Genomic DNA, 57,671 nt, shown 5'->3' with positions numbered 1-57,671 from the left:
ACGATCAGCAACGGCACCGGCGCCAACACCAAGGCCGCGGCGGGCGTCAAGGTCGTCGACGTGCTGCCGCCGGACATGACCTATGTGCCCGGCTCCCTGGTCGACGACGTCGCCCGTCCGCCGGCGAACCCCCTCGACCCCTGGGCCCAGCCCACGCCCGGTACCCCCGCGAACTGCGAGTTCACCGGGCAGATGCTCACGTGTGCGCCCGGCACCCTGGGCCTCGGCGCCACGCGGACCATCCAGTTCGATGCGACGTTGGACGACACGATCAGCACGACGGGCCTTCCTCAGGCCGACGGACACTGGGTCGACGTGCGGCACGACGACGCGTCGACCTCGATCCCGGTCGGGCAGACCCGGACGACGACCGCGTCGTGCCCCGAGGGCTACCTGGCCACCGACGGCGGACTGCTGCTCGACCAGGCCGCGTCGCCCGACGTCGTGGTCGAGTCCAGCAGGGCCACCTCGTCGTCCGGGGTGAACGGCTGGACGGTCCGAGCCACCAACCTCGGCGATGCGCGGGCGGTGGGGAGCACCCAGGTCACCTGCCTGGCCGGGACGGTCGGCGCCAGCGGCGGACACACCCACGCCGTCGACGCCCAGGCCCTGCCGCTGCAGCAGAAGATCCTGCCGGTCATGTCCGAGACCGACGCACGACCCGTGCAGCGGACCTGCCCGGCCGGGTACACGCCGTACGCCCCCCAGTTCGAGACCACCTCGGGCATCGCGGTCATCCGCGAGTCCTACGCGATCGACAACACCTGGTACTGGTACGTCGACCACACCGACGGCACGGACGCGTCGTTCGGGATCAGCTGCCTGGCCCCGCGGACCCTCTCCGGCAGCGGCCACACCGCGCAGCTGGTGGTCTCGGTGCCCGACGACACCATCTCGATCGGGTCCGAGAACCAGACCGAGGGCCAGATGGCCTGCCCGGCCGACAGCAGCGCCATCGTGGGCGGGTACGGCGGCTACACCGCACGGGTGCGCTTCCTCGGTGCCGAACCGCGCGGCGACAGGTACCTGTTCCGGTTCTACAACGAGGAGGACACCGCGAAGAACGCCGACATCCAGGTCACCTGCGTCGGCGCCCTGACGGCGAACGAGCCGACGTACAAGGACGTCGTCAACACCGCGTACGCGACCACCACGACCAAGGACCGGGACGCCGGCGACAACACGTCGTCGGCCACCGTCGCCGTCTCCGGCGATCCCGCACCCACCCAGCCGTCGGGCGTCATCCTCAACCAGCTGACCGCGACCCGGACCGTGGCCAACGGCAGGACCACGGCCCTCGCCCTGGACATGCGGTGCCACAGGACCAAGCCCTGCACCTTCACGGTCAAGGCGTTCTCCGGCGGCACCCTGGTGGCCAGCAGGACCACGTCGATCCTCGCCATGGCGACGAAGAACGTCGTGGTTCCGACCACCGGCGCCGGCAAGAGCCTCGCGTTCGGGGACAACCTCGTGGTCAGGATCAAGACCACCGCCGGCACCACCCAGTACGCCGTCGGCATCGTCAGCTGACCGGTTGCACCCGACCGGACCTCCACCTGGTCTGACCCTGTGGACTAGTCGTGACGGCTTGCGCTGCCGTGAACCTGCCGCTGTTGACCTATCGTTCTCGTGCCGGGGGGCGTGGGTAGGGATCGGTGCGTGATCGGGCACGTCGCCTCGACGAGGGGATCGACATGCGACGGATGCGGGCTCGCGCGCGCACAACAGTTCTGGCGGCGATCGGGGCAGCTGCGCTGGTGGTGCCGCTGCTGGTGGCCGCGTCGCCTGCGGAGGCCCTGATCCCGAAGGCCGAGCTCTCGATCGACAAGACGGTGGCCAGCCACAGGCCGACGATCAAGCTCAACGCCGCCCTGAGCAACACCCGCGAGAACGGTCACCTCGCGTGGGTGGACGACGGCCTGCGCCTCTTCACCGAGAACGACCCGAACTCCTGCGTCTCGAGCTCGCCTCCGGTCGTGTGCACCATCACCGCGGAGTACTACTACACGCAGATCGCCGAGTACCTCGACACCTCGACGCCGCTGAGCGACGTGATCGCCGCGACCGGGCCCTACGGCCCGCCGTCCCTCGAGTACCAGGCGACGACGAACCTGGGGTACACGCCCGAGTACCGCCTCCTGGTCGACTTCCTCGGTTCCGACGGAGTTCCGGACGTCACGCTGTCGCGCCCGCACAACAGCGCTGACTGGACGGGCTACTTCGGCGTGGGCGGAGGCGGCTTCCCGCCCCTGTTCGCGGTCATCCCGGTGCCGAACACCAACCCGACCACCTACACCAGCACCGGGACCCTCGCTCAGTGGCGTACGGCGTTGTCGTCGCAGCCGCAGGCGCAGGTGCCGGTGGTCACCGCGTTCGGGTTCGCGGTTCCCGCGCTCCCCGGCAGCGCCACGATCATGGACGGCACGCTCAAGGCCATCAACTTCGCGGGCACGCACCACGACCTCCGTCGGGTGTACCAGTCCGGGCTCACGGCCGCGCCGGGCGAGGTCGTGAGCTACAAGCTCAGGATCGCGAACGGCAACAGCGCCAACGCCAAGGCGGCCCAGGGCGTCCAGGTGGCCGACGTGCTGCCGCCCGACATGACGTACGTCCCCGGTTCGTTGGTGACCTCCGCGACCAACACCCCGGGCTCGTGGGTGAACCCGTCGAGCTGGCCGTGCGCCTTCACCACCAACATGCTCACGTGCGGCGCCACGACGTTCGCGAAGGGCCAGACGCGGTACGTCCGGTTCGACGCGACCCTCGACGACAGCATCAGCACCGCCGGCCTCCCCCAGACCGAAGGGCACTGGGTCGACGTCCAGCACAACGACGAGGCGAGCACGCTGGGCATCGGACAGTCCAAGACCATCACCGCGACCTGCCCGGCGGACTACATGGCCACCGACGGCGGCCTGCTGCTCGACGGGGCCGGCTCGTCCGCCGACATCGTGATCGAGTCCAGCCGGGTCAGCCAGGTCGACGGCTCCGCTGCCTGGGCGGTCAAGGCCACCAACCTGGGCGACCAGGCCGCCCCGGTCACCGCCGAGGTGACCTGCCTGGCCGTCGAGCTCGGCTCGAGCGCGGGCCACACCCACCTCCTCGACGCCGTCACGATGCCGATGCAGCTCGGCACGTCGGCTGGCGACAACGCCCAGGAGTCACAGCTGGTGGATCGGTCCTGCCCGGTCGGGTGGACGCCCTACGCTCCGGAGTTCGAGGTCGCCTCCGGGATCGTGGTCGTGCGGGAGTCCTACGCCGTCGACAACACGTGGTACTGGTACGTCAAGCACTCCGACGGCGCCGCGTCCTCGTACGGGATCAGCTGCTTGGCCCCGCGGACGTACGCCGCCGGTGGCCACGCCGCCGAGCTCGTGATCTCCACCCCCGACGACACGATCACGGTCGCCTCCGAGACCCAGACCGAGGGCGTCATGGCCTGCCCCGCCGACAGCAGCGCGATCGTCGGTGGCTACGGCGGCTACAGCAACGACGTCCTCGCCCTCGGCATGGAGCCGCGCGGCGACAGGTACATGTTCCGCTTCTACAACGCCGACTGGACCCAAGCGCGCAAGGCCGACATCCAGGTCACCTGCATCGGTTCGATGACCATCGACGAGCCGACCTACAAGGACGTCATCAACACCGCCTACGTCACGACCACGACCAAGGACCGGGACTACAGCGACAACAACTCCTCCGCGACCGTGGGCGTCACGGGTGACCCGGTCGCCGGGGAGCCCTCCGGCGTGACCGTCAACCCGCTGACCGCGACCCGGACCAGGGCCAACGGCAAGACCACGGCCATCACCATGACCATGCAGTGCACGAAGGCCAAGCCCTGCAACTTCACGGTGAAGGCCTACTCCGGCGCCAACCTGGTGGCCAGCAAGACCACCTCGCTGGTCGCGCAGGCCAACAAGCCGGTGTCGGTCCCGACCACCGGGCTCGGCAAGAACCTCGCGTTCGGAGACAACCTCGTGGTCAAGATCAAGACGACGGCGGGCACCACGACGTACAACGTCGGCATCGTCAGCTGACGCGCTGCGCTGAGCCCCGCCCCGTGACCACGGGGCGGGGCTCGGTGCGTCAGGGGTGAGCGGCTCGGTCGTGAGCGACTCGACCACCGTGAGCAGGTCGTCCTCGTCGGCCGAGCCGTAGACGAGGACCGCGTCGTCGCCGACCTCGGCGGCGAACGCGTGGTCGCCGCCCGGGTCGGAGTAGGTCTGCCAGGTCGGAGCCACCGAGCCGTCGACCTGGACCGAGTCGCCCTGGACGGCCTCGGTGCCGACGTACGTCGCGACGAGCTCGTCGATCGACGCGTCCTCCTGGCGAACGCCGGCGAACCTCTCGTCGTCGGTGACGAGCGCGATGTCGAACACGGGTGCGTCCGACATCGAGGAGGTCCCCTTGGCGAACCAGCCCTCCGGCAGGGTGGCCGGGTACACCGGCTCGAGCCCGACCTGCTGGAGCCCCACGACCAGGTCGAGGTAGTCGACGTGGTCGAGCTCGTACTCCGGCGTGTCGCGGAACACCCCGCGGTAGAGCACGAAGCCCAGCACGACCAGCACCAGCACGATCATCGAGCCGATGAGGCCGCCCGTCGACCGGTTGTAGCGGCCGGGCTTCCCGGTCTGTTGCACCTCACTCACGAGGCCATTCTCCCTGGTGACCTAGGGTTCCCGGGTGCCGGCCCTCGATCCAGCGCCCCGACTGGCGACCTCCGCCCGCTGCGCGCCGCCCACGACGCGCGCTGGCGGCGTTGCCGTCGCTCGAGAGACGACCGGGCATGACGTTCGCTCCGGCGCCTTGCCATCACACGCCGTGAACGACGCTCGCCGGGGCGCAGGTTGCTAGCCGAGGCGCTCGTCCCCGTCGCCGCGCTGGTCGCCCTGCTGGTCACGGCGTACGTGCACCCGCGGGGCCGGGTCGAGGCGACCGTCGGGCTGGCCGCCGCAGCCGCGACGCTGGCGACCGGGATCCTCGGCTGGGCCGAGGTCCGCGACACCCTCGAGCACCTCGGGCCCGTGGTGCTGTTCCTGGTCACGATCCTGGTGGTCGCCGATGTCTGCGGCCGCGCGGGACTGTTCGACGCGGCGGCGTCGCGGGTGCGGGACGCCGCCCGCGGCCGGCCGGTGCGGCTGTTCACCGGCGTCTTCCTGCTGGCCGCCGTCGTCACGACCGTCCTCAGCCTCGACGCCACCGTGGTGCTGCTGACGCCGGTGGTCGTCGGGGTCGCGGTCAGCACGAGCACGTCGTACCGGCCGGGGGCCCATGCTTGCCTACGGATGGCGAACTCCGCGTCGCTCCTGCTGCCGGTCTCGAACCTGACCAACCTGCTCGCGATGCCGCACCTCGACCTGACGTTCGCCGGCTTCGCGCTGACGATGGCGCCGGTCCTCGCAGTCGTGCTGGTCGTCGAGTACGCCGCCCTGCGGGTCCTGTTCCGGCGCGACCTGGCCATGCCTCCCGGCACGGTCGAGGACCCCGAGCACCCGCCGATGCCGATCGTGCCACTGGTCGCCGTCGGCCTGATGCTGACCGGCTTCGCCGTCGGCTCGCCGTTCGGGGTCGAGCCGTTCTGGTTCTCCGGCGCCGCGGCCGTCGCGCTGGCCCTGTGGGCCCGGCGCCGCGGGCTGCTCGGCACGTCCGACGTCGTCGCTGCAGCGCACCCGGCGTTCGCGCTGTTCGTGCTCTGCCTCGGCGTGGTGGTCGCCGCGCTGGGCACGGGCTTCCTGGGCGAGTGGGTCGCGGACGCGCTGCCGGCCGGCACCGGCTTCGCCGACCTGCTGCTGGTCGCGGTGATCGCGACCGTGCTGGCGAACCTGCTGACGAACCTGTCGGCCACCCTGCTGCTGGTCCCGCTGCTCGGGACGCTGGGCGACACCGCCGTGCTGGCCGCGCTGCTCGGGCTCAACATCGGCTCCGGGCTCAGCTACACCGGCTCGCTGGCCAACCTGCTGTGGCGCCGCAGCATGGTGCGTCTCGGACACCCGCCCCCGCTGCGCGAGCTGCACCGGGTCTCGCTGCTGATCACGCCGCTCAGCCTGATCTCCGCAGTTGCGGTGCTTTCGCTGGTCACCTGACCGCATCTGCGGCATGATTTCCGCGTGACGACCTACCGGATCGCGGAGGCCGCCGAGCTGCTCGGCGTCAGCGACGACACCCTGCGACGCTGGGTCGAGGCCGGCCGGCTGCCCGGCAGCCAGGAGGACGGCCGCACGGTCGTCGTGGGGGCCGACCTCGCCGCACTCGCGGAGTCGCTGGCCGACCACCCCGACCGCGAGGCGACGCGCGCGTCCGCGGTCAGCGCCCGCAACCGGCTCGCGGGCATCGTCACCAAGGTCAAGAAGGACACCGTCATGGCCCAGGTCGAGATGGTCTGCGGGCCCTACCGGGTCGTGTCGCTGATGAGCTCGGAGGCCGCCGACGAGCTCGGTCTCGAGCCCGGCGTCCGCGCCATCGCCTCGGTCAAGTCCACCAACGTCGTCGTGGAGCGCCCGTGAAGAAGCTGGTGCTGCTCGCCCTGGTCCTCCCCCTCGTCGCCGCCTGCGGCAGCGACGACGACGGGTCGAGCACCACCCTGACGGTGTACGCCGCCGCCTCGCTCACCGCGTCGTTCGAGGAGATCGCCGCGGAGTTCGAGGCCGAGCACGACGGCGTCGAGGTGAGGCTCAGCTTCGGCGGCTCGTCCGACCTGGTCACCCAGATCCAGGGTGGCGCCCCGGCCGACGTGTTCGCCTCGGCCGACACCGCGAACATGGACAAGCTGGTCGACGACGACCTCACCGGAGCCGACCCGCAGGGCTTCGCGACGAACACCCTGGAGATCGTGGTGCCGCCGGGCAACCCGGCCGGGATCACGTCGTTCCAGGACCTGGCGAAGCCCGGGCTGAACCTGGTGGTCTGCGCACCCGCGGTCCCGTGCGGCGCGGCGTCCCAGCAGGTCGCCGAGAACGCCGGCGTCACGCTCTCCCCCGTCAGCGAGGAACAGTCGGTGACCGACGTGCTCGCCAAGGTCACCTCGGGCGAGGCGGACGCCGGCCTGGTCTACGTCACCGACGTGCAGGCCGCGGGCGACGACGTCGAGGGCGTCGAGTTCCCCGAGTCCGACTCGGTGGTGAACACGTACCCGATCGCACCGGTCGAGGACTCAGGCGAGGCCGACCTCGCCGAGGAGTTCGTGCAGTTCGTGCTCGGCGACACGGGCCAGGGCGTCCTCGCGGACTTCGGCTTCGGCAGCACCAGCCCGTGATCCCCCGCTGGCTCTACGCGCCGGCGGCCGTGGGGGCGGCGTTCCTGCTGCTCCCCCTGGCCGCCATCGTCGCCCGGGTCGAGTGGTCGGAGTTCTTCACCCTGATCACGTCGGAGGCGTCGAAGGACGCGCTCTGGCTCAGCCTGCGCACGTCGGCGATGGCGACCCTGCTGTGCCTGCTGTTCGGCACGCCGATGGCCGTGGTCCTGGCACGTACGTCGTTCCCCGGCCAGGGCGTGCTGCGGTCGCTGGTCCTGCTGCCGCTGGTGCTGCCACCCGTGGTGGGCGGAGTCGCGCTGCTCTACACGTTCGGCCGCCGCGGCCTGCTCGGCCACGAGCTCGAGGTGCTCGGGATCCAGGTCGCGTTCTCGACGACCGCGGTGGTGCTCGCGCAGACGTTCGTGGCGATGCCGTTCCTCGTCGTGAGCCTGGAGGGTTCGCTGCGCACCGCCGGCCAGCGCTACGAGGTGGTCGCGGCGTCCCTGGGCGCCGCCCCCACGACGGTGTTCCGGAGGATCACGCTCCCGCTGGTGCTTCCCGGCCTCGTGTCGGGATCGGTGCTGGCGTTCGCGCGGGCCCTGGGCGAGTTCGGCGCGACCATCACGTTCGCGGGCAGCCTCCAGGGCGTCACCCGGACGCTGCCACTGGAGATCTACCAGCTGCGCGAGACCGACGTGGACGCCGCCGTCGCGCTGTCGCTGGTGCTCGTCGTCGTCGCGGTCCTGGTGATCGGCTTCGCAGGACGCCAGGGACGGAGCCTCGGATGAGCCTGCAGCTCACCGCGACGGTCGACGAGCGCGGCGTCGAGGTGGACCTGGAGATCGGCGAGGGCGAGACGCTCGCGATCCTCGGGCCCAACGGCGCCGGCAAGTCGACGGTCCTCGCGGTCGCAGCCGGGCTGCTGCGACCGGACCGCGGCAGGGTCGTGCTCGAGGGCCGTGAGCTGACCGGCCCCGGCACCTGGGTACCGCCGCACGACCGGCGCGTGGCGCTGCTCGCCCAGGAGCCGCTGCTGTTCCCCCACCTCGGCGTGCTCGACAACGTCGCGTTCGGCCCCCGCAGCAACGGCGCGAGCCGTCGTACGTCGCACGAGGCCGCGCGCCGCTGGCTGGGCGAGGTCGACGCCGCCGACCTCGCCGACCGCAGGCCGAGGCAGCTGTCCGGCGGCCAGGGCCAGCGGGTCGCCGTCGCACGGGCGCTCGCCGCGGAGCCCCGGCTGCTGCTGCTCGACGAGCCGCTGTCGGCGCTCGACGTCGCGGTGCTGCCCGCGCTGCGGCAGACGCTGAAGCGGGTGCTCGCCGGCCGGACCACGGTGCTGGTCACCCACGACGTGCTCGACGCGCTGCTGCTCGCGGACCGGGTCGTGGTGATGGAGGACGGCCGGGTCGCCGAGGCCGGGCCGACCGCCGAGGTGCTGGAGAGACCCCGGAGCGCGTTCGCGGCCCGCATCGCGGGTCTCAACATGGTGGCCGGCACGTGGCGCGACGGAGCGGTCGAGGGCATCCGCGGCATCGCGAGCGAGCCCGCTCCCGCCGAGGGCGACCCGGTGGTCGCAGTCTTCCGCCCCAGCGCCGTCTCGGTCTTCACGAGCTCACCGGGCGGCAGCCCGCGCAACGCGCTCGCGGTCACGGTCACCGACCTGGAACCGCGGGGCGACCAGGTGCGTGTCCGGGCCGGCCACCTCGCGGCCGACCTGACCGTCCAGGCCGCCGCCGAGCTCGACCTGGTGCCGGGCGCGCGCGTGGTCTTTGCCGTCAAGGCCAGCGAGGTCGCGGTCTACCGGCGGTGAGGCCGGTTGATCTCGACCCGCCGGTCGCGGCGTCGTTCCTCCGTCGCGTGGCTCGCTCGATCACCAGCAGCGGGTCCGCTGCGCCTCCCCGCTATCCTCAGCCCCATGACCGACACGCTGTCGCCGGCCCCTGAGTCCCCCGACCGCAACCTGGCGCTGGAGCTGGTCCGGGTCACGGAGGCGGCCGCGATGGCCGCCGGCCGCTGGGTCGGCCGCGGTGACAAGAACGGCGCGGACGGCGTCGCGGTCAACGCGATGCGCGTGATGATCTCGACCATCGGGATGAACGGCACCGTCGTGATCGGCGAGGGCGAGAAGGACAACGCCCCGATGCTCTTCAACGGCGAGCAGGTGGGCGACGGCACCGGCCCCGAGTGCGACGTCGCCGTCGACCCGATCGACGGGACCACGCTGACCGCCAAGGGCATGACCAACGCCGTGTCGGTGATGGCGGTCTCGCCGCGCGGCTCGATGTACGACCCGTCCGCGGTGTTCTACATGGAGAAGCTGGTCACCGGCCCGGAGGCCGCCGACGTCGTCGACATCCGCTACCCGGTCGCCGAGAACATCCACCAGGTCGCCAAGGCCAAGGGCAAGAACGCCGCCGACGTCACGGTCTGCCTGCTCGACCGGCCGCGGCACGCGCAGCTGGTCGACGAGATCCGCGCGACCGGCGCGATGATCAAGTTCATCAGCGACGGCGACGTCGCCGGCGCCATCATGGCCGCCCGCCACGAGACCGGCATCGACCTGCTGCTGGGCGTCGGTGGCACCCCCGAGGGCATCATCACCGCCTGCGCGATGAAGTCGCTGGGCGGCGTCATCCAGGGCCGGCTGTGGCCGCAGGACGACGACGAGCGCCAGAAGGCGCTCGACGCCGGGCACAACCTCGACCCCGACCACGTGCTCAAGACCGACGACCTGGTCACCGGCGACGACTGCTTCTTCGTGGCCACCGGCATCACCGACGGCGAGCTGCTCCGCGGCGTCCGCTACCGGGCCGGCGGCGCGACCACGCACTCGCTGGTGATGCGCTCGCGCAGCGGCACGATCCGCTCGATCACCTCGGAGCACCAGCTCCAGAAGCTACGCGCTTTTGCCTCGATCGACTTCGACAGCTGACGAGGACGACCGCAGCAGCGCGGCGGTCACGACGTCCGCGACCCGCGGGTCGAACGCCATCCCGAGGTGGGAGGCGCTGACCTCGACCGGCGCCGCGACCGGATCGATGCAGGCCTTCCAGTCCACGATCCCGTCGCGCCGGGAGTAGATGGCGGTGAAGTCGACGCCCCGCGGCATCGGCTCGCGGCACTCGGCGAAGCTCTGCCGGGCACACGGCCCCGCGACGCACTCCTCCGACATCAGGCCGGGCACGCCGGCGCGGCTGAGCCGGACCAGCATGTCCACGCTCGCGCTCAGGGACCGGTGGTGCGCGCCGGGCGCCAGCATCGGGCTGCCCATGGTCACGATGTTCGAGACCAGGTCGGGCCGGCGTACAGCGATCCCGCGGGCGAGCATGCCGCCCAGGCTGTGCCCGACGATCTGCACCCGCGAGTCGCGCTGGATCGCGATCGACTCCAGTCGGGCCTCGAGCTGGGCGGCCGCGTTGAGCGTGCAGCCGACATTGGCGTGGATGTGCGAGCGGTACGTCCGGAACCCCTGCGCCCGCAGGGTCCTGGCCAGCAGCGCCAGCGATCCGTCGCCCGCCAGGAAGCCGGGCACCAGGATCACCGGGTCGCCGAGCCGGGTCGCCCCGCGGTCGGCGTACGGCGTCGCCCGCCGCGTGCGCCGCTCCCCGGCCGCGCGCAGCGCGTACCGGCCGAACTCCGCGACCGCGCTGCCCTCGCGCAGCACCGCCGCCACCCGCGGGCTCTCGAAGCCCTCCGGCAGCAGGAAGTCGGCCAGAGGATGCGATGACATGTGACGCACATTACGTGTCATACCCGTCCGATCGGCCGGGCACGCGGAATGTTGAGCCCGGATTCCCAGGACTGGTTGACTTCTGGCATGTCTCAGTGCGCGGTGTCCGAGGAGCTGTTCGCCCCCGTGGGGCGCGGGATCGAGGTCTGCTACCAGACCTTCGGCGACCCCGACGGCGACCCGCTGCTGCTCGTCATGGGCCTCGGCGGCCCGATGACCTGGTGGGACCCCGAGCTGTGCGCGGCGCTCGCGGACGCCGGGTTCTACGTGATCCGCTACGACAACCGCGACACCGGCCGATCGACCGTGCTCGAGGGGCGGGTCGCCCGGAGCACGCTGGTCCGTGCGTTCGCGGGCACGCGGGTGCGCACGCCGTACTCCATGACGGACCTGGCGGCCGACGCCTGCGGGCTGCTCGACCACCTCGGGCTCGAGTCCGCACACGTCGCGGGCGTGTCGATGGGCGGGATGATCGTGCAGACGATGGCGATCGAGCACCCGGGACGGGTCCGCTCGATGACCAGCATCATGTCGACGACCGGCAAGCGCACCGTCGGCTGGCAGCACCCGTCCCTTCTCCCCGGCCTGGTCGGCGGCCGGAAGCCCGGCCGGGAGGCGTACGTCGCGATGAGCACGGCGTTCTGGCGCCAGATCGGCTCACCGGCGTACCCGCAGCCCGTCGAGACGGTCGAGAAGCGGGCAGCGGACACGTTCGACCGCGGCGTCAGCGCCAGCGGCGTGACGCGACAGATGCTGGCCGTGCTCACCCAGCCGAATCGCGGCGCGAGGCTGCACAGCGTGCGCGTCCCGACCCTGGTCGTGCACGGCCTGGCCGACCGGATGGTGCACGTGTCGGGCGGGCGCGCCACCGCCGCGGCCGTGCGCGGATCCGAGCTGCTGCTCATCGACGGCATGGGCCACGACCTGCCGCCCGAGCTGTTCGAGACGTTCGTCGGCGCGATCCGGCGGACGGCGGACCGTTGGTCGAGCCTGTCGAGACCCTCGACGTGACGTGGGGCGGTGACCACGGTGGTCACCGCCCCACGCTTGCTGGATCTCGATGCACACGTCGCGGCTTCGTTCCTCAGCCGCGCCGCTGCTCACTCCGACAGGCGCTCGCCGGTGTCGGTGTCGAACACGTGCACGTTGTGCGGGTCGGTCGTGACGTACATCGTCTCGCCCTTCTGCGGGTGGTTACGCCCGCTGACCCGGATGATGATGTTGCTCGGGGTGCCCTCGACGTCGCAGTTGCCGTAGACGAAGGCGTCCGAGCCGAGGTCCTCGACGACGGTGACCTGGACCGGCAGGCCGGCCTCGCTGTTGCCGACCACGCGCCACGCCTCGGGGCGGACGCCGACGGTGATGTTGCCCTCCATCTTCCGGGAGGCGGTGGGGTCGACCGGGACCAGGTAGTTCCCGATCTTGGCCTTGCCGTCGTCGGCCTTGGCCTTCATCAGGTTCATCTGCGGGGAGCCGATGAAGCCGGCCACGAACAGGTTGACCGGCTTGTCGTACAGGCCCAGCGGGGTGTCGACCTGCTGGAGGATGCCGTCCTTCATGACCGCGACCCGGTCGCCCATCGTCATCGCCTCGACCTGGTCGTGGGTGACGTAGACGGTGGTGACGCCGAGGTCGGCCTGGAGCTTGGCGATGTCGGTGCGGGTCTGCACGCGCATCTTGGCGTCGAGGTTCGACAGCGGCTCGTCCATGCAGAACACCTGCGGCTGACGCACGATCGCGCGACCCATCGCGACGCGCTGGCGCTGACCACCGGAGAGGGCCTTCGGCTTGCGCTCGAGGTACTCGGTCAGGCCGAGGATCTTCGCGGCCTCCTCGACGCGGCGGCGCCGCTCGTCGGCGGGCACCTTCGCCATCTTCAGCGCGAACGCCATGTTGTCGGCGACCGACATGTGCGGGTAGAGCGCGTAGTTCTGGAACACCATCGCGATGTCCCGGTCCTTCGGCGGGGTGTTCGTGATGTCGCGGTCCCCGATGAAGATCCTCCCCTGGTTGACCTCCTCGAGGCCGGCGAGCATCCGCAGGGTCGTGGACTTGCCACAACCCGACGGGCCGACGAGGACCATGAACTCGCCGTCCGCGATCTCGAGCGAGATCCCCGGGACGGCCGGGCGGTCAGTGCCGGGATACCAGCGCTGCGCCTCTTCGAACCTGACTGTAGCCATGCGTGAACAACTCCTTCACCGGCAGGTACGTGCCGGACGATCCGTAGTAAAGGTGAGCGCGCTCACAGTACCCGGCGCGACCGCGCTTCGGACGGCATGGGTTTACAACGCCCTCCGACAGGGCTACATGTGATGTACACCACTCAGAGGGAGGGCGCATGGATCGAGTACGCCGCAACCTCGCCGCTGGTGCCGCATTGCTCACCATCTCGGGACTGCTCGCCGCCTGCTCGGCCAACGCGAGCTCCGGCGACACCCTGACGTGGTACATCAATCCGGACGCCGGCGGCCAGGCGAAGGTCGCGGAGAACTGCAGCACCGACGACTACACGATCGAGGTCCAGGTCCTCCCGCAGGATGCCAGCCAGCAGCGCATCCAGCTGTCCCGGCGGCTCGCCGCCGAGGACCCCGAGATCGACATCATGAGCATCGACCCGCCGTACACCGCGGAGTTCGCGAACGCCGGCTTCCTGGCCGAGATCCCCGAGGACCTCCAGTCCACGCTGGAGGAGCAGTCCTTCCAGGGCGCGGTGGACGCCGCGACCTGGGACGACCAGATGGTGGTCGCGCCGTTCTGGTCCAACACCCAGGTGCTCTGGTACCGCAAGTCGTTCGCCGAGAAGGCCGGCATCGACATGGAGCAGCCGGTGACGTGGGACCAGATCATCGAGGCCGCGGCGAAGAACGACGGCAAGGTCGCCGTGCAGGCCAACAAGTACGAGGGCTACGTCGTCTGGATCAACGCGCTGATCTCCGGCGCCGGCGGCGAGATCGCCACGGACACCGACAAGGGCGTCGACCTGACGCTCGAGATCGACTCCCCGGCCGGCGAGAAGGCCGCAGCGATCATCGAGAAGCTCGCGAACTCCCCGGCCGCCCCGGCCGACCTGTCGGTCTCCAACGAGGGCACCGCCGGCGGCACGTTCGGCGGGGAGCAGGGCGCGTTCATGGTCAACTGGACCTACATCTGGACCAACTTCGACGAGACCCAGCCCGAGGTGAAGAAGGACCTCGGGTTCGCCCGCTACCCGCAGTCCACCGAGGGCGAGGAGTCCCGCCCGCCGTACGGCGGCATCGGCGTCGGCGTCAGCGCCTACTCCAACAAGGTCGACGAGGCCATGGAGGCCATCGAGTGCATCACCTCGCCGGAGAACCAGGGCGTCAACGCCGAGCTCACCGGCAACATGCCGGCCAGCTCGGCAGGCTACGACTACCCGGCGCTCGCGGAGATCTACCCGCAGCCGCTGCTCGACCTGTTCCAGGAGAGCCTCGACGCGGCGGCCCCGCGCACGGTGACGCCGTACTGGAGTGACATCTCCGGGGCGATCCAGAGCTCCTGGCACCCGGCCGACGGCGTCGACGACCAGACCCCGCCGGACTCACAGCAGTTCGTCGAGGACGTGCTGCACGGAAGGAGCCTGCTGTGAGCACCGTGACCGCCACGGCGGCGACCAAGCCGAAGCCGCCGAAGAAGAAGGTCAGCGACCGGTCGCGCGCCGAGAACCGTCTCGGCCAGCGGCTGGTGGCCCCGGCCGTCGTTGTGATGCTCGCCGTCACGGCCTGGCCGATGATCCAGGCGCTCTACCTGTCGACGTTCCGCTACCGGCTGACCTCGCCGGACGACAAGGAGTTCATCGGCCTCAGCAACTACGGGACGGTGCTGACCGACCCGCTGTTCTGGCAGGACACCTGGAACACCGTGCTGATCATGGTGGTCACCGTCGCCGTCGAGCTGGTGATCGGCTTCGCGTTCGCGATGGTGATGCACCGCATCGTGTTCGCGCGGGGCGCGATCCGGACCTCGATCCTGATCCCCTACGGGATCATCACCGTGGTCTCGGCGTACGCCTGGCAGTTCGCGTTCAGCCTCAACAACGGCTTCGTGAACGCGTGGTTCGCCTGGCTGCCGTGGCTGGAGCCGGACACCAACTGGTTCGGCAGCCACTGGCCGGCGATGTTCGCGATCATGGTCTCCGAGATCTGGAAGACCACGCCGTTCATGGCGCTGCTGCTGCTGGCCGGGCTCTCGCAGGTCTCGGAGGACATGATCGAGGCCGCGAAGGTCGACGGCGCCACCTGGTGGCAGCGGCTGTGGAAGGTGATCCTCCCGAACATGCGGGCCGCGATCATGGTCGCCGTGCTGTTCCGGGCACTGGACGCGTTCCGCATCTTCGACAACATCTACGTGATGACCCGGGGTGCCCAGGACACCGAGTCGTCCTCGTTCCTGACCTATCGCCAGGTGATCGAGCAGATGCAGCTGGGCCTCGGGTCCGCGCTGTCGGTGCTGCTCTTCTTGTCGGTGCTGTTCCTGGCGTTCCTGATCGTCAAGCTGTTCAAGGTCGACCTGGCGCAGGCGAGGGGTGAGGGCTGATGAACGAGACACGCACCAAGATCGGCACCTGGGTGGGCTTCGTGTTCATCCTCGTCTGGTGCCTGCTGCCCGTCGTCTGGATCATCTCGCTGTCGTTCAAGGGGCCCTCGGAGACCGCCGCGGGCAGCCCGCAGTTCCTGCCCAAGGAACCGACGCTGCAGAACTACGACGACATCATCAACAACCCCGACTTCCGGGACTCGTTGATCAACTCGTTCGGCATCTCCGCGATCTCGACGGTCCTGTCGGTGATCCTCGCAACGCTCGCGGCGTACGCCATCGCCCGCCTGGAGTTCAAGGGCAAGCGCCTGGTGCTGTCGCTCGCGCTGGCGATCGCGATGTTCCCCGTCGTCGCGCTGGTCGGGCCGTTGTTCGACCTGTGGCGGACGCTGGGGCTCTTCAACACCTGGCCCGGCCTGATCATCCCGTACATGTCGTTCACGCTGCCGCTGGCGATCTGGACGCTGTCGGCGTTCTTCCGCGAGATCCCGTGGGAGATGGAGCAGGCCGCCCAGGTGGACGGCGCCACGTCGTGGCAGGCGTTCCGCAAGGTGATCGTGCCGCTCGCCGCACCGGGCGTCTTCACCGCCGCGATCCTGACGTTCTTCTTCGCGTGGAACGAGTTCGTCCTCGCCATCTCGCTGACGTCGACGACCCAGTCGCGAACGGTCCCGGCCCAGCTGTCCTTCTTCGTGGGGCCCGACCCGTTCAACCCGCCGTACGGGCAGCTCGCCACGGCCTCCGTGATCGTCACGGTCCCGATCATCATCATCGTCCTGCTGTTCCAGCGAAAGATCGTCGCCGGTCTCACCTCCGGCGCAGTGAAGGGGTGAACCGATGGCTTCCATCGAGATGAAGAACATCGTCAAGGAGTACGGCGACGGCTTCGCAGCCGTGAACGACGTGTCCATCGACGTCCAGGACGGCGAGTTCATGATCCTGGTCGGCCCGTCGGGCTGCGGGAAGTCGACGCTGCTGCGGATGATCGTCGGGCTCGAGGACATCACCTCGGGCGACATGATGATCGGGGACCGCAAGGTCAACGACCTGGCGCCGCGCGACCGCAACCTCGCGATGGTGTTCCAGAACTACGCGCTGTACCCGCACCTGACCGTCTACGAGAACATCGCGTTCCCGCTCCGGCTGGCGAAGGCGCCCGACTCCGAGGTCGACGAGAAGGTCCGCAAGGCATCGAAGACGCTCGACCTCGACGAGCACCTCGAGCGCAAGCCGGGCAACCTGTCCGGCGGTCAGCGTCAGCGCGTGGCGATGGGGCGGGCGATCGTCCGCGAGGCGGACGCGTTCCTCTTCGACGAGCCGCTCTCGAACCTCGACGCCAAGCTGCGCGGCCAGATGCGCACCGAGATCTCGCGGCTGCAGAAGCGTCTCGGCATCACCACCGTCTACGTCACCCACGACCAGACCGAGGCGATGACGCTCGGTGACCGGGTCGCCGTGCTCAAGCGCGGCATCCTCCAGCAGCTGGCCACGCCGCGTGAGCTGTACGAGAACCCCGGCAACCTCTTCGTGGCGGGGTTCATCGGCTCGCCGCCGATGAACTTCCTGCCCGCGACCGTCGAGGGACGGCAGGTGAAGCTGCCGTTCGGCTCGGTCGAGATCCCGCGCGAGAAGGCCGAGAAGGTCCAGGACAAGGGTCTGCTGATGGCCGGCATCCGGCCCGAGTACTTCGAGGACGCGTCGGTGAAGACCGGACCGATGACCGGCTCCACGTTCCACGCGACCGTCGACGTCGTCGAGTGGCTGGGCAACGAGACCTACGCCTACATCCCGTTCGAGGCGCCGCCGGAGGTCGAGCAGCAGCTGCGCCAGCTCGAGCGCGACCTCGACGGCGACTCGATGCACACGCAGCTGGTCGTCTCGCTGGACGGCGCCAGCCGGATCAAGGAGGGCGAGGAGGCCGAGATCTGGGTGGACGGCTCGAAGATCCACCTGTTCGACCCCGCCTCCGGCGACAACCTCACCGTCGACCACGACAACGCGGGCCGGATCCCCACCCCCCGGGAGACGCCCGCCTAGGAGCGCGTCAGGCGACGGCACTCGTCCGGCGCGCAGTCGACCCAGGCGCGCAGTCGCCGGGCGAGGTCACGCGCCCAGGGTTCGTCGCGACGTGCGGCGTACACGTTGGTCTTCTCCCAGGACCGTTTGCGGTAGTCGTAGAGCTCCCACGCGTGGCTGGCTCCGCGCCACGACCGCGACAGGTCCAGGCGGACCAGCAGGCCCCGCTCGCTGCGCACGGCGACGTACGACGGCAGCGCGTCGATCCGTCCGCCGGTGCCGGTGTCGGCGTCCGGCTCACCGTCGCGCACCGGCGTGTAGGCGTGCTCGACGAACGCGTACTCCGGCCCGTCCCAGCCCGCCCGGTCCAGCGCCGGGACCATGCTGGTGCCGGCCCGGCGCCCCGACGTCTGGGCGCCGGCGAGCTCCTCGATCGTGGGCGCGAGGTCGACGTTCGTCGTGAACACCTCGCGGCGCCCGGGCGCGATGCCCGGACCAGTGACGAGCAGCGGCACCTGCACGTCCGAGCGGTACGGCGTGCCCTTGCCGCCGCGCAGGCCGTGCTGGCCGAGGTGGAAGCCGTTGTCCGACGTCAGGATGACGTAGGTGTCCGGCCCGACCGCGCGGCGCAACCGGGTGAGCATCCGGTCGATGGACTGCACCATCCGGGCGCGGTCGCGAAGGAAGGCCGTCGCCATGCCGGCGCTCATGCCCTCACCGACCCGGCGCCAGGACGGCGCGGTCGCCGTGCCGCCACCGGCACGCACGACCGTGGGCCGGTTGTCGTTGGAGCCGTCGCCGAAGCCGGGCAGGTCCCGCGTCGTCAGTGACGCGCAGCTGCGGACGCCGCAGTTGCCGCGCGGGTGCCCGGCGCGCGGCCGGTCCTCGAACGCCGACGGGAACACGGGGTCGCGCGGGTAGGACGGGTTGCCGACGCGGGAGTGCGGGCCGTACGGCGCGACGTACAGGAAGTAGGGGTCGTCCTTGCGCTCGTAGCCACGCACCAGCCTGAGCGCTCGGTCGGCGATCACGTTGGTCGCGTACGCCCGGTCCTTGCGGGCCCGGGACGCGTGCACCGACGGCCGACGCACCTGGTGGAGGACCAGGTGGTCGCCGCGGCGGGTGGTGCGCTCGAACCCCCAGCCGGCGTACCCGCCCGGCATCACGGCCTCGAAGTCGTCCCATCCGGGGACCAGCGGGAGCTCGTCGCCGAACGTGGCCCGGTCGTACTTGTTCATGAACTTGCCGACGAAGCCGGTGCGGTAGCCGCGCTCGTCCAGCGACACGTTGACGGTGTGCTGCTCGTTGCCGTTGTCGCGGAACGCGGTGTAGCCGCCGTCCGGGGAGGTGTTCGTGCGCACGCCGTTGAGGTGGGGCGGCAGCCCGGTGAGGGTCGCGGCCCGCGAGGGGCAGCAGAGCGAGTCGACGACGTACGCGTTGGTGAACTCCGCGCCCGTGCGGCGCATCCGCTGGCCCTCGCTCATCGTCGACAGCAGCTCGACGGAGAAGTCGTCCATGAGGACGAACACGATGTTCGGGCGGGCGGGGGCGGCCGCGCTGCCCGCCGCGGTCGGCGCGGTCGCCGTGGAGGGCGTGACCAGGCCGAGGAGCAGGGTGAGCGGCAGCAGCAGGCGTCGGATCGGCACCCGCCGAATACTGCACTAAATCTATCGACTTAATGTAGTCGGCTCGCCGACTGGACTCCTCACCCCTTGCGGACGACCGTGACCGCGCCCATGAGGGCGACGCCGCGCACGCGGACCACCGGCGAGTCCGCAGTCAGCTGCGGCTCGACCTTGTCGCGCGCCTGCTCGAACGTCCCCATCACCCCGGCGCCCTCGACGATCACCCGGGTCTGCGCGTTCACGATGATGTCGATGCCGCCCATCAGCGTGTTCGCCGTGATCTCGACCTGCGGGCTCGCGAAGACCGCCTCACGCAGGTCGACGTCGACGCCGCCCATCACGCAGAAGGCGCTGTAGGACGGCCCGACCTCCCACACGCCCTTGCGACTGGCGCCGCTCATGACCGCGACCGACGACTCGTACCGCGAGGCAAGGCCGGCCGCGGGCTGCGGCAGCGGCGCCTGCGTGGGGCGTGCCGCGGGCAGGTCCTGCGTGATCGGCACCAGGTCGGCGTACGTGCGAGCGGCGTAGGTGGCCGCCAGGCGCTCGTCCAGCTCGTCCATGTCGAGGCGGCCCTCGCCGGCGGCCTCACGCAGGATCTCCGAGACGGAGTGCCGGTCGGCGTCCGAGATACGCATCTGGGACCGGTCCGGCTCGAGCTCTCCCACCATGGGCCCAGAGTAGTGGGGCAGATACGCTTGGCGTTCGTGAGCGAAGCTGAGTTCCTGTACTCCGACCTCCTGCCGACCGGCAAGGACGAGACGCCGTACCGGCTGATCACCACCGAGGGCGTCTCGACCTTCGAGGCGAACGGCCAGACGTTCCTGCAGGTCGCGCCCGAGGCCATCCAGCGGCTGACCGCCGAGGCGATGCACGACATCAGCCACTACCTGCGCCCGGCGCACCTCGCCCAGCTGCGCAAGATCATCGACGACCCGGAGTCGTCCGGGAACGACCGCTTCGTCGCGCTCGACCTGCTCAAGAACGTCAACATCTCCGCCGGCGGCGTGCTGCCGATGTGCCAGGACACCGGTACCGCGATCGTGATGGGCAAGAAGTCCGAGGGCGTGCTCACCGGGTCGGACGACGGCGAGGCGATCTCGCGCGGCGTGTACGACGCGTACACGAAGCTCAACCTGCGCTACTCGCAGCTCGCGCCGCTGACGACGTACGACGAGAAGAACACCGGCACCAACCTGCCCGCGCAGATCGAGATCTACTCGACGCCGCAGACGAGCGGGAAGCCGGAGTACAAGTTCCTCTTCATGGCCAAGGGCGGCGGGTCGGCGAACAAGTCGTTCCTGTTCCAGGAGACCAAGGCGATCCTGAACCCGCAGCGGCTGCTGAAGTTCCTCGACGAGAAGATCCGCTCGCTCGGCACGGCCGCGTGCCCGCCGTACCACCTGGCGGTCGTCATCGGCGGTACGTCGGCGGAGTTCGCGCTGAAGACCGCGAAGTACGCCTCGGCGCACTACCTCGACAACCTCCCGACGTCGGGCTCGATGTCGGCGCACGGCTTCCGCGACGTGGAGCTGGAGGACGAGGTCTTCAAGCTGACGCAGTCGTTCGGGATCGGCGCGCAGTTCGGCGGCAAGTACTTCTGCCACGACGTCCGCGTCGTGCGGCTGCCGCGCCACGGTGCGTCCTGCCCGGTCGCGATCGCGGTGTCGTGCTCGGCGGACCGGCAGGCGCTCGGCAAGATCACGCCCGAGGGCATCTTCCTCGAGCAGCTCGAGACGGACCCGGCGCACTACATGCCCGACGCCGGCGTGGCCGAGGACATCTCCGGAGGCGAGGTCGTCTCCGTCGACCTGAACCGGCCGATGTCGGAGATCCTCGCGCAGCTGTCGCAGTACCCCGTGAAGACCCGGCTCTCGCTGACCGGTCCCCTGGTGGTGGCCCGCGACATCGCGCACGCCAAGATCAAGGAGCGGCTCGACGCTGGCGAGGAGATGCCGTCGTACCTGAAGGACCACCCGGTCTACTACGCCGGTCCCGCGAAGACCCCCGACGGCCTGGCCTCCGGCTCCTTCGGCCCGACCACCGCGGGCCGCATGGACTCCTACGTCGCGGACTTCCAGGCCGCCGGCGGCTCGATGGTCATGCTCGCCAAGGGCAACCGCTCCAAGCAGGTCACCGAGGCCTGCGCGACGCACGGCGGCTTCTACCTCGGCTCCATCGGCGGCCCCGCCGCCCGCCTCGCCCAGGACTGCATCAAGGACGTGTCGGTCCTCGAGTACGAGGAGCTCGGCATGGAGGCGGTCTGGAAGATCGAGGTCGAGGGCTTCCCGGCGTTCATCGTCGTCGACGACAAGGGCAACGACTTCTTCACCGACCCGTCGGGCGCCGTCACGGTGCCGATCACCGGGTTGCGGGTGCGGTCGGCCGAGTAGCGAGCGCGCGCCGCTCAGCCGGTGGTCTCGACGTCGTCCTGGTCTGGGTGGCGGTCCTGGCGGTCCTCGTTGGTGACGGCGTCGGGGCCGGTGGGCCCCTCATCGGCGCCGTCGGGCTGGCCGGCGACGGCGTCGCCGTCGGAGATCGACTCGTCGGGGTCGCGCAGCGCGCTGACCTCGGAGACCTGGCCGTCCTGCGTGTTCTCAGTCATGAGGGGGCGGTACCCGGAACCCTGCGGGGGACTCATCCGTTCCACCGGAAGAACGACGAGAGGACACCACACATGCAGTGCCCCACCGACCAGACCACGCTGGTGATGAGCGAGCGCAGCGGGATCGAGATCGACTACTGCCCGACCTGTCGCGGCGTGTGGCTCGATCGCGGCGAGCTCGACAAGATCATCGAGCGGTCCGTCAGCCAGCCGGCGCCGCAGGCCGCCCCGCCGCAGCAGCAGTACCAGCAGCAGCCGCCGCAGCAGCAGCACTACCAGCAGCAGTACCAGCAGCCCTACAAGAAGAAGCGCAAGGAGAGCTGGCTCAGCGAGATCTTCGACTGACGCCACCGACGGGTCCGTAGGGTCGGCCCGTGGAGTACGTCGAGATCGCCCGGGCCGAGACCGAGCGCGGGGAGCTGGTGCTGCGCGAGCGCCGCGCGGAGAACGCCCCTGCCGTGCTGGAGCTGCGCGCCAACGGGGTGTTCGTCATGGACACCCTCGAGACCAGTACCGAGCAGGCGCTGGCCGAGGCTGCGCTCAAGGAGGTCGAGGACCCGCGCGCGGTCGTCGTGGGTGGGCTCGGCCTCGGGTTCACGATGCACGAGGTGCTGCGCGACAGCCGCGTGGAGAAGTGCGCGGTCGTCGAGATCGAGCAGGCGCTGGTCGACTGGATGCGCGACGGCACCGTGCCGCACGGCCCGGCGCTGCTGGCCGACGAGCGGGTGACGGTGGTGGTCGCCGACATCGCGGTCGCGCTGGCCGAGGCGAAGCCGGCGTCGTACGACCTGGTGCTGCTCGACGTCGACAACGGCCCCGGCTACCTGGTGCACGACGCGAACGCCGCGCTCTACCTCGCGCCGTTCCTCACCACCGCGCGCGCCGCGCTGCGGCCGGGCGGCGTGCTGGTGATCTGGTCCGCCGCCGAGGCCCCGGAGCTCCAGCAGGAGATGAGCCGGGTCTTCGGCCAGGCGCACGGCTACGGCCACGACGTGCTGCTGCAGGACCGCGAGGAGCAGTACTGGCTCTACACGGCACGGGTACCGTCCGACGCATGACCGACTACCGCGTCGAGCACGACAGCATGGGCGAGGTGCGCGTGCCGCAGGACGCCCTCTGGCAGGCCCAGACCCAACGAGCCGTCGAGAACTTCCCGATCAGCGGTACGCCGATCGAGCCTGCGCTGATCCATGCGATCGGGCACGTGAAGGCGGCCGCCGCCGTCGTCAACGGCGAGCTCGGCGTGCTCGACCAGGAGCGCGCGCACGCGATCACGGCCGCCGCCCGCGAGGTCGTCACCGGTGACCACGACGCGGAGTTCCCGATCGACGTGTTCCAGACCGGGTCGGGCACCAGCTCCAACATGAACGCCAACGAGGTGATCGCCACCCTCGCCGGCGAGGGCGTGCACCCCAACGACCACGTGAACGCCAGCCAGTCGAGCAACGACACGTTTCCCACCGCGATCCACGTGGCAGCGACCCTGGCGGTGACCGAGACCCTGCTGCCCGCGCTCGACGTGCTCGCGAGCAGCCTCGAGCGCAAGGCCGAGGAGTTCGCCGGGCTGGTGAAGTCCGGCCGCACCCACCTGATGGACGCGACCCCGGTGATGCTCGGGCAGGAGTTCGGCGGGTACGCCGCGACCGTGCGGTACGCCGCCGAGCGGCTCGAGTCGGCCCTCCCCCGCGTCCGCGAGCTGCCGCTGGGCGGCACGGCGGTCGGCACCGGCATCAACACCCCGCCCGGGTTCGCCGAGCGGGTCATCGCCGTACTCGCCGAGACGACCGGGCAGCCGTTCACCGAGGCGCGCAACCACTTCGAGGCCCAGGCCACCCGCGACTCGCTGGTCGAGCTGAGCGGGGTACTGCGCACCTATGCGGTCGGGCTCACCAAGATCTGCAACGACCTGCGCTGGATGTCGTCCGGGCCGACCACCGGGCTCGCCGAGATCCACCTGCCCGACCTGCAGCCGGGGTCGAGCATCATGCCCGGCAAGGTGAACCCGGTGCTGCCCGAGGCCACGCTGATGGTCTGCTTCCAGGTCGTCGGCAACGACGCCGCCGTCACCGCGGCCGGCGCGAGCGGCAGCTTCGAGCTCAACGTCGCGATGCCGGTGATGGCGCGCAACGTGCTGGAGTCCGTGCGGCTGCTGGCCGCGTCGTCACAGCTGCTCGCCGAGCGCTGCGTCGACGGGATCACTGCCGACGCTGACCGGATGCGGCAGTACGCCGAGTCCTCGCCGTCCGTGGTCACCCCGCTCAACAAGCACGTCGGCTACGAGGCCGCGGCGAAGATCGCCAAGCAGGCGCTCGCCGACGGTGCGACGATCCGCGAGACCGTGATCAAGCTCGGGTACGTCGAGCGCGGTGAGCTCACCGAGGAGCAGCTCGACGAGGCGCTCGACGTGGAGTCGATGACGCGGCCCTAGGTGCCCCAGGTCTCGATACGCTCTCGATACGCGCGTCGCGCTACTCGACCTCTCCGCGTGCGTCTGCGAGCTCGCTCGCAGCGCGTCAGTACCAGCCGACGGACTCGGAGTGCGCCCAGGCGCTGCACGGGCTGCCGTACCGGTCCTGGATGTAGCCCAGGCCCCAGGTGATCTGGGTGACGGGGTTGGTCTCCCAGTCGGGGCCGGCCGTGGCCATCTTGGAGCCGGGCAGCGACTGCGGGATGCCGTGGGCGCCCGACGACGGGTTGTGGGCGGCCGGGTCCCAGTTGCTCTCGCGGGTCCACAGCGAGTCGAGGCAGCCGAACTGGTCGGAGCCGAAGCCGAACTGCGGCATCAGCGCCTGGGCGATGTCGCGGGGGTCGCCGTCGGCGAGGCTCACGGTGCGCGTGACCGCCGGGCCGTCGTCGACCGACAGCGCGGCCTTCTTGGCCGGGTCGGGGGCGTCGCGCCGGTCGAACGCGCGGGAGACGGTGGGCTCCCGGTCGACCGCGTCATCGGCCGAGTCACCGACCGACCCATCAACCGTGGGAGCGTCGCTGGCCGCACCGGAGACCGTCGACCCGAGGTCCTCGGCGACCGAGGCGACGTCACCGGGCGCGGCGAGCACGCCCGCCGAGACCGCGAGCCCGGTCGCCGCCGCTGCGAGACCCGACGTCACCACGGTGCTGCGCAGGACCTTGCGCGGCACCTTCGTGAGGGCCGAGGGCTCCGGGGCGTGCCGGTGCTTCGGGACGTACTTCGGGGGCTTCGACAAGGGCTCGTCTCGGGTTCGTAGGGCGGACTCGGGGCGACAGGTCACGAAAAGGTCACGGGCCACCCTGCCTGACCGATCGGCCGGACACCAATCGAACTGCACATTCGAGACGCCTCATTCGTCCCATGTGCACCAGGGGCCTCAGAAGTGCGTCGGTTTCCCCGGTTGACCGGGGAAACCGACGCAGGATCAGTCCGATATCACACCCTCAGATGGCCACCGACTCCAGCATCTCGGTCACCAGCGCCGCGATCGGCGAGCGCTCGGAGCGGGTCAGCGTGACGTGCGCGAACAGCGGGTGACCCTTGAGCTTCTCGATCACCGCGACGATGCCGTCGTGGCGCCCGACCCGCAGGTTGTCGCGCTGGGCGACGTCGTGGGTGAGCACGACCTTGGAGTTCGCGCCGATGCGGGACAGCACGGTGAGCAGCACGTTGCGCTCCAGCGACTGCGCCTCGTCGACGATCACGAACGCGTCGTGCAGCGAGCGGCCGCGGATGTGGGTCAGCGGCAGCACCTCGAGCATCCCGCGGTCGAGCACCTCCTCGATCACCTCGTGCGAGGTGATCGCGCCGAGGGTGTCGAACACCGCCTGGCCCCAGGGCGACATCTTCTCCGACTCCGAGCCGGGCAGGTAGCCGAGCTCCTGGCCACCGACCGCGAACAGCGGACGGAACACCACGACCTTCTTGTGCTGCCGGCGCTCCATCACCGCCTCGAGCCCGGCGCACAGGGCGAGCGCGGACTTGCCGGTGCCGGCGCGGCCGCCGAGCGAGACGATGCCGACCTCGGGGTCGAGCAGCATCTCGAGCGCGATCCGCTGCTCGGCGGAGCGGCCGTGGATGCCGAACGCCTCGCGGTCGCCGCGCACCAGGTGCACGCGCTTGTCGGGGCCGACCCGGCCGAGCGCGGTGCCGCGGTCGGACAGCAGCACCAGGCCCTGGTGGCAGGGCAGGTCGCGCGCCTCCGCGAGGTCGAGCACGCCGTCGTCGTACAGCTCGTCGACCTCCACGGCCGCGACCTCGAGCTCGGCCATGCCGGAGTAGCCCGTGTCGGAGTCGCTGATCGCCTCGGCGCGGTACTCCTCCGCGACCAGACCGACCGCGGACGCCTTGATCCGCAGCGGCAGGTCCTTGGAGACCAGCGTGACGTCGCAGCCCTCGTTGGCCAGGTTGCAGGCCACCGCGAGGATCCGGGTGTCGTTGTCGCCGAGCCGGAAGCCCGACGGCAGCGCCTGCGGGTCGGTGTGGTTGAGCTCGACCCGGATGGTGCCGCCCTCGTCACCCACCGGGATCGGCTCGTCGAGCCGGCCGTGGGTCACCCGCATCTCGTCGAGCATCCGCAGGGCGGCGCGGGCGAAGTAGCCCAGCTCGGGGTGGTGCCGCTTGCCCTCCAGCTCGGTGATGACCACCACGGGGAGCACGACCTGGTGCTCGGCGAAGCGCCGCAGCGCCCCCGGGTCGGCCAGCAGCACGCTGGTGTCGAGGACGTACGTGCGAACGGCGGCCTTGGCGGCGGCGGCTTTCGCGCGAGTCCTCGAGGCAGTGGTGGAAGCGGAGCGCTGCGACTTCTGAACCGTTGTCGGCACCGGTGACACCCCTTGTCAGGCCGGCGCGCACTCTCCGCCGGCTTCGGTTTCAAGCAGACGGACCGGAACGAGCCCGAGCGCCGGAGTGCCGGCTCCCGGTCGCGCGGCAGCCAGGCCACCGCACTGTGCAGTCGTGAGTACTCACGAACGGGCCTCCCGGTACAGGGAGCTTCCCCACTCCCCGATATTCGGAAAGTACGCCGCGGCCCCGGCGGTTTCGGGCGACACGCCGCAGCCGCGACGTGAACCCTGAGTTACGAACCGCCCTTCGGCGAGCTCAGGAACCGAAGCGCCGCTCACGCTGCGCGTAGGCGCGGACGGCGCGCAGGAAGTCCACGCGCCGGAAGTCGGGCCAGTACGCCTCGCAGAAGTAGAACTCCGAGCGCGCGCTCTGCCACAGCAGGAAGCCACCGAGCCGCTGCTCACCGGAGGTGCGGATCACCAGGTCGGGGTCGGGCTGGCCCTTGGTGTAGAGGTGCTCCGCGATGTGCTCGACGTCGATGATCCCGGCGAGCTCCTCCATCGAGGTGCCCTCGGCCGCGGCCTCCTGGAGCAGGGAGCGTACGGCGTCCGCGATCTCGCGGCGCCCGCCGTACCCGACCGCGACGTTGACGAGCATCCCGTCGACATCGCGGGTCGCCTCCTCGGCGGCCTTCAGCTTCTCGGCGAGCGAGGCCGGCAGCAGGTCCAGCGCGCCCACCGGGTGGATGCGCCAGCGCTTCTGGTCGGCGAGGGACGCGACCGCCTCCCCGATGATGTCGAGCAGCGGAGCCAGCTGCGCCTCGGGGCGGTTGAGGTTGTCGGTCGACAGCAGCCACAGCGTGACGACCTCGATGCCGACCTCGTCACACCAGCCGAGCAGCGGCTCGATGTTCGCGGCGCCGGCCCGGTGGCCGTGCGCGGTGTCGCGGCCGACGGCCTTGGCCCAGCGCCGGTTGCCGTCGAGCATCACGCCGATGTGCTTCGGGAGTCCCTCGGAGGGCATCCGCCGGAGCATCCGGGCCTCGTACGCCGGGTAGAGCACCCGCCGGAGTCCGCGCTTCCAGTCCGCCACCCCTCGATGTTACAGACGCGGCGTGCCCGAAGGGTTGACATGACGTTCATCGCACGAAGGGGTTCCGTGACCGCTCCTTGGGTAGGTTCAACCCATGAGCCAGTCGATGAACGAGACCGTGCGCCACGGTCTGGACACCCTGTCCGACGTCATCGCCGACGTGAAGCCCAAGCTCCGAGGCTGGCTGCACCTCGGGATCGCACCGCTGACGCTGGCCGCCGGCATCGTGCTGATCGCGCTGTCACCGAACTCCGCCACCCGGATCGGCTCGGCGCTGTTCACCGGATCGGCGCTCATCCTCTTCACGGTGTCGGCGATCTACCACACCGGCACCTGGTCGCCGCGGACGTGGGCGTTCCTCCGCCGCTTCGACCACTCGAACATCTTCCTGCTGATCGCGGGCTCCTACACGCCGTTCGCGCTGATCCTCCTCGACGGCACCCAGCAGGTCGTGCTCCTCGCGACGGTGTGGACCGGCGCGGTCCTCGGCGTCGGGTTCCGGGTCTTCTGGACCGACGCGCCACGCTGGCTCTACGTGCCGCTGTACATCGCCCTCGGCTGGGCCGCGATCTTCTTCATCCCGAGCTTCTTCGACGGCGCGACCCGGCTCGGCGTGGGCATCGGCATCGCGACGTTCACGCTGATCGTGGTCGGCGGTGCGCTCTACACGTTCGGCGGCGTCGTCTACGGCTTCAAGCGGCCGAACCCGTGGCCGCAGTGGTTCGGCTTCCACGAGGTGTTCCACACCTTCACGATCCTGGCGTTCGTCTCGCACTACGTCGGCGTCTCGCTGGCGACGTACTCCCTGCGCTGATCGGACGAAACTCGCCCGAAATTTATCGGCGGTTCACTCGACCCGGGTCCTGGTCTAGCCGATAGATCTCGTCCCACGCCGTTCCTCAGGTTCACCCTTCAACGACCGATGTGCCCCCTGACCGGGCTCCGTGGCCCGGACGCTCTCGGGGACGTCAGTCGTGCGTTCACATCGAACGCTGGGAAGGAAAAGCCCGTCATGAGAAACATCCGTTGGACGGTCGGTCGCAGGATCGCCGCCATCACGGCCATCGGGCTCGCGTCCGCCATCCTCATCGCCGCCGTCGCCTTCTCGCGCGCCGACGACGTGGCGTACGACGCCGAGCGCGCCAAGGTGCACAACGCGGCCCGCGCGCTGGTCCAGTCGCTCGACACCCGCTCCAGCGAGCTCAAGGTCGACGCCTTCAAGGCCGTCACGCTCGACGACCCGACCACCGCTCAGGCCGACGTGATCGACGACACCGAGCAGGTCGCCGGCTTCATCGCCGAGATGCGCAAGCTCCCCCTGGACGACCACGACATGAAGGCCATCGACGCGATGGAGGCGGACTTCGCGACGTACACCGGCGAGATCTCGGCGTTCATCGACGCCGCCGTCGCCGACCAGGACGGCCAGCGCGGCAACGCCGAGCAGATCCAGGCCTCCAACGAGAAGATGGACGACTCCCTGGGCCACCTGGTCGAGCTCCTCAACAAGGACTCGGTCGCCGCCTCGCAGGCGACCATCGACACCGCGAACGGCATGCGCACCATCGTGCTGATCTTCACGGTGATCGGCCTGCTCGTCGCCGCGGCGATCGCGTTCGTGATCACCCGCAGCCTGGTCCGCCCGCTCAAGGACGCGGTCGTCGGCCTGCAGCGGTTCGCCGCCGGTGACCTGACCGCCCGCCTCGACGAGAAGACCTCCGGCGAGGCCGGCGACATCTCGGTCGCGTTCAACCGGACCATCGAGTCGGTCAACGGCATCGTCACGACCGTCGCCGGCTCCGCCGACGCGGTCGCGGCAGCCTCGGAGCAGCTCTCGGCGTCCTCGCAGGAGATCGCTGCGGGCGCCGAGGAGACCTCGGTCCAGGCCGGCGTCGTGTCCGCCGCCGCCGACGAGGTGTCGCGCAACGTGCAGACCGTCGCCGCCGGCGCGGAGGAGATGGGCGCCTCGATCCGCGAGATCGCCGGCTCGGCCAACGACGCCGCCCGCGTCGCCGCCCAGGCCGTCGGCATGGTCGAGAGCACCAACGAGTCCGTCTCCCGACTCGGTACGTCGAGCCAGGAGATCGGTGACGTCGTGAAGACGATCACCTCGATCGCCGAGCAGACCAACCTGCTCGCGCTCAACGCCACGATCGAGGCCGCGCGTGCCGGCGAGGCCGGCAAGGGCTTCGCCGTGGTGGCCAACGAGGTCAAGGAGCTCGCGCAGGAGACCGCGCGGGCCACCGAGGACATCGCCCGCCGCGTCGAGGCCATCCAGGGCGACACCGGCGGCGCCGTGACCGCGATCGGCGAGATCGCGACCATCATCGGCTCCATCAACGACTACCAGCTCACGATCGCCTCCGCGGTCGAGGAGCAGACCGCGACCACCAACGAGATGGCGCGCAACGTCGCCGAGGCCTCCACCGGCTCGGGCGAGATCGCCACCAACATCTCGACGGTGGCGGGCGCCGCGGAGACCACCACCCAGGCGGTCAGCCAGACCCTGTCCGCGATCGCCGAGCTCTCCCGCATGTCCCAGGACCTGCGGACCGAGGTAGGCCGCTTCACGCTTGCCTGACCCCCCCATGTCGGCGGGTGGCGACGCGTCTCGGGGACGCCGCCACCCGCCGCGGTCATTTCGCTAGTCGCGCAGCTCCGGGCCGACGGTCGTGCCGCGGCCGTGCAGCATGGTGACCATGCTCGCCAGCTGCTGGTCGGCCTTCTCGGTCCGGCCGAACGACGTGAGGTTCAGCATCGGCTTGAACCGCTGCCGCGCGATCGCCTTGGCGTAGCAGAACTCCTTGAGGCCGTCGGCGCCGTGGATCCGGCCGAAGCCCGAGTCACCGACCCCGCCGAACGGCAGGTTCGGGATCGCGGCGAACGTGATCACGCCGTTGATCGAGGACATGCCCGAGCGGATCCGCTCGGCGATCGCCATGCCGTTGGCCTTGCTGAAGACCGAGTTGCCCAGGCCGTACCGGGTCGCGTTGGTGCGCTCGACCGCCTCGTCCATGTCGCGCACCTTGGCGATCGTCACCGTCGGGCCGAAGGTCTCCTCGGTGACCGCGGTCGAGTCCTCGGGTACGTCGACCAGGATGGTCGGCTGCACGAAGCGCTCCCCCACGGCGTCGGCGCCGCCGACCAGCGCGCGGCCGCCTCGGTCCAGCGCGTCCTGGATGTGGCCGCGGATCACGTCCATCTGCTTGGGCATCGTGATCGGACCGATCGGCGAGTCGTCGCCGTCGAACGCGCTGAGGCCCCGGGCCTTCTCGGTGATCGTGCTGACGAACGCGTCGTACACGCGCTCGTGGACGTAGATCCGCTCGACGCCCGTGCAAGTCTGGCCGGCGTTGCTGCACGCGCCCCAGAGGGCGGCGTCCGCGGCGGCCTCGATGTCGGCGTCCTGGTCGACGATCACGGAGTCCTTGCCGCCGGCCTCGATGACCACGGGGGTGAGCGTCTCGGCGCACGCCGCCATCACGCGCTTGCCGGTCGCGGTCGAGCCGGTGAAGGCGATCTTGTCGACGCCGGACCGGCACAGGGCGGCGCCCGTGTCGCCGAAGCCGGTGACCACCTGGAGCACCGGGCGGCCGACCGACTCCTGGAACGTGCGTGCCAGCCACTCGCCGATCGCCGGGGTGTACTCGCTCGGCTTGAACACCACGGCGTTGCCGGCCGCGAGCGCGTAGACGATCGAGCCCATCGGCGTGAAGACCGGGTAGTTCCAGGGCCCGATGACGCCGACCACGCCGAGCGGCCGGTACTCCACGGTCGCGGCCTGGTTCACCATCAACATGCCCGACGCGACCCTGCGCCGCTTGAGCACCTTCTCGGCGTGGCCGGCGGCCCAGTTCAGGTGGTCGATCGCCAGCGCGGCCTCCATGACGGCGTCGCCGTGCGGCTTGCCCATCTCGAGGTGCATCAGGTCGGCCAGCTGTGCGAGCCGGCGCACCATCACGCCCTTCCACGTCGACAGGTGCTTGCCGCGCTCGTCGAACGACAGGCCCGACCACCACGCGGCCTCGACCTTCGCGCGCGCGACGGCGTCGCGGACCTCCTCCTCCGAGTGGATCGGGTGCGTGCCGACGACGTCGCCGTTGGCGGGGTTGATCGACTCGAAGGTCGAGGCCGACGGGCGGGCGGGGGCCTGGGTCATCGCGAGCTCCTGATCAGGTCGGCGGCCTTCTCGGCCACCATGATGGTGGGGGCGTTGGTGTTGCCGCGGGGCACGTCGGGCATGACCGACGCGTCGACGACACGGAGGCCGGAGACGCCGTACACGCGCAGGTCCGGGTCGACGACGGCGTCCTCGCCGGTGCCCATCGCACAGGTCGAGGTCGGGTGGTAGAGCGTCTGCGCGTAGCGGCGGATGTGCTCGAGCAGGTCGTCGTCCGACGGGTCGGCCGGCAGGTTCCACGGCTTCTCGAGCAGGTCGGCGAGCGCGCCCTGCGTGGAGATGTCGAACGTACGGCGGGCTCCCGCGAGCAGCGCGTCGAGGTCGGTCTGGTCCTCGAGGTACGCCGCGTCGATCGCGGGGTGCCAGCTCGGGTCGGCCGAGCGCAGCCGGATCGAACCCCGGCTCCGGACGTGGACCAGCGCGGGCGCGGCCGTGAAGGAGCGGGTGGTCGGCTCGTGCAGGCCGTTGTCGTAGAAGGCGGTCGGCACCACGTGCACCTGGACGTCCGGTGCGGGCAGACCGTCGCGGCTGGCGAAGTAGCCGCCACCTTCCCCGACGTTCGACGTGAGCGGCCCGGTGCCGCGCGCCTTCCAGCGCGCGAAGTTGCGCAGGTTGTTGAGCTCGGCGAGGTCCGTGGTCCCCCGGGTGTGCCAGATCAGCGGGATCACCGGGTGGTCCTGGAGGTTCGCGCCGACGCCCGGCAGGTCGACGCGCGCGTCGATGCCGACCTCGGCCAGGTGCGCGCGTGGCCCGATCCCCGAGAGCAGCAGGAGCTGCGGGCTGTTGATCGCGCCACCGGACACGATGACCTCGCGACGCGCACGGACGGTGTGCTCGGCGCCGCCCTGCCGGAACGTCACACCGGTCGCGCGCTCGCCCTCGATCTCGAGGCGCGACGCCAGGGCTCCGGTCGTGATGGTCAGGTTGGACCGGCCGCGCGCGGGCTCGAGGTACGCCTTGTACGTCGACCAGCGCCGGCCCTTGCGGCACGTGACCTGGTAGCGCCCGGCGCCCTCCTGGCTCGCGCCGTTGAAGTCGTCGGTGCGCTTCAGCCCGGCGCTGACCGCGCTCTCGACCCACGCGTCGGTGGTCGGGTGGGTGTAGCCCCGGTCCTCCACGCGCAGCGGCCCGCCCTGGGCGTGGAACGGCCCGGACAGCCGGGCGTTGTCCTCGGAGCGCAGGAAGTACGGCAGCACGTCGTCGTACCCCCACCCGGTCGCGCCGTACTGGTCGCGCCAGGTGTCGAAGTCGAGCGGGTTGCCGCGGATGTAGATCATCGCGTTCATCGACGAGCAGCCGCCGAGCGCCTTCATCCGCGGCCAGTACGTGCGGCGACCGTGCAGCTGCTTCTGCTCGGTGGTCTCGTAGTTCCAATCACGCTTGGTCTTGAACAGGGACGCGAAGGCCGCCGGGACGTTGATCTCGTCGGCGTCCGCCTCGCCGCCGGCCTCGAGCAGCAGCACGCTGACGCCCGGGTCCTCCGACAGTCGAGCTGCCACCACCGCGCCGGCGCTGCCCGCGCCCACAACGACGTAGTCGTACGTGTCCTCAGCCATGCCGCTCCTCAGCGCAGTGCCGACTCTCACAGTGAGAGTGTCAACGTACTGCGCTGACGGCTACGCGACCAGCACGACCTCGGGAGCGCGTGCGGCGGCGCGCTTCGCCAGCACCCCGACCGCCGTCCCGGCGAGGGCGAAGACCGCCGCGAGGAACACCCAGCCCGGCATGCCGTGGTCGACCGCGGTGGCGGTGACCAGCGCCGGGGCGAGCATGCCGGCGAGCGAGTAGCCCGTCTGGGAGAGCCCCTGGTAGCGCCCGGCGCTGAGCGGGTCGGCGAGCTCGAAGGCCAGGCCCCAGCCGCCGGCCTCGCACCAGATCTCCGCCCACGAGGCGAGCAGCTCGGCGACCACGAGGATCGCGACCGCCGCGACGGGGCCGAGGCTGCCGGAGGCGCCGTACAGCAGGCACGCGGCGGCGAGCAGCAGGCTGCCGCGGCGTACCGTCCGGCCGGCGACGCCGATGTCGTGGGTCCCGCGCGCGGCGCGCACCTGGAAGAGCGCGACGAACACGGTGTTGAGCACCAGCAGCAGCGAGATCACGACCTCGGGTGCCTCGGTGCGGGTGACGATCCAGAGCGGGACGCCGACGCTGGTGAGGCCGAACTGCATCGCGATCACGGAGTTCAGGGCGACCGACGTGACGTAGGTGCGGTCGCGCAGCGGCGAGGGTCCGGGCACCCGGTCGGGCTCGAGGTGCGCGTCCATGCGGGCGGCGAAGCCCTCGACCCGGCGCAGCCCGGCCAGCGGCACGGTCGCGAGGGCGGCGAACACCCCGACCGCGACCATCGTGGCCTGGTACGCCGGCGCCGTGTCGACGAGCAGCGCGGCACCCGCGAGCACGGTGCCGAGGCCGATGAAGACGTTGGTGATCACCCGCAGCCGGGCGCGGATCTCGACCCGCTCGGAACTCTCGAACCAGCGCGCCTGGACGGTCGCCTTCGCGGTGCCCTGCAGGCTGCGGCTGCCCACCGCGACGCAGGCGACCAGCGTGAACGCGAGCGCGCTCCCGGCGAAGACGTAGGCGAGGAACGCCAGTCCCTGCACGGCGTTCGCCCACAGCTGGAGGCGATCCGCTCCCATCCGCTCGGTCGCGTAGCCACCGACGAACGAGGCGACGACACCCACCGCGCCGGCGATGGTCAGGCCGATGCCGACCGTCGTCGCCTCCAGCCCGATCACCCGCGTGAAGTAGAGCGCACTGACGCTGTAGAAGAGACCGGTCGAGAGCGAGGCGCTCATCGTCGCGACGGTGAGCGCGCGCTGGACGGGGTCGGCGGGATACAGGAGGCGGGACAGGCGATCGAGCACGGGACAGTTCTGTCACGGGTCTCGGAGGCGGCACCAACGATGTAGCGTTGTGCTACATGGCCGGGCTGATCGAGTACGAGCTGGCCGGGGCCGACCTCGGCGAGGTGCGGTTCGCGCTGTCGCCGCTGAACGAGCTGGCGCTGTCGCTGCGGACCTGGCGCGAGCCCGGTCGCTACCCCCTGATGCTGCCCTGGCTCAACCTCACCGCAGATGCCCGGGCGCACCTCGACGGCGAGCTGCTGCTCGCGCTGACCAACGACAACCTCTGGACCCCGGACTTCCTCACCCCGCGACCGAGCTCACCTCTCACCCGCTTCGACGACAAGCTCGCGGCAGTCGCGGACACCTCGCTCGACGTGCTGCGCGACGACATCGACGAGGTGCATCCGCACGGCAGGCCGGCCGTGCTCACCGGGCGCCGGGACCGGCTGCTGCGCCGGGTCGTGCGCGCGCTGGCGGCGTACTGGGACACCTGCTTCGAGCCCTGGTGGCCGCGGATGCGGACCGTGCTCGAGGCCGACATCGTCTACCGCGGCCGGGTGATCGCGCGCGAGGGGCTGGCCGCGATGTTCGCCGACCTGTCGCCGCGGATCCGGCTCGTCGACGACGTGGTGCGGGTGGAGCTGAGCTCCAAGGCCGGCTTCCGGCGCTCGACCGCCGGTGAGGGGCTGACCCTGGCGCCCACGCTGTTCAGCCGCAACGCGACCGCGCCGATCTCGCCCGACGAACCGCCGCTGATCCTGTACGGCGCCCGTGGGGTCGGCACGCTCTGGGAGGCCCAGGCGCCCGGCGACCGCGATGCGCTCGCGGACCTGCTCGGCGTCGTCCGCGCCAGGCTGCTCGGGCTCCTCGAGTCGCCCGCGTCGTCGACCGAGCTCGCCGTGCGGCTCGGGGTGACGACCAGTGCGGTCAACCAGCACCTGCGCGCGCTGCGCGACGGCGGCCTGCTCACCTCGGCGCGGCACGGCCGGTCGGTGCTCTACCTCCGCTCCGACCTCGGGGACCGGCTGGTCGGCGCATCAGCGCGCCGCTGAGGCCGCGGCCGCAGCCCGCTCCACCCAGCTCGGCGCCTGGCCGTACCGCTGGCTGGGGATGAGCTCGCCGGCCTCGCAGCACGCGATCAGCTGGGCCGCCCGGCGGTCGCGGGTGGCCTCCTGCTTCGCCGAGGTCACCCAGGCCGTGCAGACCTTGCGATAGGTCGCGGTCGAGGCCTCCCAGAAGGCGCGGGCCGCTCGCGATGAAGCCAGCCGGGACGCGTAGGGGTCGGGGAGCTCCGCCGGGAGACGCCCGTGGCTGTACCCCGTCTCCTCGCTACCGCGCTGCTCCCAGATCGCCAGTCCGCTCGGCTGCATCCGCCCCTCGGCGCGCAGCCTCTCGACCAGGTCCAGGTTGACCTTGCTCCAGCGGGAGGTCTTCTTGCGCGGCGTCCACCGCTGCCGCCTCGTGTCGTCGTCGATGCGCTGGGCGAGCGAGTCGATCCACCCCCAGCACAGGGCCTCGGGCACCGCCTGCTCCCACGTGAGACCGCGATCGGGCACGTGCGCACGGTTGAGCCCCATCCAGAGCTCGGTCTCGGAGTCGTGGCAGAGCGCCAGCCACGCACCGAACTCCTCGGCGTCCCGGAAGAAGCGCGCCGGCCGCTCGGGCGTGCCGCCCATCCGACCCGGGACGTCATCATCCGCGCCAGCTGTCATGCGACGAGGGTGGCAGGTGGCGCCGACGGGTGGTCGAGGAAGGCGCGCTGGCGCCTGTCTCGAAACCCCCCGTGACGACGTGCCTCGACCGCGGCGCTGGTCACCGCGTCAGCGCGGCGCCGAGCTCGTCGAGCGTCGTCACCGGGCGCTGGCACACCAGGTTGCGGCAGACGTACGCCGTCGGCACGCCGTCGACGGGCTCGCGACCGATCAGCAGCGGGACGTCGTCGCGCGGGCCGTCCGCGACCACGACGACCGCGCCGGGGTGCCGGCGGGCCCGGTGCTCGAGTGTGTCGCGCTCGGGTCCGGGGGCACCGACGACCGCCACCTCGACCGGGCCGTCGAGCATCGACTCGGCCGCGGCGAGCGACCAGCCGGCGAAGCGTGGCGCCCGCTCGGCGATCGACGCGACCGTCGCCAGCGCGGCCTCGGCCGCGTCACGGTGCCGGCCGGAGCCGGTGATCGCGGCGTACTCCGACAGCGCGTGCACCATCGCGGACAGGCCCGACGGCGAGGCGTTGTCGGACGGGTCGCGCGGCCGGGCGACCAGGGCCTCCGCGTCGTCGGCGGTGTCGAAGAAGCCGCCGTCGGGTGCCGTGAAGTGCGTGAGCGCGGCGTCGAGCACCACGCCGGCGCGCTCCAGCCAGACCGGGTCACCGGTGGCCGACAGCAGATCGAGGAAGCCGGCGGCCACGCAGCCGTGGTCCTCCAGGACCCCGGCCGGTGCGCCGACGGCGCCGTCGCGCGACACCCGGCGCAGCCGGCCGTCGACGACGTGGACCCGCCAGAGCAGCGCACCGACGACCGTGGCGTCCTTGACGTACGTGGGACGCCCCAGCAGCCGGCCTGCTCGGCACAGGCCGCTGATCGCCAGCCCGTTCCACGCGGCGACGACCTTGTCGTCGCGGGCCGGTCGCTCACGGCGGTCGCGGGCGGAGCGGAGCAGCCGCTGGCACCGGTACCAGCGCTGCACGTCGTCCGGGTCCTCGAGGAGCTGCAGCACCGAGGCGCCGTGCTCGAACGTGCCCGCCTCGGTCACGGACAGCAACGCCGCGGCCCACGGCCCGTCCTCGGGGCCGAGGACCTCGGTGACCTGGGCCGGCGTCCAGACGTAGTAGGTGCCCTCGGCGCCCTCGGAGTCGGCGTCCAACGCGGACGCGAAGCCGCCCTCCGGGGTCCGCAGCTCACCGAGCAGGAAGTCGGCGATGCCCTCGGCGACCCAGACGCCGATGTCGGTCCCCCACTCGGCGTACACGCGCAGCAGCAGGGCGTTGTCGTACAGCATCTTCTCGAAGTGCGGCACGACCCACGCGCGGTCCACCGAGTAGCGCGCGAAGCCACCGGCGAGCTGGTCGTGGATCCCGCCGCGCGCCATCGCCTCGAGCGTGGCGCCGAGCATCTCCCGCTCGCCATGGCGCCAGAGGAACTCCAGCACCATCGACGGCGGGAACTTCGGGGCGCCGCCGAAGCCGGCGTGCGCGGGGTCGAACTCGCCCGCCAGCGTCCGCACGGCGGTGTCCAGCACCTCGCGGGTGACCGGCCCGGAGGCCAGCGTGGCCTGCTGGTTCAGGTGCTCGCGCAGCGTCGCCGCGACCCGCGCGACCTCGTCACCACGCGTGTGCCAGGCGTCGTGCAACGCCTGCAGGACCTGGCCGAACGACGGCTGCCCGTGCCGCGGCTGGTCCGGGAAGTAGGTGCCGGCGAAGAACGGGTTGCCGTCGTGGTCGAGCACGCAGGTCATCGGCCAGCCGCCGTGCCCGGTCATCGAGGTCGTCGCCTGCATGTAGACCGCGTCGACGTCCGGCCGCTCCTCGCGGTCGACCTTGATGTTCACGAAGTGCTCGTTCATGTACGCCGCGGTCGCCGCGTCCTCGAACGACTCGTGCGCCATCACGTGGCACCAGTGGCAGGCGGCGTACCCGACGCTCAGCAGGACCGGGACGTTGCGGCGCCGCGCCTCGTCGAACGCCGCGGGCTCCCACTCCCACCAGTCGACGGGGTTGTCGGCGTGCTGCAGGAGGTACGGCGAGGTCGCACTGGCGAGTCGGTTGGCCACAGCGCCATCCTCCTGCACTCCGCCAACCCACCCGACCGGCTGCGGCCGCCCACCGACTCCACGACATCACCGACATTGGGGATTGCGGCTCGCTTTCGTTGACCGCGTCACCCGGAAGGCGGTCGTATCGAGGGTGCTGGACCGGCTCGCACCTGCTCGGGCAACGTTCCACCGCGCGGGTCCGCGGAAGTCATCTCTCGCCCCCGACCCTGAGGTGGAGCCTCCATGAAGCGAACTCTGACTGCGCTGTCCGTCGCCACGTTGCTCGCGCTGACCATGGCGCCCGCCGGGTTCGCGGACACCGGAACGATCGGCGGCGGCACGTCCGTCACGACGACGCTGACCGGCCCTGCTGACGGCGCTTCGTTCGTCGCCGGCGCGGGGATCCCGGTCGCCGGGACGGTCGACGTCGGCCAGGGCACCGCGGTGAAGGACACCGATCTCGCCTTCGTGCTCGACACCTCGACCAGCACGGCCGCGTCCTCCGGCCTGTCCTGCGGAACGATACTCAGCTGCGAGAAGGCGACCACGCAGAGCGTGGTCACCTCGGTCGACCAGGTCCGATCACCGATCGCCGCGGTCGGCGTCGTCGCCTTCCCGGGCACGGCGACGGTGCCGCTGGTCTCCCCCGCAGCCTTCAGCAACGACCTCAGCGCGTTCACGTCGTCCGGCAGCACCGAGTTCAACGTGGGCATCACGCGCGCCCGCGACATGCTCACGGCCTCGGGGACGTCGCCCAAGGACGTCATGGTGCTGCTCACCGACGGTGACGGCACGACCGCCCCGGTCTCCGGGGTCGGCGCCATCGTCATCAAGGCATTCGCGATCGCCGGTGCCGGATGCAGCGCGACCCTCCAGCAGGCTGTCAGCCAGGGCGCGGCGGGCAGCGAGTGCCAGGTGGTCTCGTCCCTCGACGCGCTGCCGAGTGTCGTCACCGACACCATCGACTCAACGCTCGACAGCGTCGACATCACGGTCAACGGCACGGTCGTGCAGACCCTGCCGGTCACAGCGCAGGGCCAGAGCTCCACGCCGTTCTCCACGACCCTCACCGGGATCGCTGCCGGCAACGGTCAGGTCGTGTGCGCGGTCGCGCACGCCACGGATGCCGGCGGGACCGGAACGGTCAGCGACTGCAGCACGATCAGCGTCCTGCCCGCGGGCACCGTGGTGGTCGACTGCACCGGGACCGCCACCTGCAGCGGATCGGCCACCGACCCCGGCAGGTCGACACTGGAGTTCCGTGCGCCGGGCGAGTTCAACGAGGTGGTCACCATCGCTCCGACCGCTACCACGCCACCCGACTGCGGCGGCTCACCGTGCAAGTCCGGGTTCAACGTCGGATTCCCCACGACCGACCCGAACGGGCCGATCGCCAGCGTCACGCTGACGACCGCCCAGCGGGTGTCGATCCTCGACCGGTTGAAGGCGGCGATCTACCTGGACGGCACTCGCATCAAGGCTCAGTGCTCCAGCAACCTGCTGATCCGCTGGATCCGTGACCGGTTCGGCATCCCCGAACCGATCCCGTGCAGCACGATCAGCTATCGCCCGGACGGCCGCGTCCAGTACTTCCTGAAGTTCAACGCCGACCCGAAGATCACGATCAAGTAGCCCCGCCGACGACCTCGTAGCGCGGCTCGGGCTGCCTGCGGACGCCGAGGCTCAGCCGCGCCTCGAGGCGGGCACCCTCCGCCGCGAACGCGGGCACGACTTCCTGGCCACGCCAGCCGGAGACGAGCTGCAGGGCGCGGATGGCCAGCGCGACCTCGTGCGCTGCTTCGCGATCTCGGCTGATCTCGAGCGCACGAGTCAGGTCCTGGAGGTCGCTGTCGGGCGAGATCACGGCGCAGGCAGTGCCGCGCAGTCGGTAGATCGCCGGCAGCAGGTGCTCCAACCCTCCGCGCGCCGGATCGCCCGCGAGGGCGTGGTCGAGCAGCTCGACCGCCTCCTCGGCCCGGCCCGTGAGCAGCATCAGCTCGGCGATCACGACGTCGGTCTCGACGACATCGGCCGAGGCGCCCAGTGCCGCGAACCCTGCCCGCGCGCTCTCGAGCAGGACACCCGCGGCCTCGAACGCACCGGACCGGCACCGGCAGAGCCCTCTCAGACGGTCGGCGAAAGCGACGCTCCACAGGTCGTCGTCGGCGCGCCACACCGACGAGGCGGAGGCGAGCAGGGCATCGGCCTCGTCCAGGACACCCTGCTCGAGCAGGACCTCGGCGAGGTTCGCGTTCGCGGTCGCGATGCCGGCCGGGTCGCCGGTGCGCTCGCGAGCGATCCGGGACCGTCGGTACAACGCGACGGCGTCGTCCCACTCCCCCGCGAAGAAGGCGTACGCGCCGAGGATGTTCGTGGCGGCCGCCTCTCCCGGAAGGTTCCCGAGCTCCGAGTAGATCGCGAGGGCGCGACGAGTCCCCGACAGGTCGGTGCCGCCCTCCAGGTGGCTGCGGGCGACGTCCAGCGCCATGAGCGCACGCGCCAGGGTCGGCGAGTCGCCGAGCGGACCGGCCAGGCGCACGGCTTCGGCCCCGGCGCGCGCGGCGTCCGCGAACCTGCCCTGGCGGAGCCTGGTCGCGCCGAGCCAGGCGTAGAGCTCGGCTCGCAAGTCGTCGGCGGCAGCGTCGACGGAGTCGAGCACGCGCAGGCCCCGGTACACCGAACGCACAGCGCTCACGTAGCGACCGAGCTGCTCGTCGATGAACGCGGTCTTCAGGAGCATCCTCGCCTCGACGACGGGCTCCCCGGCCGACAGCCTGCGTGCCGCGGCGTACGTCTTGCGCGCCCCCAGCAGGTTGCCGGTCAGCTCCTCGACGTCGCCCAACGACTCCAAGGTCTGCACCCGCACACCACCGTCGACGTCGACCTGGGCTGCCGAGTGCAGCGCCCGCCGGTAGAGGGTCGCGGCCTCGACGTTCGCATACATGGCCTTCGCGCGGTCCCCCGCCTCCGTCGAGTACCGCCAGGCCTCCTCGTGGCGACCGGCCTCGTGGAAGTGCAGGGACAACAGCGGGACGAGGTCGTCGACTTCGCCGCCGCCGCGTCGCAGGATCGACTCGCCGACGCGTTCGTGCAGCTCCCGCCGGACTCGGTAGGGCAGGCCCTCGTAGGCGACGTCGCGCACGAGGTGGTGCCGGAACCAGAGCCATCCCCTGTCGTCCGCGCGCAGGAACTCGTCGAGCTGGGGCAGCCCGTCGTCGCCGTCGCGCGCACCGGAGGGTAGGACGTCGTGCACGTACTCCCGGTCGAAGCCGGCGCCGAGCACGGAGAGGTGGCGCAACAGGGTTCGCTCGGCACTCTCCAGCCGGTCGATGCGCGCTGTCAGCAGCCCTTGGACCGTGGTGGGCAGCGAGTCGGCGTCGTCCCCCGACTGCACCGCGTTGAGCAGCTCGAGCAGGAAGAGCGGGTTGCCGCCCGAGCGTTCCACGAGAGTGGCGACCTCGTGCGCCGGCAGCGGGTGGTTCTCGGTCAGCGCCTCCACGAGCAGGGCGAGCTGCTCTGCGCCGAGCGGGTGCAGGTGCAGGACGACATCGGCGGGTCGGATCTGCTCCGTCTGGCCGCCCGGATCGGGCCGCTGCGCGACGATCACGACCCAGGGGCGCGCGTCGAGACCGGACACCAGGGCGTTGGTCAGCTGGCAGGAGGCGTCGTCCATCCACTGCGCGTCCTCGATGCACAGGACCACAGGCTCGGTCAGCACGGTCTCGAGCAAGGACACCACGGCCGACTCGAGCTGCTCGTGGAGGAACTCCAGCTCCAGCGCCAGCACCTCGGGGGACGGTTCCACGAGCACGCCGCACGCGGTCGCGATCAGCGACAGCCACGGCATCAGGTCCGGACGACGCTCGCCGACGAGCTGCCGGAGCTCGGCTTCCCGGTTCGTCTCCGACAGAGACAGCAGCTCACCCAGCAGCTCGGAGAACGGGAAGTAGGGGGTGGACGACTGGTAGAGGCGGCACGCCACCCTGCGAAAGGGCATCGAGTCGTCCGCCTGGAACTCCTGGAGCAGCCGGCTCTTGCCGGCACCCGGGTCCGCGACGACCTGGAGGTAGGTCCCCGATCCCCGCTGCGCGGCGGTCCGCGCGGCCAGGAACGCCTCGAGCTCCGGCTCCCGCCCGACGAGGGGTACGTCGGTGGACGCCACGTCGTTGCGGGCGCCACGGGCCGCACCGACCTCGAACGCGGTCACCGGCCGGGCCTTGCCCTTGACGCTGAAGGGCGGCACCGGCGTCAGGTCGAACAGGGTCCGCGACCGGTCGAGCACGGGCGCGGTGGAGTACACAGTGCCGGGGCGGGCCTTGGACATCACGCGGGCGCCGAGGTTCACCGGGTCACCCATGGTGAGGAAGGTGGCTCGCGCGCCACCGTCGATCTCCCCGGTGAAGACCGGACCACTGTTCACACCGGCGCGCAGCGTCAACCCGACGTCGAGCGAGACGATCTCCCGCAACGCCAGCAGCATGTTCTCCTCGTCCTGCCCGGTGCTGAGCGGCGCCCCGGCGCTCAGGTAGAACTTGCCGCCGTCGACCGCCAGGTCCGCGGACTGGAAGCAGATCCCACGAGCGTCGATGGCCTCCTGGGTGCCGACCACCAGGGCATCGAGCCGTCGAGCGGCCTCGCCGGCCCCGAGCCGCTCGATGACCTCGTCCAGGCCGTGGTAGCCGACGAACGCGACGGTCGCCGTGCGGTGCTCGGACTCGCCCCGGCCCGCGGCGACGGTGCGACGGAGCCCGGAGGCGACGAACCGATCCATGTCCGGCGCCGGCGGCAGCCGCACGAGGTCGTACGGCGGTGCCGCCACCGTGCCGACGAGCCGGAGGGCCGTGTCGCCCGTCGCACCGAGGTTCCGCCTGTCCAAGGCAGCGGCCGTGGACGGGCCGACGAGGATCTGACCCCGCTCGGCCGCGGCCTCGAGCGTCACGAGGTGCGAGGCGGCGGCGCCTCCCAGCACCAGCTGGCGGTGCGAGCGCCCGACCAGGAACCAGTCGAAGTCGCCGCTGTGGACGCCGACGGTCATCGAGAGTCGCACCCCGGCGACGGCGAGGGTCAGCTCGCCGAGCGAACGAATCGTCCGGCGCATCTCCAGCGACGCCGCGGCCGCCCGCTGCTCGTGCGCGGTGTCGCGGAAGAACAGCAGCACGGCGTCGCCGCCGAACTGGACCAGCGTCCCGCCGAACGAGCTCGCGACCGCCAGGAGCCGGGTGAAGCAGGACTCGATGACGCCGACGATGTTCTCGGCGCCCACCTTCCCCTGCCTCGACAGGCGCTCGGACATCTTGGTGAAGCCGGAGACGTCGGCGAACACGAGCGTCCCCGGCATCCGCCGGTGCAGGCTCGTGGAGTCGTCGTGCAGCGCCCACTCACGCACCAGCCGAGGGACGTACACCTCGAAGGCGTCTGCACCGCTCATGGCCGTCACCACCCCCGCTCGCGGTGTCCCAGGGCCACGCCCGGTGGGAGACGTTCATCCCGACGCGGACGATCCAGCGGGCCTGCTTGCACTACCTTCGGCACGTGGACCTGGTGCTGCTGGGCGTTCGCGGATCGACACCGGCCCCGGGACCGGGCTTCGTCCGGTACGGCGGCCACACCTCGTGCGTCGCCGTGGTGCCGACAGGCGCGACCGCACCGACCCTGCTGCTCGACGCCGGCACCGGCATCGGTTCCCTCGGTCTGCTGCTCGGCCAGGAGCCCTTCCGTGGTTCGATCCTGCTCAGCCACCTCCACTGGGACCACGTCCAAGGACTCCCGTTCTGCCGGGCCGTGGACCGCGACGACTCCCGGGTCGACCTGCACGTGCCGGTGCAGGACGGCGTCTCCGCCCGGGACCTGCTGGCCCGCATGCTCTCGCCGCCGTCGTTCCCCATCGAGCCCGAGGGCCTCCTCGGACGCTGGCGGTTCCTGGGCACTCCCGACGGGACGGTGTCCCTCGAGGGATTCGAGGTCACCGCGGCCGAGATCGAGCACAAGGGCGGACGCACCATGGGCTTCCGGGTGGCCGACGCAGCCGGCTCGTTCGCCTACCTTCCCGACCACGCGCCGGCACGCGGCGTCTCCGCCCAGACGAGAGCCCTGGTCGAAGGGGTCGACGTGCTGCTGCACGACGCCCAGTTCACCGAGGACGAGCGGAGCCTCGCCGGGGACTACGGCCACGCCACGGTGCAGGACGCGGTCGCCCTGGCCGATGACGCGGGGGTGGGGAGGCTCGTGCTCTTCCACCACTCGCCCGTGCGCACCGACGCCCAACTGGACCGGATCACCGACGGCGTGTCCGCCCGGGTCCCGCTCCTGACTGCCAGAGAGGGGATGCGCATCCCCGTGTGCAGGGCGGGATAGCAACCGCATGTCCCGCGTCCTCAGACCGCGATGCGCCGCGTGACGATCGACTCCGCTGCCATCCGTGCGTCGTCCTGGCCGGTGACCGCGGCCAGGAAGTCGTCGCGCTCCAGGGCCAGCAGCACGGTGTCGGAGTCCGCGGTGATGGTCGCGGTCCGGGGTACGTCGCGCAGGAGACCGATCTCGCCGAAGAAGTCCCCGGCTTCCTCGTGCCGGACCACCCGGTCGCCGTGGGAGACCGCGACCGTGCCCGACTCGATGATGAAGAACCGGTCCGAGACCTGGCCCTCCGTGATGATCGTCGAGCCCGCCGGCACCTCGAAGTGGACCAGCTTGCGGGCGAGACGCTCGATCGTGTCGGGCGACAACGGCGCGAACATGGGCACCGACTCGAGCAACGGCACGGCCGGCGGCACGCCCAGCCGCCGATCGAGGGCCAGCGCGGCGGGGATCCACGGGATCGCGAGCGCCGCGACCCCGAGCCCGAGGACGAGCAACGAGGTCTCGAAGCCGACGGCGTCGATCAGGAACGGCATCATCAACGACCCCAGCGCCATGGTGCCGATGCAGGCGCCCTCGAGCGTGCCGAAGACGCGGCCGAGCAGCTCGTCCGGCGTGATCCGCTGGATCAGGGTGGCGAAGTTGACGTCCACGAGCGGGTTGCCGAAGCCCATCACGACCGCCGCGGCGAAGACGGTGCCCCAGCTCGGCACGAGCCAGACCAGGAGCAGCGGCAGGGACCACAGCATGACGCCGACGAGCAGGTCCCAGCACAGCCGGCGCTTGCGGGCCCGAGCGATCGCGAACACGCCGCCCAAAATCGCGCCGACACCGAAGACCGAGTCGATGTAGCCGACGCCCTCCGATCCCGTCTCGAGGATGTCCACCGCCATCACGATCATGAAGACCGCCGACGCGCCGGCGACGATCGTCTGGACACAGAGCAGGGCGCCCACCATCAGGATGTCGCGGTCGTGTGCCACCGCGCCGAACCCGCCGAACAGCTGGCCGAAGAAGCCCGACGGTTCGTCGTCATCCTCACCGGACGCCGCCACCGAGATCGGGGTCTCAGGGCGGCCTTCTCGCTCGTGGATGCCGAGGACCAGCAATGCTGAGACCAGGAAGGTCGCGGCGTTGAGGAGGAAGACCGTCGGCACGTCGGTCGCCGTGATCAGCAGCGCGCCCAGGCTCGGCCCGATGAAGAACGAGAGACTCTCCAAGGTGCTCGAGGTGCCGTTGGACGCCGTCAGCTCCTCCGGGCTGTCCGCCAGCTTCGGCATCCACGCGTTCTGGGCGGGGCGGAACGCCGCGCCTGCCAGGCTCGCCAGGCCGGCGAGGACGAAGACGGGCCACGGATCGGTGTCGAGGAGGAGACAGGCCGCGGCCAGGGCGACCAGCACGAACCGGGCGACGTCGGAGACGACCATCACCGACCGGCGCGGCCACCTGTCGGCCGCGATCGCGAGCATCGGGGACGCGACAGCGATCAGGCCCAGGCGGACGGTGTAGTAGAGCCCGACCGCCTTGGCGCCACCCACGCCGTACGCGAAGACCGCGACGGCGGTGGCGTACGCCCAGTCACCGATCATCGAGCCCGCGAGAGCGAGCTGGATCCGACGCAGCCGCGGGTTGCGGAACACCGAGGCGAGGGAGTCACGGGTCTCGCGGAGCGCGGCGCGGGCGTTGCCGATCGCCCCGGCAGGACTGCTGGCGACCTCTGTCATGGCGGACTGACCTACGTTCTCCAGAGCGACGGACCCTCCATAGTCGACCTCGCGCGCTCGGCAGATGTGCCCTCCGGGCGACATCTGACCAATTCTGGTCATGCGCCCCGGGACCCGATCTCGCAAGCATCGGACGAAACGAGTCCCGTGGGAGGGGCAATGGTGTCTGCATGAGTGCGCCCGTGGTGTCGCGACCACCGTCCTCGCGAGTCTCCGAGTCGCGCATCCTGGTGGTCGCGGCGTTCGGTGCGTTCCTCGCGTTCCTGGACGCGACCGTCGTCAACGTCGCGTTCCCCGACATCCGGGAGTCCTTCCCGACGTCCACGGTCAGCGACCTGTCCTGGGTGCTCAATGCCTACAACATCGTCTTCGCGTCGTTCCTGATCGTCTGCGGTCGCCTCACCGACCTGCTCGGACGCAGGCGGATGTTCGTGCTGGGCACCGCGATCTTCACCCTCGCCTCGGTGTGGTGCGCGCTGTCCGGATCCCTGGAGATGCTGGTCGTGGCCCGGATCGTGCAGGCGCTGGGCGCGGCCGTCCTGGTGCCGGCGTCACTCGCGATCGTGGTGGAGGCGTTCCCCGAGGAGCGCCGCAGCCATGCGGTCGGGCTCTGGGGTGCGGCGGCAGCCCTCGCGGCCGGCCTCGGTCCCCCGATCGGCGGCGCGCTCGTCGAGCTCGGCGGCTGGCGGCTCGCGTTCCTGATCAACCTGCCGATCGGCATTGCCGCGATCGTCGTCATCCGGCGCAACCTCGTCGAGAGCCGAGCGCCCGGCAGGAGGCGGATGCCCGACCTCCGCGGTGCGCTCCTGCTGGCGATCGCGCTCAGTGCCCTGACGCTGGGGATCGTCCAGGGCAACGAGTGGGGCTGGTCGAGCCCGCGCGTGCTCGCCGCCTTCGGCGCCGCGATCCTGCTCGGCCTCGGGTTCGCGCTCAGCTCGCGGGTGCATCCGCAGCCGCTGCTGGACCGCACGCTGTTCGCGATCAGGCCGTTCTCCGTGGGCAACGGCGTCACCGTGGTGGCCGGGATGGGCTTCTACGCCTACATGCTCACCAACATCCTCTGGCTCCAGTATGTCTGGGGCTACTCGATCCTGTCGGCCGGCCTCGCCCTCGTCCCGGGAGCGCTGGTCGCGGCCGTCGTCGCGGGGGCGCTCGGTGACGTGGCCCAGCGCTACGGCTACCGGTTCGTGATCGTGCCCGGCGCGCTCGTCTGGTGCGCCGCCTACCTCTGGTACGCCGAGGTCGTCGGCCCCGACCCAGCCTTCCTGACCCAGTGGCTGCCCGGCCAGGTGCTCAGCGGCATCGGCGTCGGCGCGACACTGCCGATCCTCGGCAGCGCCGCACTGGCCGCCGTGCCCGGCGGACGGTTCGCGACGGCGTCGGCCGTCGTGTCCAGCGCGCGGCAGCTCGGCGGGGTCCTCGGCATCGCGATCCTGGTGGTCATCATCGGCACACCCACGCCGCTGAACGCCGCGGACGTGCTGCGTGACGGCTGGCTGTTCTGCGCCGCGTGCTTCGGGGTGGCGGCGGTGGGAGCGCTGACGCTCGGCCCGGTGCGACCGGCGGCCGGCGAGCAGGTGGAGGCGCCACGCTCCATCGACGTACACGTGCCGGCCGACCAGGCCGCCGACGAGACGGAGACCCTGCTGCCCGAGCCGGTGCAGGCCTCGACCTTCCTGGGTCGCCTGCCCGACGAGGCCCGGCGGCGCATCGAGGCGGCCGGCTCGCGGCTCGACCTGCCCGCCGGCCAGTGGCTGGTACGACGCGGCGACCCGGCCGACTCGCTCTACCTGGTGATGTCGGGACGGCTCGAGGTGGTCGTCGACGACGTCGTCGTGCGCGAGCTGGGACCGGGCGCTGCCGTGGGCGAGCTGGCGCTGCTGACGACCGGGCGTCGTACCGCGTCGGTGCGGGCGCGACGTGACACCACCCTGCTCGCCCTTCCGCGGCAGGACTTCCTGGACCTGCTCGAGGAGACGCCGGCCACCGCCGTGGCCGTCGCCACCGCTCTGGCGGAACAGCTGGCGACGGCTCGCCCGAACGAGGTGCCGAACAGCGGGCCAGCGCGACTCATCGCCGTGGTGGGCGCTGGACCGGCCAGCCCCGTGTCGGCCGTGGCCGGCGCGTTGGCGGCGCGCATCGCCTCGCACTGCGACGTCCACGTGTCCACCGGCGCCGACGCCGAGCAGCTCGCCCGGGCCGAGCAGCTGCACGACCGCGTCCTGCTGGTGGCCGATCGCCACGACGATCCCTGGTGGCAGGCGACCGTGCGCCAGAGCGACCGCGTGATCCTGGTGGCCCGCACCGACGAGCCGGTGCTCGAGCGGTGGGACGGGCCGGCCGGGGTCGACCTGGTCCTGGTCGGACCGACCGACGACGCGATCGTGAACCGCTGGATCGACCTGCTCCATCCGTGGCAGGTCGTCAGTGCTCCCGCACCGGACGAGGGCATCGACGCGCTGGCGCGCGCCATCGCGAATCGCTCGCTCGGGCTGGTCCTGGCCGGCGGCGGAGCCCGCGCCATGACCCACATCGGCGTCCTCCAGGAGCTCGAGGACGCGGGCATCGTCATCGACCGGATCGCCGGCACCAGTCTCGGCGCGATCGTCGCGGCGACCTATGCGCTCGGGCTCGACGGCCGGGCGGTCCAGGAGCTCCACCACGAGGGCTTCGTGCGCGGGAACCCGTTCGGCGACTACACGATCCCGTCCAAGGCGCTCACCAAAGGCCGTCGTACGCCCGAGCGGTTGCGCTACTTCCTCGGGGACGACACCCGGATCGAGGCACTCCCGCGGTTGTTCCGGTGCGTGTCGGTGGACCTGCATGCCCGCAGCCAGGTGGTCCACCGCTCCGGGCTGCTGTGGGAGGCGGTCGCGGCGTCGGCGCGGCTGCCGATCCTCACGCCGCCGCTCCAGGTCGACGGGAGACTGCTGGTCGACGGGTGCGTGCTCGACAACCTGCCCGTCGACACGCTGCTGGAGCGCCAGGAGGGACCGATCGTGGCGGTCAACATCGGCGGCGGCGATCGGGCGCCGCGGGCAGGGGAGGCGCCGCGCGTCCCCGCGCTCGGCGATGCGCTCCTCCGGCTCATGATGATCGGCGGCCAGGGCACCGCACAGCACGCTCGCGAACGCGGGGCGTTCGTGATCACCCCGCCGTCCTCGGGCGTGGGCATGCTGGAGTTCCACCAGCTCGACCGGATGGTCGAGAGCGGTCGGTTGGCGGCGCGGGCCCTGCTGGAGTCCACCGGCGGTGACCTGTGGCGATGAGCGCCGGTCATGACCGCCGGGGCAGCACCTCGACGAGCAGGTTCGCGTAGACCGGGGCGCTCATGCGCGAGCCCTGCCACGCACGGCCGGGAGCACGACGAAGGTGGCGACCGCCGCGACGCCGACCCCGAGCCCCGTCTCGAGGAGCCGCTCCCAGAACCGGCTGCCCGCGTCGTCCGGGTCGCCGGCGAGCAGCAGCAGGAACACCAGGCACGTCGTGAACGTCGGCAGCACGTACCACCGGCTCCCGACGGTCCCCGTGACCGCCGCGATCACGCCCAGCACCGCGAGCGCGTACACCCAGTCGGGCGGTCCCGCGAGGACGAGCAGGATCGCGGCGCCGGCGCCGAGGGCCACGTCGGCCAACCGGTCGAGCGAGCGCAGCCGTTGGGCCGGCGGGTCGGGTCGCATCACGAGCAGCGCCGCCGCGGGCGCCCAGCCCACGTGCTCCAGGCCGGTGGCGAAGCCGACCGTGGCGCACACCGCGCCGGCCGCACCGGCGACCCAGCCGTACGGCACGATCACCGCTCTGGGCGGCATCGGCGCGGGCGCCGGCGGCGACCCGTCGTGCGTCGGCCAGGCGAGCGCCACGAGCACGGACCACGCCGTGCCCAGCAGGATGTCGCCGGCGAGCGGGCCGACCGCGTCGGTGCCGGGATAGCTGAACCCGATGGCGAACAGGGGCAGGCACAGCAGCAGCCCCAGCATCGCGAGCGGCCGGCCCAGCGCGGCGACCGCGTGCCCGAGCAGGCCGCCGGCGAGGACGATGCCGGCGACCGCCAGCACCGGCCACTGCGCCAGGAAGCCGCCCAGGACGATCGACGCGGCGGCGAGCACGCCGTAGATCCCGGTCCCGACCCGCGCGCGCCTGCTCGGCGCCAGCGGCATGGAGCAGACGGGGATCAGCCCCACGGCCAGCCCGGCCGCCAGCTGCACGTCCCAGAACGCGGCGACGGCGGCCGGCGCTCCGGCGACGACGCCGCGCAGCGCGTACGACCAGCGCCAGGTCAGCCCGATGCGGTCGGCCACGCGACCACGATGTCAGACCTTGGTCGGGATGGCGGTGACCGTGCCGCCGTCCATCACGAACTCGGCCCCGGTCGCGAACGACGACTCGTCGCTGGCGAGGAACACCACGAACGACGCGACCTCCTCGGGCCGGCCGGGGCGGCCGAGCGGGATCGGGATCAGGTCCTCGGGCATCGCATCGGTGGCGGGCGTGCTGATCCGGCCGGGGTGCAGGGAGTTCACGCGGATGCCGTGCGGCGCGAGCTCCACCGCCGCCGACTTGGTGAGCCCGGTCAGTCCCCACTTGGAGGCGACGTACCCGTGCGCCCACGGCGTGCCCCGCAGCCCCTCGATCGAGGAGGTGTTGATGATCGAGCCGCCGCCGGCGGCGATCATCGTGTCGGTGGCGGCGCGCATGCCGAGGAACGGGCCGGTCAGGTTGACGTCGAGCATCTCCTGCCACAGCGCCTGCTTGTAGCGCTGGAGCATGCCGCCGTTGAAGATGCCGGCGTTGTTGAACAGCACGTTGAGGGTGCCGAACTCCGCGACCGTGAGCTCCACGGCCGCCCGCCAGTCGGCGTCCTGCGTGACGTCGAGGTGCACGTAGCGCGCGTTCTCACCGAGCTCCTCGGCCAGCGCGGCGCCCTCCTCGTCGAGCAGGTCACCGATGACGACCTTGGCGCCCTCGGCCACCAGCATCCGCGCGCTGGCGCCGCCGATGTTGCGCGCCCCACCACTGATCAGGGCGACCTTGCCCTCCACACGACCCATGCGTGGCAAGATAGCACCGGCAACTAGAACAAGTTCTAGAAATGAGACGGACATGACCATTCGCGTCGCCCAGGTCGCCACGGGGAACGCCGGCATGCTGACCCTGCGTCAGCTGATCTCCGACGACCGGTTCGAGCTGGTCGCCGTGAGCACCTCGAACCCGGACAAGGTGGGCCGCGACGCGGGCGAGCTGGCCGGGCTCGACGTCACGACCGGGATCGCCGCGGTCGGCGACCTGGACGCGCTCATCGCCGCCCGCCCCGAGTGCGTCGTCTACTGCGCGATGGGCGACACCCGGCCCCGCGAGGCCACCAACGACGTCCGCAAGCTCCTCGAGGCGGGCATCGACGTCGTCGGCTCCGCCCCGGGGACGCTGCAGTTCCCGTGGGGGACGATGCCGCAGCCCGTGATCGACAAGGTCGAGGCCTCGGCCCGGGCCGGCGACGCGACCGTCTACATCACCGGCGTCGACCCCGGCTTCGCCAGCGACCTGGTGCCGCTCGCGCTCGCCAGCACCTGCCAGCGGATCGAGCAGATCCGCTGCTACGAGCTCGCCGACTACGCGACGTACGACGGCACCGAGGTGATGTTCGACCTGATGGGCTTCGGCAGCCCGGTGGACTCCACTCCCCTGCTTTTCCTGCCCGGCGTGCTCGCTCTCGCCTGGGGCACCGCGATCCGGATGATGGCCTCCGGACTCGGCATCGAGGTCGACGACATCGTGGAGTTCTGGGAGGCCGAGCCGGCCCCGGAGTCGTACGACATCGCCGCCGGCCGGATCGAGAAGGGCACCATCGCCGCCCTGCACTTCTCGATCAGCGGCATGGTCGACGGCCACCCCGCGATCGTCGTCGAGCACGTCACCCGCACCCGCGACGACCTCAGGCCCGACTGGGCCCGCCCCACCAGCGGCGGCGGTGCCTACCGCGTCGAGATCGTGGGCGAGCCGTCGTACGTCGTCGACATCGTGCCGAGCAGCGAGCACGGCGACCACAACCACGCCGCGATCGTGGCCGCGTGCGGGCGGATCGTGAACGCGATCCCGGACGTCCGGGCCGCGGCCCCGGGCATCCGTACGACGCTCGACCTGCCGCTGCCGACCGGACGCGGGACCTACGTGGCCCCTTAGGGCGCGAGCTCCTCGTCGACCACGTCGCGGCCGTCGGCGGTGAGCGGGTTGTCGTCGATCGCCTCGACGGCCTCGGTGATCTCGGGCTCCGCGGCGGGCCGGCGGTCCAGGTGGACGCCGGCGATCATGCAGCGCACGGAGCCACCGGCGAGCTCGATCGTCGGGATGTCGACCGAGACGATCGTGCAGGACTTCTCGATCTCGTCGATCTGGTCCTGGCGCAGGCTGCGGTGGGCCTCGGCGGACATCGCCATGATGTAGTTCCGCCGGCCGTCCGACGTGCGCCCGCAGAGCTCGACGGCGTTGCCGGCGAAGTGCCGGACCTGGTCCTCCGTGAGCTCGACGACCGTGCGCCCGTTGACCGTCAGCCGCTCGCGGACCTGCTCGCGACGCTGCTTGTCGGGGATCAGCTCGAGCGCGAACAACGCGACGTCCGTGCCGACACAGCCCATCACGTTGGTGTGGTAGACCGGCACGCCGTCGTGGTCGACCGCGTCGAAGGCCATCGGCTCGTAGCCGAAGTCGGTGCAGAACCGCTCGAGCACGTGCGTGTCGGCGCGGTGGCTGCGCGCGGCGTACGCGACCCGCGAGACGTGGTCGAGGACCATCGCGCCGGTGCCCTCGAGGAAGATGCCGTCGGGCTCCAGGCCGGAGTAGTCGATGATCGTCTGCACGCGGTACTCGGACTTGAGCAGCTCGAGCACGTCGGCGCGGCGCTCGTGGCGCCGGTTGGACGCGTACATCGGGTAGACCGCGACGTTGCCGCCGGCGTGGGTGGAGAGCCAGTTGTTCGGGAACACGCTGTCCGGCCGGGTGTGGTCCTCGTCGGAGAACACATGGACGCGTACGCCGGCCGCGCGCAGCGCATCGGCCACCGCGTCCATCTCGGCGAGCGCCTTGGCGGCGGTCTCGTCGTCGTCCTGACCCGCCGGCACGTCGTGCTGGAAGGCGTTGTCGGCGGCGGTCGCCGGGTTGGGCTTGAATCGCTCGGCGCGGATCAGGATGACCGCGGAAGGGGCCTGGGCACTCACAACGAATGAATGTAAGCGAGGCCCCCGGACAACTTCACATTCACGACGTGCCGATTCCGGCGTTTCGGTTGCAGGGATCGCCCGGACCACGTTGAGTGCCACCATGACGCTGATCCGCGGCACCTCGCTCACGGCCTTCCGTGAGCTGGTCGCGGAGCGCGGCGGTGACCCGGACGCGCTGCTGGCCGAGGTGGGCATCCCGGTCGAGGCGATCGGTGATTACGGGACCTTCCTCGACTTCCCGTCGGTGCTCGTCGTGATCGACCGCGCGGCCCACGCGACGGAGTCCGCCGACCTGGGGCGCGAGCTGGCGAGCCGGCAGGGCATCGAGGTGCTCGGCTCGGTCGGCGCGGCGGCGCGCAGCGCCCCGACGGTCGCGAAGGCGCTGTCGACGATCGAGCGCTACCTGCGCGCCTACGCGCCCGTCCTCGAGGTCGAGGTCGTGGTCACCGGCGACCGCGCGCGGTTCCAGCTGCGCCGCCTGATCGAGGGCTCGATGCTGGCGTTCCCCCACGCGAGCGAGACCGGCGCCGGGCTCTCGCTCGGCGTGCTCCGGCACCTGATCGGGCCGGACTGGTCCCCGCTGCGCGTCGAGCTGGCCCACAGCCCGCTCAGCCCGCTCTCCGAGTACGAGGAGTACTTCGGGTGCGGGCTCGACTTCCTGCGCCCGACGACGGCCTTCGACTTCGAGGCGTCCGTGCTCGACCAGCCGGTGTCCACCGACGCCGAGACCCACGCGGCGATGGTCAGCTACCTGCAGTCGATCGCGCCGTACACCCCCCAGGGCGTGCAGCCCGTCGTCGAGGCGCTCGTACGCCGGCTGCTGCCCAGCGGCCGGACCGAGCTGGGCGTCGTGGCCGACGAGCTCGGCATGCACCCGCGCACGCTGCAGCGCCGCCTCGAGGAGGAGGGCATCACGTTCGCCGAGGTCGTGCAGCAGGTGCGGCGGCGCACGGCCGAGCAGTACCTGCGCGACTCGGACATGTCGCTGCGGCACCTGGCCACGGAGCTGGGCTACCTGGAGCAGAGCACGTTCACCCGGGCCTGCCGCCGGTGGTTCGGGACGAGCCCGCTCGCCTACCGGCGGTCCCTCAGGACCCATGCGGGAGTCACCTGAGACGGTGTGTCGCCGATGCGGGCCCGGGATCCGCACCGGCGTCCACCTCTGCTCGCCGCGGCTTCCGGTAGGACCCGGCCGGCGATGCGGCTGTGGCTTCGGTGCGGCCCCGGGATCCGCACCGACTCCACCCGTACTGCGGTGTTGCGGTGTCACAAGTCTGGCGGCCGACGGATGCGGCAGGCTTGCCACCCGGCGACAGGTTTTTGGCATTTGGCGACAGATCGGGGTCCGCGCGCTGTGTCCTGCGCCACGAACCTTGGTTGACTGACCCCCATGGACGCCAGCGCGTGGGACGCGAGGTACGCCGCGGCCGACCTGGTCTGGTCGGCGGAGCCGAACCGGTTCGTCGAGGCCGAGCTCGCGGACCTCGCTCCCGGCAGAGCGCTCGACCTGGCCGCCGGCGAGGGCCGCAACGCGATCTGGCTCGCGCGGCGCGGCTGGGACGTGACCGCGGTCGACTACTCGCAGGTCGGCCTCGACAAGGGACGCGAGCTGGCGGGCGGGACCGTCGTCCGCTGGGTCTGCGCGGACGCGACCACGTGGGACGAGCGAGCGTCGTACGACCTCACGGTGATGGCGTACCTGCAGGTCCCGGCGGCCGACCGGCGAGCGGCGGTGCAGGCCGGCTTCGCGTCGCTCCGGCCCGGCGGCACGCTGCTCGTGGTCGGGCACGACTCACAGAACCTCACCGACGGCGTCGGCGGGCCGCAGGACGCGGGCGTGCTCTACACCGCACCGGACCTGCTCGAGGACCTGGCGGGGCAGCGCTTCGACACGATCCGCGCCGACCGGGTCGAGCGTCCGACCGACGCCGGCGTCGCGCTCGACGTGCTGGTGCGCCTGGTCAGGCGCTAGCCGGCTCAGGTGTTGGCGCTGGGGTCGTCGACCGGGATCGGCTCGGGCTTCTTCTTGTCCGACGGGTCGTAGAGACCGGCGTCCTCAGCAGCCTGCGCCTTCCGCAGCTGCCGGGTCAGGCTCCAGCCCAGGAGTGCCACCGCCGCGATCAGCAGCAGGAAGATCGCGAACGCCGCCCATCCGGCCTTGACGTCCTCGGCTTCGGGGACCTCGTCGACGAGGCTCACGATCAGGGGAAGCAGCTCCATGTCCTCAGTCTCTCAGGCGGGGGTGGGGATGCCCGCGAAGAGGTCGTCCTCGGGGGTCTCGGACGCGACGTGGCTCACGACCAGCTCGAAGTCCTCGGTCGGCCACGTCTGCACCTGGATCTCCCGCGGGATCGCGAACCAGAAGCCGTCGGGGTCGATCTGGGTGGCGTGCGCGAGCAGCGCCTGGTCGCGCACGCCGAAGTAGTCGCCGCACGGGACCCGGGTCGTGACGCGGGCGTCCCACTCGGGCTCGTCCTCCCAATCCTTGAGCCGCTCGGCCCACGGGGACTCGAGACCGTGCTCGAGCATCGCGTCGTGGATCGCCTGGATCCGGGCCTTGTTGAAGGAGTGGTGGTAGTAGAGCTTGAGGACCTGCCACGGCTCACCCAGCTCGGGGTAGCGCTCCGGGTCGGCGGCCGCCTCGAACGCGTACACGCTGATCTCGTGGCACTTGATGTGGTCCGGGTGCGGGTAGCCACCGCGCTCGTCGTACGTCGTGAGCACGTGCGGGCGGAACTCGCGGATCAGCCTCACCAGCGGGGCCGCGGCCTCCTCGAGCGGGACCAGTGCGAAGCAGCCCTCGGGCAGCGGCGGCTTCGGGTCGCCCTCGGGCCAGCCGGAGTCGACCCAGCCGAGCCAGTCCTGCCGGATGCCGAGGATGTCGCGCGCCCGCTCCATCTCCTGCCGACGGATCTCGGTGATGTTGGCCAGGATGTCGGGGCGGTCCATCTTCGGGTTGAGGATCGAGCCGCGCTCGCCGCCGGTGCACGTCGCGACGTGCACGTCGACGCCCTCGGCGACGTACTTGGCGGTGCTGGCGGCGCCCTTGCTCGACTCGTCGTCGGGGTGAGCGTGGACATGCATGAGCCGGAGCCCGGCGCGGGAGGGGTGCTGCGTCACCCGGCAATCGTAGAGGGGCCGCTCCGAGGACCGCCCATCGCGAGCGGTGTCCAGGACGTGCGCTGGCAAGGCGGAGGAGGGAGACGGGACGGAGTCCCGGCGACTGACGACAACGCAGTCCAGCGTGCGTGCTGGGCGGCGCGCAGCGGGGCGGTGCTCGAGTGGCCCCTCGTCAATGGGACCATTTGACGGTGAGCGCGCCGACCGACCTGTCCGACCGGTACGGCGCCCCCAAGCCCTGGCGCCGGGCGGTCCTGATCGGCGTGAGCGTGGCCCTCGCGGGCGCGTTCCTCGGCTGGCTGGGCTGGACGATCTGGGCGCAGTCGACGCCGAAGGTCGAGTCGGAGCTGGTCGGGTTCGACGTCATCGACGAGCACGAGGCGACCGCGGTCGTGCAGATCCAGCTCGACGGCGACGTGGTCGGGGCGTCCTGCCTGCTGCGGGCGTACGCCGAGGACCACAGCGTGGTCGGCGAGCTGCCCTTCACCCCCGAGCGCAGCGGCCTCACCGACCAGTCGATCCGCACCGAGCGGAGAGCCAGCTCCGTCGAGCTGCTCGGGTGCACGGCCGAGGGCCAGAAACGCCCCCGCTGAGCCTTCAGTTGTTACAGTTGCCGGACTGACCGTCCCGCAGGGCCGTCGACGAAACGGCCCGGCGTGAGTACGCACTGCCGTTTTCGCCGGCACCGGGCGGGGCACTGAACGACGACGACGGGACGGATCCGTCGTACCTCGAGGTAGCAGGAGTAACCCCATGACGCAGTCGACCGAGCAGGGCACCATCTGGCTGACCCAGGATGCCTACGACAAGCTCACCACCGAGCTGGAGGACCTCAAGGGTCCCGTGCGCCAGGAGGTCATCGCGCGCATCG

At 71.2% G+C, this 57,671-nt stretch carries 48 protein-coding genes and 1 pseudogene (2 of these 49 only partly in view); 28 read left to right on the top strand and 21 right to left on the bottom strand.

What is annotated here, in order from left to right; all coding sequences use genetic code 11:
• Together MJ604_RS14590 and MJ604_RS14585 are read left to right on the top strand one after the other, a co-directional pair.
• A protein-coding gene (locus MJ604_RS14590; protein WP_243059223.1) for a DUF11 domain-containing protein crosses the window boundary here: on the top strand, positions 1 to 1,530 show its 3' portion. 873 nt of this gene lie to the left of the window's left edge; only the last 1,530 of its 2,403 coding nucleotides appear in the window; the start codon falls outside the window, past its left edge; it ends in the stop codon at positions 1,528 to 1,530.
• A 164-nt stretch (positions 1,531 to 1,694) separates the two neighbouring features.
• The gene (locus MJ604_RS14585) at positions 1,695 to 4,040 is read left to right on the top strand and encodes a hypothetical protein (protein WP_243059222.1); all 2,346 of its coding nucleotides are present in this window, start codon (positions 1,695 to 1,697) and stop codon (positions 4,038 to 4,040) included.
• An 84-nt stretch (positions 4,041 to 4,124) separates the two neighbouring features.
• Here MJ604_RS14585 and MJ604_RS24410 read toward each other — a convergent pair.
• Positions 4,125 to 4,643, bottom strand: a pseudogene (locus MJ604_RS24410) (DUF4245 family protein); the annotation flags it as partial.
• A 207-nt stretch (positions 4,644 to 4,850) separates the two neighbouring features.
• On the opposite strand from MJ604_RS24410, the gene MJ604_RS14580 reads away from it, so the two are divergent.
• From MJ604_RS14580 to glpX, 6 genes are all read left to right on the top strand, one after another.
• Entirely contained in the window at positions 4,851 to 6,086 is a 1,236-nt protein-coding gene (locus MJ604_RS14580; protein WP_243059221.1) for an SLC13 family permease, read from the top strand.
• Positions 6,087 to 6,110: 24 nt separating this feature from the next.
• Entirely contained in the window at positions 6,111 to 6,506 is a 396-nt protein-coding gene (locus MJ604_RS14575; protein ID WP_243059220.1) for a molybdopterin-binding protein, read from the top strand.
• Positions 6,503 to 7,255, top strand: coding sequence for a molybdate ABC transporter substrate-binding protein (modA, locus tag MJ604_RS14570; protein WP_243059219.1), 753 nt, complete (start codon positions 6,503 to 6,505; stop codon positions 7,253 to 7,255). Before MJ604_RS14575 ends, modA begins: the two co-directional genes overlap by 4 nt.
• Positions 7,252 to 8,022, top strand: a complete 771-nt coding sequence (locus tag MJ604_RS14565) for an ABC transporter permease (protein WP_243059218.1) — start codon at positions 7,252 to 7,254, stop codon at positions 8,020 to 8,022. The genes modA and MJ604_RS14565 overlap by 4 nt, the downstream gene beginning before the upstream one ends.
• A complete protein-coding gene (locus tag MJ604_RS14560; protein WP_243059217.1) occupies positions 8,019 to 9,044 on the top strand; it encodes a sulfate/molybdate ABC transporter ATP-binding protein in 1,026 nt (341 codons plus the stop codon). The genes MJ604_RS14565 and MJ604_RS14560 overlap by 4 nt, the downstream gene beginning before the upstream one ends.
• A 105-nt stretch (positions 9,045 to 9,149) precedes the next feature.
• Positions 9,150 to 10,166, top strand: a complete 1,017-nt coding sequence (gene glpX / locus MJ604_RS14555; protein WP_243059216.1) for a class II fructose-bisphosphatase — start codon at positions 9,150 to 9,152, stop codon at positions 10,164 to 10,166.
• Here glpX and MJ604_RS14550 read toward each other — a convergent pair.
• Positions 10,131 to 10,964 (bottom strand): triacylglycerol lipase, encoded by an 834-nt coding sequence (locus tag MJ604_RS14550; RefSeq protein ID WP_243059215.1) that lies wholly within the window; start codon positions 10,962 to 10,964, stop codon positions 10,131 to 10,133. The genes glpX and MJ604_RS14550 overlap by 36 nt on opposite strands.
• Positions 10,965 to 11,051: 87 nt before the next feature.
• Here MJ604_RS14550 and MJ604_RS14545 point away from each other — a divergent pair, with 87 nt between their 5' ends.
• Positions 11,052 to 11,975 carry an alpha/beta fold hydrolase gene (locus MJ604_RS14545; protein WP_243059214.1) on the top strand — a complete coding sequence of 308 codons (924 nt, stop codon included), beginning with the start codon at positions 11,052 to 11,054 and terminating at the stop codon, positions 11,973 to 11,975.
• 89 nt (positions 11,976 to 12,064) lie between these two features.
• Here MJ604_RS14545 and MJ604_RS14540 read toward each other — a convergent pair whose 3' ends face one another.
• Positions 12,065 to 13,147 carry an ABC transporter ATP-binding protein gene (locus MJ604_RS14540; RefSeq protein ID WP_243059213.1) on the bottom strand — a complete coding sequence of 361 codons (1,083 nt, stop codon included), beginning with the start codon at positions 13,145 to 13,147 and terminating at the stop codon, positions 12,065 to 12,067.
• A 158-nt stretch (positions 13,148 to 13,305) separates the two neighbouring features.
• On the opposite strand from MJ604_RS14540, the gene MJ604_RS14535 reads away from it, so the two are divergent.
• Genes MJ604_RS14535 through MJ604_RS14520 form a run of 4 tightly spaced genes read left to right on the top strand, consistent with a single transcriptional unit; the run spans position 13,306 to position 17,558 of the window.
• A complete protein-coding gene (locus tag MJ604_RS14535; protein WP_243059212.1) occupies positions 13,306 to 14,574 on the top strand; it encodes an extracellular solute-binding protein in 1,269 nt (422 codons plus the stop codon).
• Entirely contained in the window at positions 14,571 to 15,521 is a 951-nt protein-coding gene (locus MJ604_RS14530; protein WP_243059211.1) for a carbohydrate ABC transporter permease, read from the top strand. The genes MJ604_RS14535 and MJ604_RS14530 overlap by 4 nt, the downstream gene beginning before the upstream one ends.
• Entirely contained in the window at positions 15,521 to 16,354 is an 834-nt protein-coding gene (locus tag MJ604_RS14525) for a carbohydrate ABC transporter permease (RefSeq protein WP_243059210.1), read from the top strand. Before MJ604_RS14530 ends, MJ604_RS14525 begins: the two co-directional genes overlap by 1 nt.
• Positions 16,355 to 16,358: 4 nt before the next feature.
• A complete protein-coding gene (locus MJ604_RS14520) occupies positions 16,359 to 17,558 on the top strand; it encodes an ABC transporter ATP-binding protein (RefSeq protein ID WP_243059209.1) in 1,200 nt (399 codons plus the stop codon).
• Here the strand turns inward: MJ604_RS14520 and MJ604_RS14515 are convergent.
• Entirely contained in the window at positions 17,555 to 19,183 is a 1,629-nt protein-coding gene (locus MJ604_RS14515) for a sulfatase-like hydrolase/transferase (RefSeq protein ID WP_243059208.1), read from the bottom strand. The genes MJ604_RS14520 and MJ604_RS14515 overlap by 4 nt on opposite strands.
• A 59-nt stretch (positions 19,184 to 19,242) precedes the next feature.
• On the bottom strand, positions 19,243 to 19,833 hold the full coding sequence (locus tag MJ604_RS14510; protein WP_243059207.1) for a DUF1707 domain-containing protein: 591 nt from the start codon (positions 19,831 to 19,833) through the stop codon (positions 19,243 to 19,245).
• Positions 19,834 to 19,869: 36 nt separating this feature from the next.
• On the opposite strand from MJ604_RS14510, the gene MJ604_RS14505 reads away from it, so the two are divergent.
• The gene (locus MJ604_RS14505) at positions 19,870 to 21,555 is read left to right on the top strand and encodes a fumarate hydratase (RefSeq protein WP_243059206.1); all 1,686 of its coding nucleotides are present in this window, start codon (positions 19,870 to 19,872) and stop codon (positions 21,553 to 21,555) included.
• A 14-nt stretch (positions 21,556 to 21,569) separates the two neighbouring features.
• Here MJ604_RS14505 and MJ604_RS14500 read toward each other — a convergent pair whose 3' ends face one another.
• Positions 21,570 to 21,767: a hypothetical protein gene (locus MJ604_RS14500; RefSeq protein ID WP_243059205.1), complete on the bottom strand. Its 198-nt coding sequence runs from the start codon at positions 21,765 to 21,767 to the stop codon at positions 21,570 to 21,572.
• Between the two features lie 72 nt (positions 21,768 to 21,839).
• Here MJ604_RS14500 and MJ604_RS14495 point away from each other — a divergent pair, with 72 nt between their 5' ends.
• Genes MJ604_RS14495 through MJ604_RS14485 form a run of 3 tightly spaced genes read left to right on the top strand, consistent with a single transcriptional unit; the run spans position 21,840 to position 24,195 of the window.
• A complete protein-coding gene (locus MJ604_RS14495; RefSeq protein WP_243059204.1) occupies positions 21,840 to 22,112 on the top strand; it encodes a zf-TFIIB domain-containing protein in 273 nt (90 codons plus the stop codon).
• 29 nt (positions 22,113 to 22,141) lie between these two features.
• A complete protein-coding gene (locus MJ604_RS14490; RefSeq protein WP_243059203.1) occupies positions 22,142 to 22,825 on the top strand; it encodes a spermidine synthase in 684 nt (227 codons plus the stop codon).
• Positions 22,822 to 24,195 (top strand): aspartate ammonia-lyase, encoded by a 1,374-nt coding sequence (locus MJ604_RS14485; protein WP_243059202.1) that lies wholly within the window; start codon positions 22,822 to 22,824, stop codon positions 24,193 to 24,195. The genes MJ604_RS14490 and MJ604_RS14485 overlap by 4 nt, the downstream gene beginning before the upstream one ends.
• Before the next feature lie 85 nt (positions 24,196 to 24,280).
• On the opposite strand, the gene MJ604_RS14480 is transcribed toward MJ604_RS14485, so the two are convergent.
• From MJ604_RS14480 to MJ604_RS14470, 3 genes are all read right to left on the bottom strand, one after another.
• Positions 24,281 to 24,970, bottom strand: coding sequence for a lytic transglycosylase domain-containing protein (locus MJ604_RS14480; RefSeq protein WP_243059201.1), 690 nt, complete (start codon positions 24,968 to 24,970; stop codon positions 24,281 to 24,283).
• 208 nt (positions 24,971 to 25,178) lie between these two features.
• Entirely contained in the window at positions 25,179 to 26,444 is a 1,266-nt protein-coding gene (locus tag MJ604_RS14475; protein WP_243059464.1) for a PhoH family protein, read from the bottom strand.
• 391 nt (positions 26,445 to 26,835) lie between these two features.
• Complete coding sequence (locus MJ604_RS14470) at positions 26,836 to 27,612, bottom strand: isoprenyl transferase (protein WP_308194140.1); 777 nt, start codon at positions 27,610 to 27,612, stop codon at positions 26,836 to 26,838.
• Between the two features lie 94 nt (positions 27,613 to 27,706).
• Between MJ604_RS14470 and MJ604_RS14465 the strand changes: the two genes are divergently transcribed.
• Together MJ604_RS14465 and MJ604_RS14460 are read left to right on the top strand one after the other, a co-directional pair.
• Entirely contained in the window at positions 27,707 to 28,426 is a 720-nt protein-coding gene (locus MJ604_RS14465; RefSeq protein WP_243059200.1) for a hemolysin III family protein, read from the top strand.
• A gap of 198 nt (positions 28,427 to 28,624) precedes the next feature.
• On the top strand, positions 28,625 to 30,193 hold the full coding sequence (locus MJ604_RS14460; protein WP_243059199.1) for a methyl-accepting chemotaxis protein: 1,569 nt from the start codon (positions 28,625 to 28,627) through the stop codon (positions 30,191 to 30,193).
• Between the two features lie 63 nt (positions 30,194 to 30,256).
• Here MJ604_RS14460 and MJ604_RS14455 read toward each other — a convergent pair whose 3' ends face one another.
• From MJ604_RS14455 to MJ604_RS14445, 3 genes are read right to left on the bottom strand one after another with little or no spacing between them, the layout of a single operon-like run.
• Complete coding sequence (locus MJ604_RS14455) at positions 30,257 to 31,771, bottom strand: aldehyde dehydrogenase family protein (protein ID WP_243059198.1); 1,515 nt, start codon at positions 31,769 to 31,771, stop codon at positions 30,257 to 30,259.
• Positions 31,768 to 33,348, bottom strand: coding sequence for a GMC family oxidoreductase (locus MJ604_RS14450; protein ID WP_243059197.1), 1,581 nt, complete (start codon positions 33,346 to 33,348; stop codon positions 31,768 to 31,770). Before MJ604_RS14450 ends, MJ604_RS14455 begins: the two co-directional genes overlap by 4 nt.
• A gap of 60 nt (positions 33,349 to 33,408) precedes the next feature.
• Positions 33,409 to 34,659: an MFS transporter gene (locus MJ604_RS14445; protein WP_243059196.1), complete on the bottom strand. Its 1,251-nt coding sequence runs from the start codon at positions 34,657 to 34,659 to the stop codon at positions 33,409 to 33,411.
• 56 nt (positions 34,660 to 34,715) lie between these two features.
• Between MJ604_RS14445 and MJ604_RS14440 the strand changes: the two genes are divergently transcribed.
• Positions 34,716 to 35,693 (top strand): DUF5937 family protein, encoded by a 978-nt coding sequence (locus MJ604_RS14440; protein ID WP_243059195.1) that lies wholly within the window; start codon positions 34,716 to 34,718, stop codon positions 35,691 to 35,693.
• Here the strand turns inward: MJ604_RS14440 and MJ604_RS14435 are convergent.
• The gene (locus MJ604_RS14435) at positions 35,679 to 36,353 is read right to left on the bottom strand and encodes a YdeI family protein (RefSeq protein ID WP_243059194.1); all 675 of its coding nucleotides are present in this window, start codon (positions 36,351 to 36,353) and stop codon (positions 35,679 to 35,681) included. The genes MJ604_RS14440 and MJ604_RS14435 overlap by 15 nt on opposite strands.
• A 100-nt stretch (positions 36,354 to 36,453) precedes the next feature.
• On the bottom strand, positions 36,454 to 38,409 hold the full coding sequence (locus MJ604_RS14430) for a thioredoxin domain-containing protein (RefSeq protein ID WP_243059193.1): 1,956 nt from the start codon (positions 38,407 to 38,409) through the stop codon (positions 36,454 to 36,456).
• Between the two features lie 225 nt (positions 38,410 to 38,634).
• Here MJ604_RS14430 and MJ604_RS14425 point away from each other — a divergent pair, with 225 nt between their 5' ends.
• Positions 38,635 to 40,023, top strand: coding sequence for a vWA domain-containing protein (locus MJ604_RS14425; RefSeq protein ID WP_243059192.1), 1,389 nt, complete (start codon positions 38,635 to 38,637; stop codon positions 40,021 to 40,023).
• Here MJ604_RS14425 and MJ604_RS14420 read toward each other — a convergent pair.
• On the bottom strand, positions 40,016 to 43,819 hold the full coding sequence (locus MJ604_RS14420) for an adenylate/guanylate cyclase domain-containing protein (RefSeq protein ID WP_243059191.1): 3,804 nt from the start codon (positions 43,817 to 43,819) through the stop codon (positions 40,016 to 40,018). The two genes, MJ604_RS14425 and MJ604_RS14420, sit on opposite strands and share 8 nt — an antisense overlap.
• Positions 43,820 to 43,923: 104 nt before the next feature.
• On the opposite strand from MJ604_RS14420, the gene MJ604_RS14415 reads away from it, so the two are divergent.
• Positions 43,924 to 44,745, top strand: coding sequence for an MBL fold metallo-hydrolase (locus MJ604_RS14415; RefSeq protein ID WP_243059190.1), 822 nt, complete (start codon positions 43,924 to 43,926; stop codon positions 44,743 to 44,745).
• Positions 44,746 to 44,765: 20 nt separating this feature from the next.
• Here MJ604_RS14415 and MJ604_RS14410 read toward each other — a convergent pair whose 3' ends face one another.
• Complete coding sequence (locus MJ604_RS14410) at positions 44,766 to 46,469, bottom strand: MFS transporter (protein ID WP_243059189.1); 1,704 nt, start codon at positions 46,467 to 46,469, stop codon at positions 44,766 to 44,768.
• Between the two features lie 170 nt (positions 46,470 to 46,639).
• On the opposite strand from MJ604_RS14410, the gene MJ604_RS14405 reads away from it, so the two are divergent.
• Positions 46,640 to 49,738, top strand: a complete 3,099-nt coding sequence (locus MJ604_RS14405) for an MFS transporter (RefSeq protein ID WP_243059188.1) — start codon at positions 46,640 to 46,642, stop codon at positions 49,736 to 49,738.
• A 60-nt stretch (positions 49,739 to 49,798) separates the two neighbouring features.
• On the opposite strand, the gene MJ604_RS24290 is transcribed toward MJ604_RS14405, so the two are convergent.
• Both MJ604_RS24290 and MJ604_RS14395 read right to left on the bottom strand, forming a co-directional pair.
• Positions 49,799 to 50,767 (bottom strand): FUSC family protein, encoded by a 969-nt coding sequence (locus MJ604_RS24290; RefSeq protein WP_243059187.1) that lies wholly within the window; start codon positions 50,765 to 50,767, stop codon positions 49,799 to 49,801.
• 12 nt (positions 50,768 to 50,779) lie between these two features.
• Positions 50,780 to 51,517 carry an SDR family oxidoreductase gene (locus tag MJ604_RS14395; protein WP_243059186.1) on the bottom strand — a complete coding sequence of 246 codons (738 nt, stop codon included), beginning with the start codon at positions 51,515 to 51,517 and terminating at the stop codon, positions 50,780 to 50,782.
• A 52-nt stretch (positions 51,518 to 51,569) separates the two neighbouring features.
• Here MJ604_RS14395 and MJ604_RS14390 point away from each other — a divergent pair, with 52 nt between their 5' ends.
• Entirely contained in the window at positions 51,570 to 52,646 is a 1,077-nt protein-coding gene (locus tag MJ604_RS14390) for a diacylglycerol kinase (RefSeq protein WP_243059185.1), read from the top strand.
• Here MJ604_RS14390 and ctlX read toward each other — a convergent pair.
• Positions 52,643 to 53,677 carry a citrulline utilization hydrolase CtlX gene (ctlX, locus tag MJ604_RS14385; RefSeq protein WP_243059184.1) on the bottom strand — a complete coding sequence of 345 codons (1,035 nt, stop codon included), beginning with the start codon at positions 53,675 to 53,677 and terminating at the stop codon, positions 52,643 to 52,645. The two genes, MJ604_RS14390 and ctlX, sit on opposite strands and share 4 nt — an antisense overlap.
• A 103-nt stretch (positions 53,678 to 53,780) precedes the next feature.
• On the opposite strand from ctlX, the gene MJ604_RS14380 reads away from it, so the two are divergent.
• Together MJ604_RS14380 and MJ604_RS14375 are read left to right on the top strand one after the other, a co-directional pair.
• A complete protein-coding gene (locus tag MJ604_RS14380) occupies positions 53,781 to 54,794 on the top strand; it encodes an AraC family transcriptional regulator (RefSeq protein ID WP_243059183.1) in 1,014 nt (337 codons plus the stop codon).
• Between the two features lie 276 nt (positions 54,795 to 55,070).
• Positions 55,071 to 55,652: a bifunctional 2-polyprenyl-6-hydroxyphenol methylase/3-demethylubiquinol 3-O-methyltransferase UbiG gene (locus tag MJ604_RS14375; RefSeq protein WP_243059174.1), complete on the top strand. Its 582-nt coding sequence runs from the start codon at positions 55,071 to 55,073 to the stop codon at positions 55,650 to 55,652.
• Positions 55,653 to 55,657: 5 nt separating this feature from the next.
• On the opposite strand, the gene MJ604_RS14370 is transcribed toward MJ604_RS14375, so the two are convergent.
• Entirely contained in the window at positions 55,658 to 55,900 is a 243-nt protein-coding gene (locus MJ604_RS14370) for a hypothetical protein (RefSeq protein ID WP_243059172.1), read from the bottom strand.
• Positions 55,901 to 55,912: 12 nt separating this feature from the next.
• Complete coding sequence (gene mca / locus MJ604_RS14365) at positions 55,913 to 56,764, bottom strand: mycothiol conjugate amidase Mca (protein WP_243059462.1); 852 nt, start codon at positions 56,762 to 56,764, stop codon at positions 55,913 to 55,915.
• A 227-nt stretch (positions 56,765 to 56,991) separates the two neighbouring features.
• On the opposite strand from mca, the gene MJ604_RS14360 reads away from it, so the two are divergent.
• Positions 56,992 to 57,393, top strand: coding sequence for a DUF4307 domain-containing protein (locus tag MJ604_RS14360; protein WP_243059170.1), 402 nt, complete (start codon positions 56,992 to 56,994; stop codon positions 57,391 to 57,393).
• A gap of 160 nt (positions 57,394 to 57,553) precedes the next feature.
• Positions 57,554 to 57,671 carry the start of a transcription elongation factor GreA gene (gene greA, locus MJ604_RS14355; RefSeq protein ID WP_243059169.1) on the top strand. 386 nt of this gene lie beyond the right edge of the window, so the window shows 118 of its 504 coding nt (coding positions 1–118); the start codon lies at positions 57,554 to 57,556; the stop codon falls past the right edge of the window.

Origin of the sequence: Nocardioides sp. SR21 (assembly GCF_022761125.1) — a bacterium.
Lineage (GTDB): Bacteria > Actinomycetota > Actinomycetes > Propionibacteriales > Nocardioidaceae > Nocardioides.
This window is presented reverse-complemented; position numbering and strand designations above follow the sequence as displayed.

Excerpts from the sequence above, each read along its gene's own strand:
- MJ604_RS14585 (WP_243059222.1), top strand. The coding sequence starts at position 1,695 with ATGCGACGGATGCGGGCTCGCGCGCGCACAACAGTTCTGGCGGCGATC.
- MJ604_RS14560 (WP_243059217.1), top strand. The coding sequence starts at position 8,019 with ATGAGCCTGCAGCTCACCGCGACGGTCGACGAGCGCGGCGTCGAGGTG.
- glpX (WP_243059216.1), top strand. The coding sequence starts at position 9,150 with ATGACCGACACGCTGTCGCCGGCCCCTGAGTCCCCCGACCGCAACCTG.
- MJ604_RS14550 (WP_243059215.1), bottom strand. The coding sequence starts at position 10,964 with ATGTCATCGCATCCTCTGGCCGACTTCCTGCTGCCGGAGGGCTTCGAG.
- MJ604_RS14545 (WP_243059214.1), top strand. The coding sequence starts at position 11,052 with ATGTCTCAGTGCGCGGTGTCCGAGGAGCTGTTCGCCCCCGTGGGGCGC.
- MJ604_RS14540 (WP_243059213.1), bottom strand. The coding sequence starts at position 13,147 with ATGGCTACAGTCAGGTTCGAAGAGGCGCAGCGCTGGTATCCCGGCACT.
- MJ604_RS14535 (WP_243059212.1), top strand. The coding sequence starts at position 13,306 with ATGGATCGAGTACGCCGCAACCTCGCCGCTGGTGCCGCATTGCTCACC.
- MJ604_RS14525 (WP_243059210.1), top strand. The coding sequence starts at position 15,521 with ATGAACGAGACACGCACCAAGATCGGCACCTGGGTGGGCTTCGTGTTC.
- MJ604_RS14520 (WP_243059209.1), top strand. The coding sequence starts at position 16,359 with ATGGCTTCCATCGAGATGAAGAACATCGTCAAGGAGTACGGCGACGGC.
- MJ604_RS14510 (WP_243059207.1), bottom strand. The coding sequence starts at position 19,833 with ATGGTGGGAGAGCTCGAGCCGGACCGGTCCCAGATGCGTATCTCGGAC.
- MJ604_RS14500 (WP_243059205.1), bottom strand. The coding sequence starts at position 21,767 with ATGACTGAGAACACGCAGGACGGCCAGGTCTCCGAGGTCAGCGCGCTG.
- MJ604_RS14495 (WP_243059204.1), top strand. The coding sequence starts at position 21,840 with ATGCAGTGCCCCACCGACCAGACCACGCTGGTGATGAGCGAGCGCAGC.
- MJ604_RS14485 (WP_243059202.1), top strand. The coding sequence starts at position 22,822 with ATGACCGACTACCGCGTCGAGCACGACAGCATGGGCGAGGTGCGCGTG.
- MJ604_RS14465 (WP_243059200.1), top strand. The coding sequence starts at position 27,707 with ATGAGCCAGTCGATGAACGAGACCGTGCGCCACGGTCTGGACACCCTG.
- MJ604_RS14460 (WP_243059199.1), top strand. The coding sequence starts at position 28,625 with ATGAGAAACATCCGTTGGACGGTCGGTCGCAGGATCGCCGCCATCACG.
- MJ604_RS14455 (WP_243059198.1), bottom strand. The coding sequence starts at position 31,771 with ATGACCCAGGCCCCCGCCCGCCCGTCGGCCTCGACCTTCGAGTCGATC.
- MJ604_RS14450 (WP_243059197.1), bottom strand. The coding sequence starts at position 33,348 with ATGGCTGAGGACACGTACGACTACGTCGTTGTGGGCGCGGGCAGCGCC.
- MJ604_RS14440 (WP_243059195.1), top strand. The coding sequence starts at position 34,716 with ATGGCCGGGCTGATCGAGTACGAGCTGGCCGGGGCCGACCTCGGCGAG.
- MJ604_RS14435 (WP_243059194.1), bottom strand. The coding sequence starts at position 36,353 with ATGACAGCTGGCGCGGATGATGACGTCCCGGGTCGGATGGGCGGCACG.
- MJ604_RS14425 (WP_243059192.1), top strand. The coding sequence starts at position 38,635 with ATGAAGCGAACTCTGACTGCGCTGTCCGTCGCCACGTTGCTCGCGCTG.
- MJ604_RS14420 (WP_243059191.1), bottom strand. The coding sequence starts at position 43,819 with ATGAGCGGTGCAGACGCCTTCGAGGTGTACGTCCCTCGGCTGGTGCGT.
- MJ604_RS14410 (WP_243059189.1), bottom strand. The coding sequence starts at position 46,469 with ATGACAGAGGTCGCCAGCAGTCCTGCCGGGGCGATCGGCAACGCCCGC.
- MJ604_RS14405 (WP_243059188.1), top strand. The coding sequence starts at position 46,640 with ATGAGTGCGCCCGTGGTGTCGCGACCACCGTCCTCGCGAGTCTCCGAG.
- MJ604_RS14395 (WP_243059186.1), bottom strand. The coding sequence starts at position 51,517 with ATGGGTCGTGTGGAGGGCAAGGTCGCCCTGATCAGTGGTGGGGCGCGC.
- MJ604_RS14390 (WP_243059185.1), top strand. The coding sequence starts at position 51,570 with ATGACCATTCGCGTCGCCCAGGTCGCCACGGGGAACGCCGGCATGCTG.
- MJ604_RS14380 (WP_243059183.1), top strand. The coding sequence starts at position 53,781 with ATGACGCTGATCCGCGGCACCTCGCTCACGGCCTTCCGTGAGCTGGTC.
- MJ604_RS14375 (WP_243059174.1), top strand. The coding sequence starts at position 55,071 with ATGGACGCCAGCGCGTGGGACGCGAGGTACGCCGCGGCCGACCTGGTC.
- MJ604_RS14370 (WP_243059172.1), bottom strand. The coding sequence starts at position 55,900 with ATGGAGCTGCTTCCCCTGATCGTGAGCCTCGTCGACGAGGTCCCCGAA.
- mca (WP_243059462.1), bottom strand. The coding sequence starts at position 56,764 with ATGCATGTCCACGCTCACCCCGACGACGAGTCGAGCAAGGGCGCCGCC.